The organism is Bradyrhizobium sp. SZCCHNRI3052 (assembly GCF_032484895.1).
GTDB lineage: Bacteria > Pseudomonadota > Alphaproteobacteria > Rhizobiales > Xanthobacteraceae > Bradyrhizobium.
The window spans coordinates 227,201-282,651 of sequence record NZ_JAUETW010000005.1; the positions used below are offsets into that span (position 1 = coordinate 227,201).

A 55,451-nucleotide genomic window follows, 5' to 3' on the forward strand; every position below is an offset into this window, starting at 1 on the left:
TGCAAGTACAGGAAGTCGCTCAGGCCGACGAGTTCGCCTAGCGCAGCCGGAATCTGCCGCAACAGGTTATGGCCCAGGTCCAGCGTTCTCAGGGCGCGCAGCTCGCCGACCCTGTCCGAGAGCTCCACCAGGCGATTGTCGGCCAGCACGAGCGATTGCAGGTTCGTCCGATCCCAGACATGATCCGGCACGGCGCCGAGCGCCTGTTTCCACAAGGACAAGTGCAAGTCCGACGCGTTCCTCACGGCCGGATCATGCCTCGACTTCACCCGGAGACCAAGGGCGCTTCTGGCCCGTCTCGGGCCTTTCGGTCCGCGGCGGAAGTTTACGCTATCAGGGTGCAACTGGAAGTAAGCTGGCAGTGACGCCACAAGGCAGTTTTTTTCTCCGAAGCTGGCTGACCCTCGGCTGACGCGTAACTGGTGTTTACACACTTAAACCGCACAACTGCCGATGCAATTCTGATGGGCTGGATGTCATGGGGATCGATGCCTTGAGAACGGCAATTGCATTGCTGCTTGTTGCCGCTGCGCTGTTAGTATCAGCACGGGCTGAGAACGACAGACTGCGTCAAGTGGTCTCTAACCTCAAAGCCTGCGTCCGCACGTATGCACCGACGGCCAAAGCCGCTGGGGTTGAGACAGGAGGCGACGCCGTCAATTTCTTGATCGAGACATGCAGCCCACCGCCCAGTCATCTTGCGCCAGAGAAGGTAGGCGCGATCCCTCCTGGTCTGCTTCGGGGCGCCGTTCGCGATGAGTGGAATGCCTTCATTCAAGATGCGCAGCCTCGCTAGGACGTACGATGCGCTCTCTCCTTGTCATTGCGAGCGCAGCGAAGCAATCCAAACTGTCTCTCCGAAGGATTCTGGATTGTGTCGCTGCGCTCGCAATGACGCGCACAGACATCGTGCTTCCAGGCGAGCCGCCCGCCACCGATCGCCTCACGCAAATTGCGCGAGGCCGTGGCCGACCGACCAGTTCTCCTTGGCGGCATCGAGGATGGTCACGAACAGGTCGTCCGGCCGGATGCCGGGGCTGTCCCCGAGCAGGTCGGCGATGCGTCGGAACAGCGCCTTCTTCTGCTCCGGGGTGCGGGTGTTGAAGACGGTGATCTGGATGTAGACGAGATCGTCGCTGCGGTTGACGCCGAAGGCGTTGCCATAGCGGAAGTTTGCTGGATCGTGCTCGGTGATGGTCATGAACTGATCGTCCTCAGGCACGTCGAGCGCCTCGCGCATCGCCCGGTAGAGGCTGTCGAAGATCGCCTGCCGGTAGGCCTCCGGCTTGCCCGCGCGCAGCGAGATGTGAAGCAGCGGCATCCCTGGTCCTTTCATCCGTGATGTCGGCTGAGAGGTTAGATGCGGCGGTGCGGTTCGGGTATGCTGGGGATCGAGATATCAGTCATAATGGCTGGAAATGACCGAACATCCGCTCGACCTGGACGAGGTCCAGGCCTTCGTCCGCATCGCCGAGCTCGGCAGCTTCACCCGCGCCGCCGAGGCGATGCAGACGACCCAGGCCGCGATCAGCCTGAAGCTGCGGCGGCTCGAGAACCGGCTGGGGTGCCGGCTGATCGAGCGCACGCCGCGTCATGTGCAGCTCTCGGAGCGAGGCAGGGTCTTCCTCGATCCTGCCCGTCAGCTGCTGGCAGCGCACGACCGCGCGCTCGCGGTGTTCGCCGGTGTGCGGCAGCGTCTGATCATCGGCATCAGCGACCATGTCGCCGGGCCAGAGCTGCCGGCGCTGATCGCGCGCATGAACGACCATGATCCGCATCTCGTGGTCGAGATCCGCATTGGATCGTCGGCCGACCTGCTGCAGAGCTACGACCGGCGCGAGCTCGAGGCGGTGATCGTCCGCCTGCATGCCGGACGCAGCGATGGCGACCTCGTGGCCGAGGAGAAGTTCGGCTGGTTCGCTGGCCCGGATTGGGAGCCGCGCGCGGGCGAGCCGTTGCCGGTCGCGACCATGGCCGAGCCGTGCGGCGTGCGCGCGATGGCTGCGCAGCATCTCGATGCGGCCGGCGTGTCCTGGGCCGAAATCTTCGTCGGCGGCGGCGTTGCAGCGGTTGTCGCGGCCGTCACGGCCGGGCTCGGCGTTGCCGCACTCGCGCCGCGCATGCTGCCATCGGGCGCGGTCGATGTCGGCGCAAGGCTCGGATTGCCGGAGCTGCCCCGGCTGCCGGTCGTGCTGCACACGCGGGTCAGGGACGGCCGAGCGCGCGCGGCGCTCGATGCCCTCGTGGCGGCCTTCCGAAGCGCGGTGCGGGCGTGATGCATGCGACGCGTGCCGCGGCGCAGGTGATGGAGCCTGGAGCTGAGATGAACTCCGAACGCTATTTCGGCGGCCGGATTGATGTCCTGCTCGCGGATGGATCGCGCGTGCCCGCGCGCAGATCTGATCGCTCTTGGAATTGGCTCTTCAGGAGTCGCCGGGTGGAATTGACGTAAGCCTTATTCCGCAATGCGGCATGTGACGCTCATGTCACAGTTACGGTTATACCGACTCCCAAATATAATATGACTATTCAAAGGCGCCTCGGCGCTTGCTAGGATTGCCATCCAATCTCAGGTTGACGAAATCGCCCCTCGAATGGGCGGCGGCCGGGGATTGAGCCGTGGGGAAGCGCGTGCCGGGACGGAGGCTCTGGGCCGGGCGCGACAGAACAACATCCAGAGCCTGGGGACGCTGCGAGGAGCAGGAAAAATGAGTGGGTTTGCGACGACCGCGCGCATGTGCGGCGTAGGGGTTGCTTTGTCTTGTTTGTTGGGTGGCGGTGGTGCGGTCGCGGCCGATCTGCCGATGAAGGCGCCGCCGATTCCCTATGCGGGTGTCGATGATTTCTGGACGCGGCCGTATCTGTTCGGCGATCTCGGCCGGACCAGGCTGAAGGAGCAGGGCATCTCGCTCGCGCTCACGCTCGGCGACGAAGCCGTCACCAATCTGTCGGGTGGCTCGCGCAACACCGCGGCCAATGCCGGGCAATTGTGGTTCGAGGCCAAGTTCGACATGGCCAAGCTCGCCGGCATCCAGGGCGGCATGATCGGCGTGACGCTGGTCGATCGCTTCGGCAAGAATCTCAACAGCGAGGCCGGCATTCCGGCGCTGCAGCTGACCAACGAGGTGTTCGGCCGCGGCAACATCCTGCGCCTCACCGAGTTCTACTATCAGCAGAAGCTGTTCGACGACCGCCTCGTGCTCAAGGGCGGCCGGCTGCCGGTCGGCTCCGACTTCTTCTTCGGCCAGTGCGAGTTCATCAACCTGACCTTCTGCGGCGGCCAGCCGGGCAACATCCAGGGCGGCTACATCTACAACTGGCCGGTGAGCCAGTGGGCCGGCGTCGTGCACTACAACTTCACCAAGGAATGGAAGCTGTCGGTCGGCGTCTACGACGCCAATCCGAACTATCTGACGACGTCGGACGCGGGCGTCTATCTCGCGCCGGGCATTCCGCGCTCGAATCCGGCCGCAGGCGTCTTGGTGCCGGTCGAGGTGGTGTATGAACCGAGCGGTCCGCTCAACGGCACCTGGCGCGTCGGCGGCTGGTATGACAGCGCCTCGACCATCGACGGCGGTCTGCCCGGCATCACCGGCGTGTATGCCGGCGGCCCCGGCGTCGGCGATCAGAACCTCAGCAGCCAGCGCGGCCGCTACGGCTTCTACGAATCGATCCTGCAGCGGTTGACGGTCGAGGGTCCCAAGGCGCAGGGCTGGTACACCTTCCTCAACACCAGCGTCGCCGATCACCGCACCGCGTATCAGGACTACCAGATCTCCTGGGGCGTCAAGCACACCGGCACCTTCTCGTTCCGTCCCGACGACGAGGTCGGCTTCGCGGTCGGCACCACGCATGTCAACTCGGCGGCGCTGACGCCGAATGCGGGCGGCAACGAGGTGCCGATCGAGGCCTGGTATGGCTGGCAGGCGACCGGCTGGATGAACCTGAAGTTCGACGCCCAGTATGTCATCAATCCGGGCGGGCGGGGCTTCAATGGCGCCGGTGTCAAAACCGGCAATGCGGTGGTTCTCGGCCTGCGGACGGTGGTGCACTTCTGATCCTGTGATGTGAGCCGATGGGGCGGGTGTGCAGCATCCGCCCCATCGCGCGAGGCGCGCCCGGCTCACCGAACCGATGAGGAGCCGGCGCATCCTGCCCATCCGGGTGGGCCGCGATGCGATGACGTCGATTGACTCTTTCGCATTGCGGCACGACATCTCCTGGACCGCGACGCCGAGCCGCCAGGAGATCGCCATGACCGCAACAGACGTCCATCTCGCCCCTGGCCAGCGCCTGGGCGACGAGGTCGTGGACTGGCTCACCAACGGCACCCGCGACGAGCGCTTCATCGACAACATCTTCGCGCAGATGTGCATCCGGCTGCAGCGCGCCGGCATTCCGCTCAAGCGCGCCTCGCTGCACGTTCAGATCAACCATCCGCAATGGCTCGGCGCCCGGATGCTGTGGAGCGACGGCATGCAAGGGGCCGAGATCGCCCGCATCGACTACGACGTCCGCGAGCGGTCCGAATTCATCGGCAGCCCCGGCGCCGAAATCTACGGCGGTGCCGAGGAGATTCGCGAAGATCTGGCGCGCGATCCCAGGCTCGGCCGTCAGCATGCGATCTATGACGAGATGCGGGCGCAGGGCCTGACCGACTACGTCGCCTGGCCGATGTATCACACGCTCGGCAAGCGGCATTTCGTGACGTTCGCGACCGATCGCCACGGTGGCTTCGACCAGGCCGACATCGACGCGCTGCAGCGGCTGCTGCCGGTGCTGGCGCTGGTGAGCGAGATTCGCATCAAGAACCGCCTGGCGCGGACGTTGCTGGAGACCTATGTCGGGCCGCATGCGGCCGAGATGGTCCTGGCGGGAGCGACGCGGCGCGGCAGCGGCACGACGGTGCGCGCGGCGATCATGATCTGCGACCTCAGAGACTTCACCAGGATCTCCGACAACTGGCCGCGCGACGATGTCATCGATCTGCTCAACGGCTATTTCGACGCGATGGTGGAACCGATCACGCAGCACGGCGGCGAGATCCTGAAGTTCATCGGCGACGGCCTGCTCGCGATCTTTCCGCTCACCGAGCCCGCAGCCTGTGCCAACCTGCTGCATGCCGTGACTGGCGCCAGGCAGGCGATGGCGGAGCTGAACGCACGCAACGCCGAGAGCGGCCGGGCGCCGCTCCGCTACGGCATCGGCATCCATGTCGGTGACGTGATGTACGGCAACATCGGCTCGCAGACACGTCTGGATTTCACGGTGATCGGACCCGCGGTCAACATGGCCTCGCGCATGGAGGCGCTGACCAAGCAGGTCGGCCGTCCCGTGCTGATGTCGCGTGCGTTTGCCGAGCTCGTCGAGGGCCCGTTCGCGCTGGAGCGCGTCGGCGAATTTCCGGTACGCGGCTTCAGCGACCCGATCGAGCTGTTTTCGTTCGAGGGGTAGCGAATTCGGGCAGGGCCGTGTCGATCGACTGAGCCTAGCCCAGCCGGGGCGGGTGCCAGAAAACAACATCCGGCGCGAACAAGACGATTGCGATGGCGATGGGCCCTCCGGCAACCAAGATCATGATGATCGCCCGCGACGACAGTCTTTGGGCATGCGGAAGGAAGGTCAGTGCGCGGATCGCTGCTCCGGTCAAGAAGCCTGCTCTCGCAATCGGCAGCAGCGGAATGGCGAGCAGATCGTTGAGTGTACAGGTGCTGTGACAACGATCCGACGCTGGCGACCACCAATGCCGTATCCCGTCGAACGCAGTCAGCAGCACGACGATCAGCGTCGCCACGAGCAACGCCCGCCACGACGGCATTAGAACAGCGATCGCGTAGGAGACGATGCATGCGGCGAGCACCTGCGTCAGGATGTCGAGCATCGTCCGCCCGCGAGTGGATTCTCATCCAAAAAGGGCGCCACCACCTCGCGCGTCTCCGCGCTGGTCACCACCGGCACGATCTCGAAGGTCATGCCGGTGTCGCGGGCGTTGGCGAGAACCCATTGCTGCAGCAGGCGGGCGTCGTCGCATTCCATCAGCTGGAAGCAGCGGTCGAAGTTCGGCTCGATCCAGCTGCCGAGATATTTGAGCCCTTCGGGAAACGTGATGCCGGGATCGCGCACGCGGCGGTAGACCGGAATCGGATCGCGGTCCTTGAAACGTTCGATCACCATGAACAGCATGTGTCCCTTCCTTGTGCCTGCCGCGTCCGGCCGAGCGGTCAATCGAGATATAGCTCCCATGCTGCCGCACTCCGCCGATAGAGCGCTGATGAGATGGGGTGGTCGGCATTGCGCGCTCGCTCGATGAGCTGACGCAGTTCCTCCAGACCGTACGGATTCGCAGCGTCGCAGAACGCGAGGATGTCGCGACATGGGGCGGCTGCGATGAAGCCGTTTGGGGCGAGAGCAGCCAGCCCTTCGTCCCAGAACGTATCAATCAGCAAGGCGGATGCCTCGAAATCGCCGCCGCACAGGACCGCGAAGCAGTTTCCGAAAGCTTCGATCCGGAGCGATCGCCGTTCGAACAGGGCCAACAGGTTCGCAACGCCCAGGCGGTGCAGCTCGGCTTGTGTAAGATCAGCGCGGGCCAGATGCCCGTTCTGAACGTATTGGTAGCGATCAGCCGCGTCGACGAGGTAGGCAGCCATCAGCCCATTGTTCAGATCGGTCAGAACCGGCGAGTCCTCAAGAGAAAGCTCGATCTTCGCCGGATCCGATTCGTCCTTCGGAAGCGCGCGCTTCAGATAGGCGAGCGCCTGATTGCAAAACTCTCGCTCCCGTTGAGACATGTCGACCACCGTTCATCCGGGCAGCGTAAGCTCGGGCGAGACGCAGGGCAATCCGCGGCTGCGCGACGTGCGGCGGCTCGATCCGGCAACTGCCGGTTTGGTGATTGCCTGACGCGGCTCACCGCCGCCCGGCCATCATCCGGCCGATGCAATTGTTGAACGACATCGTGTTGCCGCCGGCGCCGTTGCGGCCGTATTCCCAATGGCCGGTGGCGGGATTGCAGCGGCCGCCGATCTCGATCGCGCAGCGCTGGCTGATGCTGGTGCAGCGGCCGCCGCCGCTGACGCGCTTCGGCTCCGGCTCGGAGCGCGCCGCCACCGGTGGCTCCTTCTTGCGCGCCGGCTCGTCGTGCCTGAGCGCCTCGTCCGGCTTCTTCGCGATCGGCTCGTCCTTGCGCCTCACGCAATCGCCATCCCCGTCGCGCGCCTGACCGGCGGGGCAGGCGATGGCGACGCAGCTCTCGCCGTCGGCGCGCTGGCCTTTGGGGCAGAGCAGCGGGCAGACACGGGCCGTCTTCGCCTTGACGGCGTCGAGCGCGTCGAGGCTGGCGAGCTTGGTATCGAACCGGGTGCCGGCCTGCTTGTTGAAGCGCTCCAGCGCCCGGCGCGCGTTGATGTCCCAGGTGCCGTCGCTGTCGGCGGTGCTGCAGCCGATGCGCCGCAGCTCGCCGGCAAGCTCGCGTGCCAGGTTCGGCGGCGCGACCTTGTCCGCGGGCGGCGGCAACGTCGCGACCATCGCGGGCTTGGCTGGCTCGGACGCCGCGGGCGGCTTGTCCGCCCGTTGCCCTGACGCTTCGGGCGGGCTGCGCGTGACGTCGGTCGTGGCGGGCGCGGCGACGTTGGCTGCCGCCGGCGCGAGCTTGGCGCGCTGCGCCCTGGCGAGCGCGGCGTAGAATCCGCTTGGATACTTCTCGATGAAGGCATCGAACGCCGCCTCGCTGCCGATGCGCTCGGCGAGCTCGTAGTCGCGCCGCATCGCTGCGTCGGAATCGGCCGCCGCGCTCGGAGCTTGCACGACCGGCACCAGCGCCACGTCGTTGCCGCCGAGCGATCCGTAGACATAGGGCTCCTGGCGATAGCCGGTCGCCTTCAGTACGTCGTCGCGGACGAAGCCGAACGCGCGGCGCAGATCGAGGCCGGGCTTTGGCAGATGCGCCACCAGCGCCGTTGCGAACGGGCTGTTGCTGGCGTCGCCGTCGGCGGCGGTCGACCCGGCCTTGGCCGAGAATGCGATCATCGTGTTCGGGCTCGATGGCTCGACCTTGGCGAGGCCGCGTCCGATGCTGCGCGAGGCGACGCTGCGCTTCATCGTCTTGGCGAACGGATTGTCGCGGCAGGCGTCGAGCACGACGAGGCGCAACTGCTTGGCCGGCTCGATCGCGAACAGCACGCGCTCCAGCGCGATCGCCTCGTCGAGAACGTCGCTGTCCGCCTCCAGCGCGGCATCGGTCGGGATCAGATAGTTGGTGCCGTCGAGCTCGATGCCGTGGCCGGCGTAGTAGATCACCGCGACCTCGGCCTCGCGCGCCCGCGCCCCGAACTCGCGCAAGGCCCGGCGCATCTCCTGCACGCCGAGATCGAGCCTGACGTCGACGCGCTCGAAGCCGGCGTTGCGGAACATGTCGCCGACGAGCTTCGCATCGTTGGCCGGGTTCGATAGCCTGGCGACAGTCTTGTAGGCGGAGTTGCCGATGATCAGCGCGACGCGCTTGTCCGCCAGCGCGGCGGTGCTGCCTGAACTGATGAGAACGAGAACAAGCAACAGGTAACGCAATGCCGTCATGACAGCCCCGGAGTCGGTCGTGCCTCAGACTATCCGGCAATATCGGCAAAGCAAGGTCGTCGGCCTTGAGCGATGACCGCTCGCACTACTGTCCGGAGGGCGTGCGCAGGCCGTGCCAGGCGTCGCGCACCTGGTGGTAGTGCACCTCGGGCAGATAGTCCGGCGTATTCAGATTGAGGTTCTTGACGTCGAGCCGGCCGATCGCGCTGAGCAGCGTATAGGAGGCGATGACGCGGTCGCGCTGCGCGCCGATCAGCCGTGCCTTGGCCTGGATCAGATCGGCCTGCGAGTTGAGCACGTCGACGGTGGTGCGCTGGCCGCCCTGGGCCTCGCGCGACACGCCTTGCAGCGCGATGGTGGCGGCCTTCACCTCGGCCTCGGAGGCGCTGACGGCGACCTTGGCACCCTCGTTGGCAACCCAGGCGCTGACCACCGCAGTTCGCGCCTGGTTGCGGACCTGGTCGAGCACGAGGCGGCTCTGCGCCGCGAGCTCCTTGCTCTGGCGGGTCTGCGACGCCGCCGTGCCGCCGTCATAGATCGGCGCGGTGATGCTGCCGACGATCGAGGCCTGGTCGGTGCCGAAGGTACCCAGCGTCTGATCCGAATCGCGGCTGCGGCTGACACCGCCCTGCAGGGTCACGCTCGGCAGCAGCGCGCCCTCGGCGACCTTGATCGAGGTCGAGGCCACGTCGACGTCGAAGCTCGCCGCAGCCACGGCCGGATTTTCCTTGTTGCCGAGCGCAATCGCGTCCTCGCGGCTGCGCGGCAGCAGGCGATCGATCGGGTCGGCCGCGCGAAGCTGGCCCGGCGCCATGCCGATGACCTGGGCATAGGTCGCCTGGCTGATGGCGAGGTTGACCTCGGCGGCGTTGAGATCGGACAGCCCGCGCGACAGCCGCGCCTCGGCCTGCGAGGCGTCGGTCGGCGTGACGTCGCCGGCATTGAGACGGCGCTGCGTGACCGAGAGCGTCTCGCGCAGGAAGGCGACGTTGGAGCGCTGTGCCTCGACCAGCGACTGGTTGGCGAGCACATTGGTGTAGGCGGTGACGGCGTCGAGCAGCACGCCCTGGCCGACATTGCGCAGCGCCTCGCGGCCCGACTGCACCTGCAGCTCGGCCATGCGGACGCTGTTGGCGGTCCGGAAGCCGTTGAACAGCGTCTGCGTAACGGTGACGCCGATGGTCCAGGGCTTCAATGTCGCGGTCTGGATCGTGTTGTTGGGCAGCAGATTGCGCACCGCCTGCAGGCCGGCGCCGAGGCTCGCGATCAGTTGCGGACGATAGCCGGCGAGCGCCTGCGGCACGTTCTCGTCGGTGGCGCGCTGGCGCGCGCGCTCCGCATTCAGCGCCGGATTGGTCTGATAGGCTTTCGCGAGCGCGGCGGCGAGATCCTCGGCGCGCGCAGGCGAGCACACGACGACAAGGCTGCCCGCGAGGGTCAGGCCGAGGCCGATCCTTCGCACACGCATCTTGCCGACGCCAAATTCTTTGGCTCGACCCACCATCCGACTCCGCCGCGTCTCACTGTCTTAACCAGTTGTTTACCTGTTTAGGGCGGATGGCGGCCACACACAAACCGCCGATGTGGAATCCGGCGGGCTTTTCCATGGTTTGTTGTGGCGTGCTCGCCACAGGCCGTTTGTCGCAGTGCTGCGTCCCGGCGCGCGAATACGCGCTTGGTAAGCGGGTGAGGTGCACCCGGCGAGATGAGAGGCAGATCGATTCGTTCAGCTGCGAGTGACCCGCAGCAATCTCAGCGGTTCTTGTTCACCGGCTTGCGCTTCTCGATGAACGCAGCCATGCCCTCGGCGCGGTCTTCCAGCGCGAAGGTGGCGTGGAACAGGTTGCGCTCGACATTCATGCCTTCGGACAGCGGGGTCTCGAAGGCGCGGTTGACGGCCTCCTTGGCCATCGCCGCTGCCGGGCGCGACATCGATGCGATCTTCTCGGCCGCAGCCATCACCTCATCCATCAGCCTGTCGGCCGGCACGATGCGGCTGACGAGGCCGGAGCGTTCGGCCTCGGCCGCATCCATCATGCGGCCGGTGAGGCAGAGGTCCATCGCCTTGGCCTTGCCGATCGCGCGCGTCAGGCGCTGGGTGCCGCCGATGCCCGGAATGGTGCCGAGCGTGATCTCGGGCTGGCCGAATTTCGCGGTGTCGGCAGCGATGATGAAGTCGCACATCATCGCGAGCTCGCAGCCGCCGCCGAGCGCGTAGCCGGCGACCGCCGCAATCGTCGGCTTGCGGCAGCGCGCGACGCGGTCGCCGCCGATCGCGGTGAAGTCGCTCGAGAACATGTCGATGAAGCTCTTGGGCTGCATCTCCTTGATGTCGGCGCCCGCGGCGAACGCCTTCTCGCTGCCGGTGATCACGATGCAGCCGATGGCGTCGTCGGCCTCGAGGTCATCCACGGCGGCGGCGATCTCGCGGAAGACGCCGAACGACAGCGCGTTGAGCATCTTCGGCCGGTTCAGGGTGATGATTCCGACCGCGCCTTTGCCTTCGACGATGATGTGCTCGTAAACGCTCATGATCCCACCCCGAGAAATCAAAACAGCGGGCAATGTGCCCGCTGGATCGATGCGCATCAAGTAGGTGCGGCGCCGCGCGGCGCCTCAGATCATGAACATCCGTGCCGCCGAGCCCAGGGTGAGCAGGGTGCCGCAGGCGATGAAGATCTTGCCGATGATCGAGGCCTTGTCCCAGCCGGAGCTGTCGTCATTGCTGACCGTGACCATGTTCACGGTGACGTCCGAGGCCGCTGGCGCATCGCTCGGCGCGGCGTCGGCCGATTCCGCCGCGGGTGCGGCCTGAGCCTGGGCTTCGACCGGCATCGGCGCCGGGAATCCGTCCTGCTTCGCCGCCGGAGCGCTCTCGGAGCCGACCGGCAAGAACGGACTGTAGCTCTGCTGTTCGGCCGCGCGGGCGAATCCAGTGCCAACGAGGCCCAGAACGAACGCGGCGGCAATGATCAATGCTGAACGTCCACTGGCTTGGATCGTCATCGTCGGCTCTCTCCCCATCCCGCCAGCCCAGGCCGGAGTGAGACCCCGACAGATGTCGAGAACGGGGCAGAAAATGGGTATCTTCCTGCCGCTCACGGCAAAAGCTGGGCGGCGCCGCACTTTGCGGCGCGGCCCATTAAACCTGATCATGCACCTTTCGATTCGGTGCTATGGAGCGGTTCCAAGACTTGCCCGGTGGCGTGCTCTCGTTGTGGCGTAACTCGGATGGTTCCGAGGCCAATGTCCGCATCACGAATTAGTGATCAGGATGTCGCGAGAGTAACAAGCTGACGATTCGGGCGAATTGCTGGGGGTGGAGCGGAGTTGCGCGAGCGTGACGACGAGTGGACGGGCTGGATGCGCCAGGCCGTCGCCGGTGACGACGAGGCCTATCATCGCCTGCTGAGGGCGATCACGCCGGTGTTGCGCGCAGCATCACGGCGCGGGTTGGCGCGCGCCGGTCAGCCCCCCGACCAGGCCGAGGACATCGTGCAGGAAATTCTGTTGGCGGTTCATCTCAAGCGGCACACCTGGGACGTCGACGCGCCGTTCGCGCCCTGGCTGTTCGCGATCGCGCGCAACAAGCTGATCGACATGCTGCGCCGGCGCGGCCGGCGGGTGTTCGTCGACATCGACGATTTCTCGGAGACGCTGGCCGACGAGCCGCCGGCGCCCACCGTCTCGGCCGGCGAGGTCGAGGCGCAGCTGAAGACCCTGTCGCAGCGTCAGCGCGACGTGCTGCAGTCGATCGCAGTCGAGGCTGCCTCGATCAAGCAGACCGCGGAGAAGTTTTCCATGAGCGAGGGCGCGGTGCGGGTGGCGCTGCACCGCGCGCTCGCAAGCCTCACGGCCAAGCTACGGGATACCTGACCATGGACACCGATCAGCTCATCCGCACCCTCGCGGCCGACAATGCGCAGCGCGCGCAGCCGGTCGGCATCGTGCTGGCGCTGGCCCTGATGGCGGCAACGCCGGTCTCGACCGCAATGCTGCTCATCGGCCTCGGCGTCCGGCCGGACATCTGGCTCGCGGTGCGCAATCCGTTCTTCGACCTGAAGTTCGTCGTCACCACGGCGCTGGCGATCCCGGCGCTGATCATCAGCCTGCATCTGTCGCGCCCTGAAGCTTCGCTGCAGGGCTGGAGCTGGCTCCTGATCGCGCCGATCCTCGTCCTCGTCGGCGGCATGGTGGCGGAAATGATGCTGCCGCAGCGCACGCCGATGATGGCGCGGCTGGTCGGCCACAATTCGATGGTGTGCATGAGCGCCATTCCCGTGCTGTCGCTGCCGCTGCTGGCCGCCGCGCTGTTCGGTCTGCGCCATGGCGCGCCGTCGCGTCCGGCGATGACGGGCGCGATCGCCGGGCTGGTCTCGGCGGGCATGGCGGCGACGCTCTATGCCGCGCATTGCACCGACGATTCGCCGCTGTTCGTGGCCACCTGGTACACGGTGGCCGCGCTGATCGTGGCCGGGCTCGGCGCGCTCATCGGCGCGAGGGTGCTGCGCTATTGACCCGGGGGGCGGCTACGCCTGCACCGGCGTCGCGGCGTCCTGGACGCGATGGAAGCGCAGCACCTGCTGCGCGGTGGATCGCCGGAGCCGCTCATAGGTGGCCTTGCAGGCGTCGAGATCGGTCGTCGCGGTGGTGGCGAGCCCATCGCGCATCAGGATGATCGACTTCACCGTAGGCCATGACAGGCCTGCGACCTTGGCGAGGATCATGACGCCCTCGGCGCGGCTTTCGATCATGATGCTCTCGGCGACCGCGACCGGCACGTTGGCCATGGCTGCCACGGCGGCATTGGCCTCGTCGAACTTGCGCTGCTCGGTGAACTGCACGACGAGACGATCGTCGAGCCGGCCCTCGGCATGCAGTGAGCGCACCAGCGCGTGCGCGATCTCGGTCTGGCTGGTCAGCGCCACCGCGCTCGATCGCGCCCGCCGGCCTGCCGTCCGCACCGCCGAGGAGACCTCCTGCGCGAGCTTCGGGTTTGCTGCCTTGAGCCGCGCGCGGACCGTGGCCGACGCCTTGGCGACCAGCTTCAGATAGAGGTGGCGCGGCAGATTGGGCCGCATGGCGAGGCACGCGGCGAGGTTTTCGTCCAGCGCGGCGCGATCGGCCAGCGTGTCGAGGCTGGCCTCCGAGACGTCGGCGCCGGGATTGCTGACGGTGCTGTGAACGACCTCGTCGTTGCCGCGCCTGAGCAGGATGTCGGTGACGGCGCGGCTGAGCACGCGCCGGAGCGAGATCGCGAGCAGATGCGCCTGGCTCTTGGTCTCGGCTGTGCGGATCAGCGCGGCCTCGTCGAGCCGTTCGGACTTCGACAGCACCGGGCCTGCGACATCGATGGCGTCGTCATCGGCCAGCCGGTAGAGCGTTCGCGGCGGCGCCGACGCCAGCGGCGCCAGCCGCCGCGCGAGCAGCGCGCGGGCCGAGATCTCGATGTGCTCGATCAGGCATTCGAATACGTCGTCGAACAGCGCGACCTGATCATCGCCGAAGTCCGTCGCGCCGTCGACGAACAGGTCCGTCACCTTGCGCAGGGTCTCGACCCGCCGGGCGACGGTGCCGTGCGCGAGCGTGTCCTCGAGCTCATCGAGCAGGCTTTCGTTCGGGGCGGGTTTCGGGGTCATGCCGGGACGGCGCAGGCGCTGGTGACGCGATTGCGGCCCTGCGCCTTCGAGTCGTAGAGCGCACGATCGGCCCGGGCGAGCAGTGAATCGGCGGTCTCGTCGCCGCGCGGGGTGGCCACGCCGGCCGAGAACGTGACCTGCAGGCCGGTCGAAAACGCACTCCAGTCGAGGCCGGCGATGATCTGGCGCAATCGTTCGGCGAGCCGCGCCGCGGCGTCGGCCGGTGCGCCCGGCAGCACCAGCAGGAATTCCTCGCCGCCGTAGCGGCCGAAGCGGTCGCTGCCGCGAATGTTGGCGAAGATGGTGATGGCGAAGGTGCGCAGCACGTCGTCGCCGGTCGGATGACCATGCGTGTCGTTGATGCGCTTGAACCAGTCGAGATCGATCAGCACGACCGAGCAGGGCTGGCCGCCCTGCCGCGCCTGCGCCATCTCCTCGTCCAGCACATCCATGATCGAGCGCCGGTTCAGCGCGCCGGTGAGCTCGTCGATCTCGGCCAGCTCCTCGATGCGGCGATAGGCTTCCTTGAGCTTCTGTCCGCGCTGGTACAGCGTCTCGCGCAGCGCGCTGGAGAAGATGCCGAGGAACATGCAGCCGGCGATGGTGAGGAGGAAGACCAGGAGCGTCGCGAGCCGCTCGAGGCCGCTGTCGTGCGGCATGCCGAGCGGCTTGTCGGTGAGCAGGAACAATCCCGCCAGCCCGATCGCGAGGAACGTCCAGCAGATCGCGCTCTGGCGCGGCGTCGCCCGCAGCGAGGCAAAGGCGACGACGATGTACAGCGTGCACAGGAAGAGGATGCTGACTTCGGGCGCGATGTAGCAGAACGCGACCGTGATCATCATGCTGGCGAGCGATTGCGGCACCACGAGGTAGTGGTCGCGGAAACGGTCGTTGAAGCCGCTCTCCGACAAAGCGGTCCACAGCGCGACGGTCAGAATGCCGGTCGCTGCGTAGGCTGGCGCGATCGCGACCGGGACGGTTCCCGCCTCTGCGTAGATCAGCAGGATGACGGCGTCGATCAGGTAGCATCCGGCGACCAGCGCCAGCATCTGCCGGCGCCGCCCGGCACGACGCGCGCGCAGGTCGCTGACCGGAGACGGTTGCGCGTCCCCGGCCTCAGCGACATTCGGACTGGGAATAGGCGGTGCCGTCGTGCCCATGTGCTCGCGATTCTTCGTCGTTGGCTTAAAATCTACGTGGGAAAGCATTTAACTTTGGTATCTATGGGCATGGACGAAGAGGCCGCCGGCGTCGTGCTGCGACGGGGAATCTACGGCTTTCAGGGCGTGCAGTTGGCGGGAACGGGCGGAACATGGTAGGCGGGAACCCGCTGGTCACGATCGACCTGGGCGCTGCAGCGAAATCTGCAAGTCTGTGCGCCAACTCACATTTCGGGACGTATCTTTCCGGTATTTTGAAGATTTTTGCGGTTGTGTTCGAACCGCGACGTCAATCCTCCAGACCAATCTTGCGAGACGGCCATTGAGCGTGACAGCAGCGGCGTCAGATGAAACCCTGATTGCCCGGATCGCTCAAGGCGACCGGCTCGCCATGCAGGTGCTGTACGGACGGCACCATGTCAGGGTGTACCGTTTCGGGCTCCGGCTCGTGCGGGACGAGCAGGTCGCGGAAGACCTCATCAGCGAGGTCTTTCTCGACGTGTGGCGTCAGGCCGGCAAGTTCGAAGGCCGTTCTGCCGTCTCCACCTGGCTCCTGGCGATCACGCGGTTCAAGGCCCTGTCGGCCCTTCGGCGCCGGAAGGACGTTGAGCTGGAAGACGAGGCCGCGAACGCGATCGAAGATACCTCCGACGATCCGGAGGTCGCGGTCCAGAAGAAGAATACCGGCGAAGCATTGCGCAAGTGCCTGACGGCGCTTTCGCCTGATCACCGGGAGATCGTCGATCTCGTCTACTACCACGAGAAGTCCGTGGAGGAGGTGGCCGAGATCGTCGGAATTCCGGAAAACACCGTCAAGACGCGCCTGTTCTATGCGCGCAAGAAATTGGCCGAACTCCTGAAAGCGGCCGGCATTGAGAGAGGCTGGCCATGATGGCTTTGAGCAAGATGCTGGAGCAAGAGCCCGGAGAGATCGAACTCCTGCTGCCGTGGTACGCCGCCGGCACGCTGAGCGCGCGCGACATGCGCCGGGTCGAGGAGGCTCTTGCCAACGATGCCGATCTCGCCAGGCAGTATGCGGAGATCCAGAAGGAGTATGCCGAGACCATCGCGCTGAACGAAAGCCTCGGCGCGCCGTCGATGCGTGCGATGCAGAAGCTGTTCGCGGCGATCGAGGCGGATCCGGTGCAGAAGCCTGCCGCGCCGCGCGGCTTCAGCGCGCGGCTGATGGATTTCTTCGACAGCCTGTCGCCGCGGACCCTGGCGTGGACCGTCAGCCTCGGCGCGCTGCTGGTGCTGACGCAGGCCGGCGTGATCGGCGCCGTGCTGATGCGCTCGCAGACTGCGACCTATCAGACCGCCTCGGTCCAGGACAAGACCGCGGCGCCCGAGCCCGCGAGCAGGCCGATGGCCGCGCCGCCGCCGCCGAGCGCCGCTGCGCCGGCCCCGGCGGAGCGGGCGCCCGAGAGCATGACGCGTTCGCGGATGGCCGAAGCACCGGCCCCGGCCGCACCGCTGATCCGCGGCCTTGGACCGCAGGTCGCCGGATCGACCGCGCCCGCCTATGCGCTGGTGCGGTTCGCGCCGGATGCGCGCATGGCCGACATCTCGGCGCTGCTCGACAGCTACCAGGCCTCGATCGTCGAGGGCGCCAAGGGCGGCCTGTTCAAGCTGCAACTCGGCGACCGGCCGTTGTCGAAGGCCGAGGCCGACAGCCTGATCGGCCGTCTGGCGCGCGAGAAGATCGTCAGCCTCGCGGTGGCCGCGCAATAGGCCCGCGCCGTCCGAACGTCATTCGGAGGCTCCATGTCGTCTACTTCGCCGCTCCAGTTCGCCAGATCGGTCGCGATGCTGATTGTCGTCGCAATGCCTGCTTTCGCAGGTGGCGACCTCAGTGCCCATGCCCAGGCGATGATGCGTTCGCCCAACATCAACATCCCGAGCCGGGTGCCGAGCATCAACCCGGGCACCGCGATGCGTGCGCCGCCGCCGACGGCGATGACCGTGCGCCCGACCTTGCCCAATGCGCGATTTGCACCGAACCTGCAGACCTCCTGCGACCCGGCGGATCGCAGCGCCTCGGGTGAATGTCTCGACCGCCGGCCGGTGACGACGGACGGGCAGGGCCGGCGGTCCCAAGGAAGATTGGACAAAGACAAGTCCGCCAAGGTGACGCAGCGGGGCGAGCCGAAAGCTGCGGCCGCGGTCGACCCGCGGACCATCGCCAACGAGATCGTCGCCGAAATCGATGACGGTCTCTCGACGGACCAGGCCGACGCGCTGGCGCGCCGCCATGGCCTGCAGCGCATCAGCTCGCAGCGCTTTCCGCTGATCAGCGCCACAATCGGTCTGTTCCGGATCACCGATCGCCGCTCGGTGCAGGCGGTCAGCCGTGCGCTCGCGGCAGATGCCAGGGTGCGTTCGGTGCAGCCGAACTACCGCTACACGCTGCAGCAGCAGAACGTACCGCCCGCCGAGGGCGATCCCGCGCAATACGCGCTGGCGAAGCTGCGGCTGCCCGAAGCGCACAGGCTGGCCCAGGGCTCCAACGTCACCATCGCAGTGATCGATTCCGCGGTCGATCTCAAGCACCCGGAATTCGCCGACGCGTCGTTCGACGCGTTCGACGCACTCGGCGGTGACGAGGGGCCGCATGTGCACGGCACGGGCATCGCCGGCGTGATCGTGTCGCACAAGCGGTTGATGGGCAGCGCGCCCTATGCACGCATCATCGCCATCCGCGCCTTCGGCATGGCCAAGAAAGGCGGCGGGCCGGAGAGCAGCTCCTATGTGATCCTGAAGGCGCTGGACTACGCGGTTCTGCACGGCGCGCAGATCGTCAACATGAGCTTCGCCGGCCCGAAGGATGCGGTGATCGAGCGCGCGATCGCGGCCGTCGCTTCCAAGGGCGTCGTGATGGTCGCCGCGGCCGGCAATGCCGGGGCCAAGTCGCCGCCGCTGTATCCTGCGGGCAATCCGAACGTCATCGCCGTCAGTGCGACCGATGACAGGGACCAGTTGCTGCCGGCGTCGAACCGCGGCAATTACATCGCGCTGGCCGCGCCCGGCGCCGAGATCTTCCTGCCGGCGCCGGACGGAAAATATCAGATCATCTCGGGCACCTCGTTTTCCGCGGCCTATGTCAGCGGGCTTGCGGCGCTGGTGCTGGAGCGCAATCCGGCGCTGAAGCCGGAAACGGTGCGGACCGTGCTGACCGGGACCGCGCGCGATCTCGGGACCCCCGGACGCGACGATCTGTTCGGGGCAGGGCAGGCGGATGCGTTGGCGGCGGTCCAGGCCGTGGCCGCGCCGCAGGATGCGCCCGCTGCTGCTGTGCCTTCCGCGGGGCTGCAAACGGAGCCCGCGGCGGCCCGTGAGTTGCGCCCGGCGCCGGCCGCGGTGACCGAGGCATCTCCAGCCGGCGACGCGCTTCGGCCCGCGCAGCAATGACGCCAACGTTTTCGTGAACGTTCCGAAAATCTCCCGCTCGCCTTGAACGTGCAGCGGGGCGATCACGACAGAAAGCATGTGGGAGCGGTGATCCCCTCCCCAAGGCTATATACGGCGCGAGCGCCCATCCACCCCAAGCGCCCATATGGCTCGACCCGTCCGGTTGTCCCCCCGGACGGGTCTTTCATTTTGGGCGAGGTCGAAGCCCGGAAACGTCGATATCCAGCAGTGTCTCGCGCACCCCGAGTCGAACATCCTTGGGTTGTCTAGGGATGCCGTTGGTCGCGTTCGCGCTCCGCGCCTAGCCAAAGCCCGAAAAAACACGGACAAAATTTCCGCACGACTACGGTTTGGCCGCCAAACAACATGGCATTAGCTAGACTTTGTTAACCTTTTCCACAAAATATTCACGTCACGTTGCGTTGATTCGTGCCGAGTGCGTCCGTCCCCTTATCTCACGGGCTCCCCCATGACACATCGACCGGACGTGGCTTGCAGCCGCGAACTGGCTGCACGCTGGTGCGCGCTTGCCGAAAGGCGCCTGGACCATCTCACCGAGCTGTTCCAGAGCGGCCGCTGGCGCCGCTACTACACCGAGCAGTCTCTCCTGGACGATATCCGCCAGGCCAAGGCCGCGGTGCAGACCTGGCAGGCGCTATCCCGCGCCGAGCCCGAGCAGGTGAGCATCGTGCCCAGCCAGAGGCCGGCTGCCGTTGTGGCTGCGCCACCGGCGCCCGCGCGCCCCGCCGAGCCTGAGCCGATCAAACTCCGTCTCCATGAGAATCATCCCATCGAGCGGCGCCCCATTGCGCTGCCGCCTTCGCTCGAAACCATCCTTGCGGAGTCCAAGATCATCGTCGAGCCCGAGATCGAGCTGGCCGCGGATGATCTGGAACCGGACGACGTCATCGAACCCGACTATGTGGCCGAAGACGACATCGCGCCGGAGCCGACCGTCGCGCCGTCCCGCATCGACATGTTCGCCCTGGAGCAGGCCTTGAGCATCGGCATTCAATCCGACGCCGAGTATGACGAGCCGGTGGTCGATCTCGATGCCATCGAGCGCCGCTATCCAGCGCTGGCGGTCGCGTTCTAGGCGCAGGGCGAGCTCCAGACCCACTCCGCATCGCAGTCAAGGGGACCGCAAGCGGCTCTCAATCTCGTCACTTGATTTCAAGACCGAATGGTCCATATATCGGTCATGAGCCGCCAGACTCCGATGCAGTTGCCGCGTGGGCGCCCGCGAAGTTTCGACATGGACGCCGCTGTCGAGCGGGCAATGGGTGTGTTTTGGTCGCGTGGCTATCACGCGACGGCGCTGCCTGATCTTCTTCAGGCAACGAAGCTCTCGCGTGGCAGCCTCTACGCCGCGTTCGGTGACAAGCACTCGCTGTTCCTGCTCGCGCTTGACCGTTACATCGCCGATGCCCTGGCCCGCATGGATACCGAGCTCGATCCAAGCAGGGAGCCGGTCGACGGCCTGCGGGCCTATCTTGCCGGCTACGTCGACCGCACCTGCGGGGCCAAAGGTCGGCGCGGCTGCCTCCTGGTGGCGACAGCCATGGAGCTTGCTGGCCAGGACGCCGAAGTTGGTCGGCGCATCGCGAGTTTCTTCAAGGCCATGGAGATCCGGGTGGCGGATGCACTGTCCCGCGCGAAGATGGCGGGCAAACTGGCCGAGGGTGTCGAACCTTCGAGTGCCGCGCGAATTCTCGTCTGTTTCGTCGAGGGGCTGCGCGTGGTCGGCAAGACGGGGCCGGCGCCGATCACATCGCAAGCCACCGTTGACGCGCTTCTCGACCGCGTCATTCGATAGAAACCGTTGAGCGCCTTGTTGTTGAGCGTCCTATATCTGGACTGATCAGTCCTTAAATGGAGAATGCCATGACCATCGTCCAGATTCTCTGCTCGGTGGCCGTTCCATTACTGTGGGGTTATCAGTTCGTCGTCATCAAAGTGGGGGTGACGGAGTTTCCGCCGCTGTTCTTTCTCGCGCTTCGATTTCTGGCCATCGCGCTGCTGCTCGTTCCGTTCGTCAAAAGGCCGACGCGTCAGCAGCTCGGTCACATCGCAGTCATTTCCGTTTTCCTGGGCGGCCTGAACTTCGGGCTGTTCTATGTTGGTCTTGGGCTCGGCTCGGGAAGCAGGTCAGCCGTCGCCTATCAACTCGCCACGCCCTTCACCGTCCTGTTGGCGTGGCCGCTGCTGGCGGAGAAGCCGTCCCTCTCCACATGTGCTGGAGTAGGACTTGCATTCGCCGGCGTGGTCGTGCTGGCGGCCGAGCCGGGTCTGACGGCAAACGTGCTTCCGCTGCTGCTGGTGGTTGGCGCAGCCTTCGCATTCGCGGTGTCCAACGTCCTGACCAAGCGCTACGGCCCTTTTGAACCGCTGATGCTGATGGGATGGTCGTCGCTGCTCACCGTGCCGCAAGTCATGACCATGTCGTCGTTCCTCGAATATGGCCAGGTGGCTAGCCTTTCCGCGGCGGATGAACGCGGATGGCTGGCGCTCGCCTACACGGTCTTCATCGGCGGAATTGTCGGGTTTGGCGTCTGGTTCTGGTTGATCGCCCGCTACTCCATGAGCCGCGTCGCACCGTTCAGCCTGCTGCTTCCGGTGTTCGCCCTGATCTCGAGCGTATTGTTCCTGGACGAACGGATGACACCGAAGCTGATTGCGGGCGGGCTGCTGGCGATCACCGGTGTCGCGATCACGCAAATGAGGCCGAGCGCTCGGCCGATTTGAAGCGGCGGCTCAGCTTCGTCGCACGGCGTTGCCGCTGACCACGAGCTGCGCATAGCCTTGCGTCCCGTCCTGCGTCAGGTCCGATGTCACCGGCTTGATGTGATCAAGTCCGATCACCGCGCCGCGCGGGGTGCCGGAGATCATGTTGTTGCTGACGAGCGCCGTGCCCGCGCCCGGAACGACGGACACGCCGACGCCCGCGAGCGCATTGCGAATGACGTTGCCGGAGATCGCCACGTCCCTGAGATATCGGCCCCAGCCGGCGACGATGCCGTAGGACGGGGCATTCTCGACCACGTTGCCGGTCACCGCGGAGTCCGCCTCGACATAGATGCCGATGCCGGCATCGTCGTCGGGTGCTGTGCCGACCGGCCGCTTCGGGATCAGATTGCGGATGATGTTGCCCTGGACCACCGCGATGCGGCCGCCTTCGTTGAAGTTGCACACGGACACGCCGAACGCGGCGCCGTCCACCGTATTGCCTGAGATGACGGCGCCCTCGAATGCGAACTCCGAGTAGAGCGCGACCTCGCGCACGTCGCTGACGCTGTTGCCGACGATCTGGATGTTCGAGGCCGAGTTGCCCCGCACTGCCGAGTAGTCGCAGTTCCTGATGCGGTTGCCGCGCACGATCACGTTGCCGGCGCGAAAGGCGTTGATGGCGTTGCCGTACTGGCCCGAGCCGCCGGGGCCGGCCTTGATGTCCGTGATGCTGTTGTCGAGCACCATCGTGCCGTCGTCGCCGATCGCGGTGCGCAGGATCTCGATGCCGTTGTCGCGCGTCCCCTTGATGGTATTGCGCGACACGATCAGCCCGAGGGCATCGAACGACACGATCGCGGTGACCGCGATGTCGGTGAGGACGTTGCCGCTGACGTCGCCGGAAACCTGCTCGAGCCAGATGCCGCTGCCGCCGGAGCGGGTGATCTCGCAATCATCGATCCTGACATCGTTGCCGGCTGCAACGTGAAGCAGGCCGCGCCGCTGGGGCAGGGCAATGCCGCCGCCGTCGAGCGCGACGCCGCTGATGCCGAGGCCGTCAGCGCCTTCTGCTGACAGCATCGACGGGCCGCCACCGGTGAACACGAGCTTGGTGGCACCCCGGACGCCGACCATCTGGCTGCCCCTGGCAAGCCGCAGCATCGAGGTCCTGTAGGTGCCCGGCGGCAGCGCCAGCGGCACCTGGGCGCGGGTGGCCTCGTCGATCGCACGCTGCAGCGCGCGGGTCTGGTCGTCGGGACTGTTGGGCTTGACGCCATATTGCGTGGCGTCGCGGCCGAGTGTGGAGATCAGGGGGGCGGCCTGCGCGGCATCCGCCGGCAGGGCCAATGCCCCGGCGGCGCCGGCAGCCGATCCAGCCAGAATGCGGCGGCGATTGACATCCATGGTCAGCGTCTCGCGCAAAAGATGATGTGCGGCCACGACTTAAGCTGAAAGTCTCAATGCTGATGCCGAGGATGAGCGCCTGCGCCCGGGATTGTTGGCGGTAGGGTTAAATCTTCACGTCAGATCGCCCGCCGGCGTGGGTTGCCCGTCGAACCGGTGAGCCTCTCCCGAGGGAACCAATGGGACTCGGGGACATTGTTCCCGCAATGGATCGGCGAGGAGAGGGTCATGCATCTGTCAAATGAGAGTCTACTGGTTATTCTGTTCGTGGGCATTGTCGCGGGCTGGCTCGCAGGCCGCGTCATGGAAGGCGGCGGCTTCGGCCTGATCGGCGACCTGATCGTCGGCCTCCTCGGTGCCTTCATCGGCAACTGGCTGTTGCCGCAGCTCGGCATTCATCTGGGTGTCGGACTGGTCGCCGCGATCATCAACGCCTTCATCGGCGCCGTGGTCCTGTTGCTCCTGCTGCGCTTGATCGGTGGGGGATTTGGCGGTCGGCGCCGCTGGAGCATCTGATATCCCGCGCTGACCGTCAGCGGTCATACCACCATCGGCGTCAGCTCGTGCGACAGGACGCCTGTCGCACGACCTTGACCAGCTCCGTCAGCATCGCTTCGCCGGCATCGACGAGCCCCTCCAGCGTGATGCGCGAACTGCCGTGCGGCAACGCCGTGCCGGCACGCGGCAAGGGAGGAATGTGGATGAAGGCGGCGAGCCGCGGCCCTTCGGCGGCCTTGGTCGCCTCGATCGCGCGCCAGCTCAGATAGTTGCAGAGATAGCTGCCGGCATCGCGCGAGGCCCGGGCATCGATGCCGGTGGCGCGCGCCGCGCGCAGCAGCCGCGCCATGTGCGGGCCGAACGGCATCGGATGTGCACCCGGGACGATCACGCCCTTGCGCGCGACGTGGCGGTCGGCATCCGGGAAGGTCGTGGTGATCGCGTTGCGGGCGCGCGTCTCGATCCGCAGATAGGACGTTCGCCCGGCGAGGCCGAACATCATGAGCGCATGCGGGCGCCGCTCGGCGATCAGCGCGGGCAGCTCGCGATCCACGGTCGCATAGGTCACGTGAAAAATGTGGCTGCTGATGGCGATGTCATCCAGCGCTGGCCGCCGCAGCTCGGACAACCGCTTCACCAGCGGCATGGTCGGATTGGACGGCGCGCCGGGAAACGGGCCGAATCCGGTGATCAGGATGCGCGGCCGCTCGCTCATGTCAGCATCTCCGCAAGCTGCTCGGCGGCGAGCGCCGGCGCGACGCGGCCCTCGGCGACGTCGCTCTCCAGCCTCTTCACCTTCGCGCGGATGGATGGATCGGTGCGCAGCCGCGCCATCAGGCGCTGCTCGAGCATGGTCCACATCCATTTCACCTGCTGGTCGCGCCGCCGCGCGGCGAACTCGCCGGAGGCGATCATCGCCTTGCGATGATCCAGGACCTTCTGCCACAGCTCGGCAATGCCCGTCCCGGCCATCGCCGAATAGGTCACGACCGGCGGATGCCAGTGCTCGGAGCGGGGGCTGAGCAGATGCAGCGCGCCGCGATAGTCGGCGGCGGTGATGTTGGCGCGCTTGACGTTGTCGCCATCGGCCTTGTTGATCGCGATCATGTCGGCGAGCTCGACCAGGCCCTTCTTGATGCCCTGCAGCTCGTCGCCGCCGCCGGGCAGCATCAGGGCGAGGAAGAAATCGGTCATGTCGCAGACCGCGGTTTCGGACTGGCCGATGCCGACCGTCTCGACCAGGATCACGTCGAAGCCTGCGGCCTCGCACAGCAGCATCGCCTCGCGCGTCTTGGCGGCGACGCCGCCGAGCGTGCCCGACGAGGGCGAGGGGCGGATGAAGGCGTGCTCGTGATGGGACAATCGCGCCATCCGCGTCTTGTCGCCGAGAATCGAACCGCCGGTTCGCGCCGACGAGGGGTCGACCGCGAGCACCGCGACCTTGTGGCCCTGTCCGATCAGGAACATGCCGAGGGCATCGATCGTGGTGGACTTGCCGACGCCGGGCGAGCCGGTGATGCCGACGCGGATCGCGTGCCCCGTCCGTGGCAGCAGCGCCTGTACCAGCTCGCGCGCGGCGGCTTGATGGTCGGCGCGGCGGCTCTCGACCAGCGTGATCGCGCGCGCCAGCGCCGCGCGGCTGCCGGCGCTGATATCGTCGGCCAAGGCCGTGGTATTTGGCGAAGGAGAACGAGAGGACATGCGCCCGTTATAGCGGATGCGAGCGGCCCGGCCAGCTAGTTCTCCTCGGCATCCCCCTTCGGCCTCGCGCCGCCGAAGATCGCCTGCCCCTCCGCGCTGAGATAGGGCTTCAGCGTTTCCCAGGGCACGAAGGCGACATAGTCGCCCTCCGCGTAGGCGCCGACGGCGTAGGGCGGATAGTGGAAGGTGAGGCCCGAGCTCTTGCCGGCCAGCGTCGAGGGCGCGAGCGTGACGGCGCCAATGCCGAGCAGCTTCGGCTCGACGCTCTTCAACCACCACTCGTCGGTGTCGCCGGCGTCGCGCGCCTTCTTCTCTGCCCGCAGCGAGGCGATGATCGCCTTGCTGATCGCGGTCATGGTCGGACCGTTGTCGGCGGTCTCGTTGAAGAACGGGCGGATCGAGATGCGCTTGGCGGCGGCCTTGTCCCAGAGGATGGTGTCGACCGTCCGGTTGGGATGGGCGCCATGCGTGTCCATGTAGTCGTTGCGCAGCACGCTGACATAGCGATCGGCGACGATCGAACGCACCGAATAGTCGCGGCCATAGGTGTAAGGGCCGTCGCGGAACAGTTCCTTGTCCGCCTTGTAGTCCTTGGCGGCGTCCGCGGCCTGCTTGTCCATCCACTTGCGGCCTTCGGCGAGGCAATTCGCGGCGAGCGCCGGATCGGCCTTGATGTCGGCACTCAGCGTGACGCTGGCCTCGGCGGCCTTGGTCTTGATCGACGCATCGGGCTTGGCTTCGGCGGCGATCGCCGGCGAGAGGGTGAGCAGGCCGAACAGGGCGGCGACAAGCAGTTTGTTAGAATACATGAGGCTTGTGATCCGGGTTTGGTTGTCTGTGCGCGCACGTACCGCAAAGGTTCGATCGTGCCCAGATCGAACGCGCGGCGATGGATTACAGCGCGTCAATAGCTCGACGCTCTCGGGAATGGACGCAAGACAATGTCGAGATTCCGGGTTCAAGGCCTTTGGCCTTGCCCCGGAATGACGGTGGGGTGTGACGCAGTCGGACTACTCCGCCGCCTCGCTGTGCCCCAGCCGCGCATTGAGCTTTTGGATCAGCTCCTCGGCGGCGTCGGCGATGACGGTGCCCGGCGGGAAGATCGCCTCGGCGCCGGCCTTGTACAGCGCATCGTAATCCTGCGGCGGCACGACGCCGCCGACGATGATCATGATGTCCTCGCGGCCCTGCTTCTTGAGCGCGGCCTTCAGCTCCGGCACCGCGGTGAGATGCGCGGCCGCCAGCGACGAGACGCCGAGAATGTGCACGTCGTTCTCCACCGCCTGCCGCGCCGCCTCGTCGGCGGTGGCGAACAAAGGTCCGATGTCGACGTCGAAACCGATGTCGGCGAAGGCCGACGCGATCACCTTCTGGCCGCGGTCGTGGCCGTCCTGGCCAATCTTGGCGACCAGGATGCGTGGCCGGCGGCCCTCGGCCTCCTCGAACGCCTCGATCAGCGCCTGCAGCTTCTCGGCTTTGCCGGACATGGCGGCGATCTCCCGCTTGTAGACGCCGGTGATGGACTTGATCTCGGCGCGATGGCGGCCGAACACCTTCTCCAGCGCGTCGGAGATCTCGCCGACGGTGGCCTTGGCGCGCGCCGCGTCGATCGCGAGCGCCAGCAGGTTGCCGTTGCCGTCACCGGCCGAGCGCGTGAGCGCCGCCAGCGCCGCATCGACCTCGGCCTGCTTGCGCTCGGATTTGAGCCGCGACAGCTTGTCGATCTGCAGCCGGCGCACGGTGGAATTGTCGACCTTGAGCACGTCGAGCGGCGGCTCGTCGGTCGGCTTGTACTTGTTGACGCCGATCACCGACTGGCGGCCCGTGTCGATCCGCGCCTGGGTCTTGGCCGAGGCCTCCTCGATGCGCAGCTTCGGCACGCCGGCCTCGATCGCCTTGGCCATGCCGCCGAGCTCCTCGATCTCCTGGATGTGGCCCCAGGCCTTGGCGGCGAGGTCGCGGGTGAGGCGCTCGACATAATACGAGCCGCCCCAGGGATCGATGATCCGGGTGGTGCCGCTCTCCTGCTGCAGGAACAGTTGGGTGTTGCGGGCAATGCGGGCGGAGAAGTCGGTCGGCAGCGCCAGCGCCTCGTCGAGCGCGTTGGTGTGCAGCGACTGGGTATGGCCTTGCGTGGCTGCCATCGCCTCGACGGCGGTTCGCACGACGTTGTTGTAGACGTCCTGCGCGGTCAGCGACCAGCCGGAGGTCTGGCTGTGCGTACGCAAGGACAGCGAGCGCGGGTCTTTCGGGTTGAAGGGCTTCAAGAGCTTCGCCCACAGCAGGCGCGCCGCGCGGAGCTTGGCGACCTCCATGAAGAAGTTCATGCCGATCGCCCAGAAGAACGACAGCCGCGGCGCGAAGCGGTCGACGTCGAGTCCGGCGGCGATGCCGGCGCGCAGATATTCGACGCCGTCGGCGAGCGTATAGGCGAGCTCGAGATCCTGCGTCGCGCCGGCCTCCTGCATGTGATAGCCGGAGATGGAAATGGAATTGAACTTCGGCATCTTCTGCGAGGTGAAGGCGAAAATGTCGGAGATGATCCGCATCGAGGGCGACGGCGGATAGATGTAGGTGTTGCGCACCATGAACTCTTTCAGAATGTCGTTCTGAATGGTGCCCGACAGCTTCTCCGGCGGCACGCCCTGCTCTTCGGCGGCGACGACGAACAGCGCCAGGATCGGCAGCACGGCGCCGTTCATGGTCATCGACACGCTCATCTGGTCGAGCGGAATGCCGGCGAACAAGGTGCGCATGTCGTAGATCGAGTCGATTGCGACGCCGGCCATGCCGACGTCGCCGCCGACGCGCGGATGATCGGAATCATAGCCGCGATGGGTGGCGAGATCGAAGGCGACCGAGAGGCCCTTCTGGCCGGCGGCGAGGTTGCGGCGGTAGAAGGCGTTGGAATCCTCGGCCGTGGAGAAGCCGGCATATTGCCGGACGGTCCATGGCTGGTTGACATACATGGTCGGGTACGGACCGCGCATAAACGGCGCGATGCCCGGCCAAGTGTCGAGGAAGTCGATGCCGGCGAGATCGGCCTCGCCATAGGCGGGCTTCACCGGAATGCCTTCGGGCGTGAGCCACGGCTCGGCTGGGCCTGCGGGAGCCGGCGTGGCCGTGGGCTCGAACGCGATCGCGGTGAAATCGGGAATGCGGCTCATGGCCCGGCGTCCTCGTCTCAATCGTGGTCCGGATGCTGATGGCTGACGATGGTCGCCATCTTCTCCGGTCCATAGTTCTGTTGTGTCGTCTGGCTCGGCAGATTGGCGATCGCGACCACCCAGCCAAGTCGCGACTCCGAGCCATATTGTCGCGTCGGCACCACCCGGTCCGGCCGGTCGAAGCTGCCGGTCATGATCTCGATCCGCGGCCCATCAATACGCCCGAAGCCGAGCGGCGTGCCGCAGGCGGGACAGAAGAAGCGCTCGGCGATCGTGGATGAACGGAACGCGGCGGGCTGACCGCGCGTCCAGGCGAAGTGCTCGCGGTCGATCTCAGCGAACGAGGCGAACGGCGCGCCGGAGGCTTTCTGGCACATCCGGCAATGACAGATGCTGACCTTGTTCGGCGTGGTCTTGAACGCGAAGCGGACGGCACCGCATTGGCAGCCGCCGGTCAGGAGAGGCTTGGTGTCGTCGGTCATGCTCACTCCAGATGCGTATAGGCGTCCTCGAGCGTCTTCAGCGCGTCGCCGCCGGCGAACACGAAGCTGCCGATGCCCGCTTCGCGCAACGCAGCTTCCCGCTCGCCGCCCCGGCCTGCCAGATAGATATGTCGTGCGCCCGCGGCCTGAAGGGCCTTGGCCGCCGGAACCGCGGCCTCGGCATAGACCTTGTCGGACGAGCAGAGGCAGGCGATCGCGGCGCCGGAGGCGCGGTATGCATCGGCGAGCGCGGCCGGATCCGCGCCGCCCTGGCCGTCGATCGCGGCGATGCCGCCGGCCTCGAAGAAGCTGCGGACGAAGGTCGCGCGCGCGGTGAAGTCGGCGGCGGTGCCGAGATTGGCGAGGAAGACCGAGGGGCGCTGTCCCTGGCTCTTCAACCGGCTGTCGGAGCGGTCACGCAGCCGCTCAAATCCTTCAGCGAGGCGGATCGGCGTGAGCGGTGCGAAGCTGAGCGCAGCCTTGGCCGCCAGCGGCGCGGCCAGAGGGGCGACCGCTTCCACGGCGACTTCGGCCTCGTTGAGATTCGGAAACTCACTGGCGCCGGTCAGCACGTCGCGCCGCTTGGCGATGTTGGCATCGCGCGCCTGCTTCACCGCGGCGACCTTGGTCTGGATGAGGCCCGCCTGCAACGCCGCAACGACGCCGCCGGCCTTCTCGATCTCCTGGAACAGTGCCCAGGCGGCGCTGCACAACTCGCTCGTCAGTGCCTCGATGCCGCCGGCGCCGGCGGCAGGATCGGCGACGCGGGCGAGATTGCTTTCCTCCAGCAGCACCAATTGCGTGTTGCGGGCGACACGGCGCGCGAACGCGTCGGGCAGGCCGAGTGCGGCCGTGTGCGGCAGCACTGTCACGGCGTTGGCGCCCCCGAGTCCGGCCGCGAACGTCGCAATCGTTGCGCGCAGCATGTTCACGTAAGGATCGCGCCGGGTGAGCATGCGCCACGCCGTCTCGCCCGAGATGAAGAGCGGCTTTGGCGCCAGGCCGCAGGCCTCCTCGATGCGCGCCCACAGCCGACGCAGGCTGCGGAATTTCGCCAGCGTGAGAAACTGATCGGTGTCGGCGGCGAGCCGGCCGTAGATCATGCCGCGCGCGGTCTCGAGCGCGATGCCTTCGGCTTCGAGCGCCCGCAGATAGGCGACGGCGGAGGCGAGCACGAAAGCGAGCTCCTGCGCCTCCGATCCGCCGGCGTCGTGCACGACCCGGCCGTCCGCGGCGAAGAACGGGCCCTTGAAGCCGGCCTCGTGCAGTTGCTTGGCCAGCGCGCCCGAGTTGCCGCCGAGCGTCGATGCGCCATGTGAGATTGCGCCGCGACTGGCGGCATCCCCGATGGGATCGAGACCGAATCGGATGTCGCAGCCAGCGGCCTTGACGCCGCGCTGCCTGACGTAGTCGGCGAGAAGCGAGGCGGGCGAGACCGATTCACCGAGCTGCAATTCGATTGCAATCGCAGCATCGAGATGCACGCCGTCGAGCGCGCGCGCCACTGCGTCGGCGCTGGCGGCGAGGCCGAAGCCATGCGCGGCGTTCGAGCCGGCAAACACCAGCGACAAGCCGGTCGCGCCGTTCTCGAGGTCGAGCAGCGCCAGCGCGTTGGCCTTGGCCGGATCGGGATGATCGACGCGCTGCATGATCTGCCACGGCGCCGATGGTGCGCGGCCTGCGACCGGCGCGGCATGCTTGGCGCGCGGATAGATCGGCTGGATCTCGAGTCCGTCATAGGTCTTGCCGACCAGCTTCTCGAAAGCCGCGCCCTTCAGCACGCCATCGACCAGCTTGCGCCAGTCCGCCTCGCCGGCCGGCGCAAAATCGGCGGCCAGTCGCAGATTGTCGGTCTCGGTCGTCATGCGGATCGCGTCTCCCGGGCGTCTGTTATCGCGATTGTTGTGGCGCAAAATGCCACGTCAGGACGGCCAAGCCAAACGGTTGTTTGGCCGGAGATGTCAGCTATTCGGCTGACGGCAACGACCGGATTCCGTCGCGCGAAACGGCGAGCACGGCCTCATCGACGCGGCGGCCGGCAATCCGTCGCGCCGGCACGATCTCGGCCAGCGGTACCAGCACGAAGCCGCGTTCGAACAGCCGAGGGTGCGGCAGGGTGAGATCGGGGGTGTCGATCGCGAAATCGTCGTAGGCGATCAGATCGAGGTCGAGCGTCCGCGGACCCCACCGCGTCTCCTGCGCGCGATTGCGGCCGAACATGCGCTCGACCGCGTGCAGAACGCCGAGCAGCGGCCGTGGGGGCATCGCGGTCGCGATCTCGATGCAGGCATTGATGAAGGGCGGCTGCTGCTCCTCGCCCCATGGCGGCGTGATGTAGTCGGACGAGCGCGCGACAAGCGCCGCCGACGCGCGTGCACAGATCTCCGGAATGGCGCGCCGGAACGTCGCCCTGACGTCGCCGACATTGCCGCCGAGAGCAACCAGCGCGCTCGCCATCGCCGTCATGGATGCCGCGAGCGCATCAGCACCACGCCGACATCCTCGAAGATGGCGGCGATCGGCGCATGCGGCTTGTGCACCGTGACCTTGACGGCGCGAATGCGGGCGAAGGTCGACAGGATCGCATCGGCCACCGCGCCGGCCGCGCGTTCGAGCAGGCGGTAGTTGGAGTCCTTGAACGCCGCCGTCGCCGTCTCCACCACGTCGGAATAGGACACGGTGTCGGCGAGGCGGTCGCTGCGCGAGGAGTCCGAAAGGTCGGTGTAGAGCTCGAGGTCGATCACGAAGCGCTGGCCGACCTCGCTCTCATGCTCCATCACGCCATGACGCGCGTGGATGAGAACGCCCTTGATGAAGATCGTATCGGTCATCGCAGTGCCTCGATTGCCGCGGCCACGCGTACGGCCTGAACCGTTTCGGCGACGTCATGCGCCCGGATGATTGCAGCACCGCGCCGAGCCGCAATCAGATGCGCCGCGATCGAGCCGCCGAGCCGCTCCTGCGGCTCCGACGCCACCACGGTGCTGATGAAACGTTTGCGCGATGCGCCGACCAGCAGCGGCAGCCCGAAGCATGCGAATGCATCGAGCCGGGCCAGCGCAATCATGCTCTGCTCCGCCGTCTTGCCGAAGCCGATGCCTGGATCGAGCACGATGTTCCCACGGGGAATGCCGGCCTTGGCCGCGATGTCGAGCGAGCGCGTGAAGAAGCCGATCATGTCGGCGACGATGTCGATCTCCGGATCGACGGCAGCACGGTTGTGCATCACCACGATCGGCGCGCCATGCGCGGCGACGACATCGGCCATCGCGGGATCGCGCTGCAGACCCCACACATCATTGGCGATCGCAGCACCATGGTCCAGCGCGTAGCCTGCAACTTGAGATTTCATGCTGTCGATCGACACGGGCACGCCGAGTGCGACGACCGCGGGCAGGATCGGCTGCAGGCGCGCCAGTTCCTCCTCGGCCGTGACCGGCACCGCGCCCTTGTAGGGCCGGGTGGACTCGGCACCGATGTCGATGATGTCGGCGCCGGCCGCGATCAAGCGCTCGGCCTGCGCAATGGCGCGTTCCGGTGCATCGAAACGGCCGCCGTCCGAGAACGAATCCGGTGTGACGTTGAGAATGCCCATCACCGCCGGGAATGGACGCGAAAGCCAGCTCCGCAGCAGCGGGTGGCTCGACGCGAGGTCCGGGGCGGAGTGCGGCGAAATGGCGCTCATAGGCGCCGCTTTGCGCGGTTGCCACCCTCAAGTCAAGGTGTCGCACCGCACAAGCACGGTCAATCTAGAGGCTGGTCAATAGCTGATCTTCGGCTCCAGCCGGCGCGCCCTTTCGATGAACTGGCCGACCGACTTCTCCGACGGCAGGATCCGAACCAGTTTTCGCCGGGTGTTCACTTCCTTGATGTTCTGCGCCAGCCGGGCGGGATTGCGGTGCGCCAGCTCGCGCACGGTGGTCACCCCGGCTGCGCGGACGAGGCAGACCTTGGCCTTGCCCATGCCGGGAATGCGCATGTAATCGGCGGCGTTTGCCCAATCGAGCAGTTGCTGCTCGCTGATGCCGGTCTTGGCGGCGAGCGCCTTACGCCCTTTCACGGTCCGGGCGGCTTCGAGAAATGTGTCGGTGGTCCGGATGCCCAAAGCTTTCAGCTTGGCGGCATAGAAGGTCGTCATGCCTTCGAGTTCGGTGATCGGATATGTCATGATACTCGGCGCGCGCGAAGGTGCTTCAGGTGATATGGCCCGGGCGGTCGGGCTTGGGGCAACCGGGCTCAGGCCGGGTGTGCCTGTCGCGATCGTGCCAACTGATCGGCTTCGATTTGGTCGCGGCCGAACGCAAAAAGTTCACCGGCTGACGGCTGCGGCGCCTGCCATTGCCGTCCATTGCCGCTGAGGAAGTCAGGCCCGATGCCGATGATTTCAGCCACGACTTTACTGATGCCGGCCGTTCTGGCCAGCGGCTCAATCAACTCGTTCATGTGAACCCCGTCTCATCCGGTCCCCCACGACCGGATGTCCTCTCGCTGAATTCATCTTGATCGGACGATCCGTGAATTACAAGCGAGGAGCCGGCTCGGTGCGCGAATCGATTCGCGATCGACGATGAACTGTTGCAGCGATGCAAGACCGGATGTTGAATCCACGGATCAAACGTGCGCATCGCGCAGCACCAATGCTAAGAAGAGTGCGTGCCGTGCGAAGAGGTGAGCACCCTGACGCTGGTTCCAATTCGCGAAACTCAACTATGTTATCGCGCGCGATGCTCCGCACCACGTGTGATGCGAAACATTCTCTCTCGAAAGATGGATCATCATGGCACCATCCGGAAAACCCGTGGCTGATACCGACGACAAGATCTTCGTGGGTGCCGGCGAGCAGCCGGCCTGGTTGACGCTTGCGCTTGCCAATCGCCATGGACTGGTCACCGGCGCGACCGGCACCGGCAAGACAGTCTCGCTACAGGTGATGGCCGAGGGTTTTGCCCGTGCCGGTGTTCCGGTCTTCGCCTCCGACATCAAGGGTGATCTCTCGGGCATCTCGCAGACCGGCGAAGCGAAGGACTTCATCCTCAAGCGCGCCACCGAGCTCGGCCTCACCTATCAGCCCGATCAGTTCTCGACGGTATTTTGGGATGTGTTCGGGGAGCAGGGCCATCCGGTGCGCGCCACCGTTACCGAGATGGGACCGCTGCTGCTGGCGCGGATGCTCGACCTCAACGATGTCCAGGAAGGCGTGCTCAACGTCGCGTTTCGCGTGGCCGACGAGAACGGCCTCGCCCTGATCGACATGAAGGATCTGCGCGCGCTGCTCGACGCTATCATTCCGGAGGCCGGCAAGAAGGGGGCGGATGCGGAGGCCGATCCGCTGGCGCCGATCCGGAAGGCGGCGCAGTCGTTCGGCAATGTCACGCGCGCGACCGTTGGCACGATCCAGCGGCAGTTGCTCGTGCTCGAGAACCAGGGCGGCACGAAGTTCTTCGGCGAGCCGGCGCTGATGCTCACCGACTTCATGAAGACCGACCGCGACGGCCGCGGCATGATCAACATCCTCGTCGCCGACAGGTTGCTGGAGAGCCCGCGACTCTACGCGACGTTCCTGCTGTGGATGCTGTCCGAGCTGTTCGAGGAGCTGCCGGAGGTCGGCGATCTCGCCAAACCCAAGCTGGTGTTCTTCTTCGACGAGGCGCATCTGTTGTTCAACGATGCGCCGAAGGCGCTGATGGACAAGATCGAGCAGGTGGTGCGGCTGATCCGGTCGAAGGGTGTCGGCGTCTATTTCGTCACGCAGAATCCGCTCGATGTTCCGGACCGGGTGCTCGGGCAATTGGGCAATCGCGTGCAGCACGCGCTGCGCGCCTTCACGCCGCGCGATCAGAAGGCGGTGGCCGCGGCCGCCGACACCTTCCGCCCCAATCCCAAGCTGGACACCGCCAAGGTGATCACCGAACTCGGCAAGGGCGAGGCGCTGGTGTCGTTCCTGGAGGGCAACGGCACGCCGGCGATGGTGGAGCGCGTCCTGATCCGGCCGCCGTCGGCGCGCATCGGACCCGTCACGCCGGAGGAGCGCAAGGCGATCATCGCCGCGAGCCCGGTCAAGGGCAAATACGACACCGCGATCGACGCCGAGTCCGCCTACGAGCTGCTGCAGAAGCGGATCAGCGGAACCGCCGCGACGACGGAAGCCTCCTCCGGCAGCGTGCTCGGCAAGATCGGCGACATCGCCGCGACGATCTTCGGCACCAACGTCAAGCGCGGCCAGCTCTCGACCACGCAGGTGATCGCGCGCAACGTCGCCCGCTCGGTCTCCGACAAGGTGGTGGGCGGGATCGCGGCCGATCTCGGCAAGCAGGTCGGCGGCTCCTTGGGCAGTTCGATCGGCCGCTCCCTCGTGCGTGGCGCGCTAGGTGGACTGCTGCGGCGTTGATATGGTGTCGTGTTCCCGGTCGGCGTGATGGCCTTGTCATGTCATCTGCGCCGATTGGGGGGCAGGCGGCATTTGCTGCCTTTGCATGAGGCTGGCCCGGACCGCGCAACGGAGCTACAAGCGGGCCGATAGCCGTTACATGCGAAGGATCCGGTGGCCATGGCCAATGCGCAGCTTCAATCCGTTCTCGACCACATCGACGCCGACTTCGACAATAGTCTGGAGCGGCTGTTTGCGCTGATCCGGATCAAGTCGATCTCGGCCGATCCGGCCTTCGCTGGGGATTGCAAGGCAGCAGCCGACCATCTTGCCAAGGATCTTGCGACGCTCGGTTTCGCCGCCGAAGTGCGGCCGACCGCCGGCCATCCGGCCGTGGTCGGCAAGAGCAACGGCCATGGCGCGGCCAAGCCACATGTGCTGTTCTACGGCCATTACGACGTGCAGCCGGTCGATCCGCTCGAGCTGTGGCATCGGCCGCCGTTCGAGCCCGTGGTCGCCGACCATGCCGACGGCCGCAAGATCATCGTCGCGCGCGGCGCCGAGGACGACAAGGGCCAGCTGATGACCTTCGTCGAGGCCTGCCGCGCCTGGAAGAAGGTCACGGGATCGCTGCCGCTCGACATCACGGTGCTGATCGAGGGCGAGGAGGAGGTCGGCTCGAAGAACTTCGTGCCATTCCTCGAAGCGAACAAGGACGAGTTCAAGGCCGACTTCGCGCTGGTCTGCGACACCGGCATGTGGGATCCGAACACGCCGGCGATCACGACCTCGCTGCGCGGTCTCCTCTATGAAGAGGTGAAGATCAAGGCCGCCAATCGCGATCTGCATTCCGGCGTGTTCGGCGGCGGCGCGCGCAATCCGATCCGCGTGCTGACCGAGATCCTCGGCGGCCTGTTCGACGCCGACGGGCGCATCACCATCCCCGGCTTCTATGACGGCGTGAAGGATGTGCCGCCGGAGGTCCTGGAGCAGTGGAAGAAGCTCAACCTGACGCCCGAGAGCTTCCTCAAGCCGATCGGCCTGTCGATCCCCGCCGGCGAGAAGGATCGTCTGCTGATCGAGCAAATCTCGTCGCGGCCGACCTGCGACATCAACGGCATCTGGGGCGGCTATATCGGCGAGGGCTCCAAGACCGTGATTCCGTCGCTGGCGCATGCGAAGATCTCGTTCCGCCTCGTCGAGGGCCAGGACCCGCTGAAGATCCGCAAGGCCTTCCGCGACTACGTGTCGGCGCGCATCCCCGGCGACTGCTCGGTCGAGTTCGGCGATCATTCGGCGGGCGCTGCGATCGCGCTCGACTGGACCATGAAGCCGTTGGCGGCTGCCAAGCAGGCGTTGACTGAGGAGTGGGGCAAGGAGACCATCCTGATGGGCTCGGGCGCCTCGATCCCGATCGTCACCGACTTCAAGAAGACGCTCGGTCTCGATTCACTGCTGGTCGGCTTCGGTCTCGACGACGACAACATCCATTCGCCGAATGAGAAATACGACCTCAAGAGCTACCACAAGGGCATCCGCTCCTGGGCCCGCATCCTCGCCGCGCTCGCGGAGATGCCACGGTAGTGCAGGCGCTCGTCCGGGCTACGACCGCGACGGCGCTGATTGTTTTGCACGAGGCCGAGCTCAAGCCGCGCTGGCGACCGACTTCGCCGCGAGATCGCCGCCGGCGATCTTGCGCAGCGCTGCGAGATTGGCCTCGGCTGAGGCCAATCGCCAGCAGGATTTCCCGCTCGACTTGGCTTCATACAATGCGGCGTCCGCCGCGAACAGCAGGGCTTCCGGATCGGTGCCGTGCTCGGGCGCGACGGCGATGCCGATGCTGATGCCGATCTGGACATGCGCGCCGCCCGGCAGGGCCATCGGCGAGGTCATCACCTCGATGATGCGCTCGCCGAGCGCCAGCGCGTGGTCGAGCGCAGGATCGCCGGCGAGCACCACGAACTCGTCGCCGCCGATCCGGGCGATGACGTCGCCCCGAGAGGCGGTCTGCCGCAGCGTCCGGCCGACGATCTTCAGCAGCTCGTCGCCTGCGGCGTGACCGAAGGTGTCGTTGACCGGCTTGAAGCCATCGAGATCGAGATACAGGACGGCGAAGCTGCGATCGCCGCCGGCGTCGAGCCTGCTCTGCAGTGCATCGATCAGGCCGGCGCGGTTGCGCAAGCCCGTGAGTGGATCGAGCCGCGCCCGCTCGTCGCTCTCGCGCTTGGCCTGCATGACCGCCACCAGCATCTTGTTGAGCCGGAACGCCGCGCCGGTCATGGCGAGGAAGTAGACCGGCATCTGCAGATACATCGCGAACAACAACGGCTCATGCGACGTCGCGACGCCGGGGATGACGGGGCCGATGCTGAACAGGATCATCGTGCCGACCAAGCGCGGCGCGCTGAAATTGCGAAAGCAGATGCCGCCCACCATGGCGGCCGAGGAGATGCAGGTCAGTGACGCGGCCACCCAGTCGCCCGACGCGAGGCTGATGCCGACACCGAAGCCGACACTGGCGCTCCAGGCCACCGACAGCAGGATGTGGATGTCGGTCGGCGTCGCCAGCCGCTCGCGGGCGCGGCGGTAGGCAATCATCATCACGATCAGCCGCGACAGGCAGATCGCGACTTCGAGCACGAACCAGGTGATGAAGAGCGGGCTCGGCGTACGCAGTGCGAGCGCTGCGGCGACAGCAACGGTGTTGATGGCGCCGCCGGCGAACACCGACCAGCAGCCGTAGAGCTCACGCGTCAACGCGCGGCGGATATCTGATGACACCGGATATCCCGGGTCGGCCAGCCAGCGCGTCACGCGCCAGCGTGGCAAACTGAACGCCAAACCATCACCCCGCATTTCAATACCTCCGCGGGGTTGCAATAAGCGCGATAGCACTTAACAGGCGTTTAGAGAGGTATCGGCGTCTCGCTGCATGCTTGATGCACGGTAAAAATTTACTCCACGTGGTATGCGCAGCTAACAACGAACTGAAGTTGAATTCTCAGCCCGAGGTTCTCGCGCGCGCACGTTCTTCGGTGACCGGCGCGACCTCCACCGTCGCATTGCCGAGCGCGCGGTCGCGCTCGAACACGAGACGGACGCGCTGCCCGACCGGTGTGAGGCCGATCAGGTTGCGCACCTGCGTGGCGCTGCGCACCGGCATGTCGTTCGCCTTCACGATGATGTCGCCCTTGCGCAGTCCCGCGCGTTCGGCCGGCGAGCCCACGGTGACGTCGGCGACGCGCGCGCCCTGAATCCGGCCATCGGCCGGCGCATCCAGGTCGAGCAGGGTCACGCCGATGCGGCCGCGATCGACGCGGCCGTTGGCGACGAGCTGCTCCATCACCCGCCGCGCCATGTTGATCGGGACGGCGAAGCCGATGCCGACATTGCCGCCGCCGGGCGAGATGATCGCGGTGTTGATGCCGACCAGCTCGCCGCGCAGATTGATCAGCGCGCCGCCGGAATTGCCGGGATTGATCGCGGCGTCGGTCTGGATGAAATCCTCGTAGCCCTGCTTGCCGAGGCCGGTTCGCCCGAGCGCGCTGACGAGACCCGAGGTGACGGTCTGGCCAAGACCGAACGGGTTGCCGACGGCGATCACGAAGTCGCCGACCTCGAGCGCATCACTGTCGCCAAGCGCGATGGCCTTGAGGTCGATAGGGTCCCTGATCTGCAGCAGCGCGATATCGGTGGCGGGATCGCGCCCGACCAGGCGGGCGGCGAATTTGCGGCCATCCTTGGTTCGGATCTGCGCTGTCGTGACGTGCTCGACGACGTGATTGGCGGTCATGACGTAGCCGCGCTGCGCATCGACGATGACGCCCGAGCCGGTGGCGCTGATCTGCTTCTCGACCTGCTTGGGGACGTCGAAAAACTCGCGAAACAGCGGGTCCTGGTAGAGCGGATTGTCCTGGCGGACCTTGCCTTCGACCGAGATGTTGACGACGGCGGGCGTCACTTCCTTGACCAGCGGGGCCAGCGTCGGCACCCGGCCGAGCTTGAGATCGGGAATTTGGGCCAAGGCAGGCCCGGTCATCAGGCAAAGCAGAATGGCAGGCGCCAGGACGGCCCGGAGAAAAGGCGGAAGCTGCATCGTGATCCCCAACAAGCGCGATCAGGATTTTTTGGCGACGACAGAACTGGGAAAGCGGCCGGCCCGGTTCAAGAGCCGCACTGGCAATCGTTCCCCGAGAGTGCCAAAAAATTTACGTGACCCTCTTGAACGAAAAGTTCGGCTTTCCTAGGTCGTTGCTCGCTCGGGGGCCTGATGGGACCCGAGGCTTATGACATCGCTGATCTGTAAAGGAGGATGTGCATGCATTTCCGTCCATTGCACGACCGCGTGCTCGTGCGCCGTATCGATGCCGAGGAGAAGACCAAGGGCGGCATCATCATTCCCGACACCGCCAAGGAGAAGCCGCAGGAGGGCGAGATCGTCGCCGCGGGTCCTGGCGCGCGGAATGAGCAGGGGCAATTGGTGCCGCTCGACGTCAAGCCCGGCGACCGGGTGCTGTTCGGGAAATGGTCGGGCACCGAGGTCAAGATCGACGGCAAGGATCTGCTGATCATGAAGGAGAGCGATCTGCTCGGCATCATCGACACGCCCGTCGCGGCCAAGAAGGCTGCGTGATTCCCTCAACTGACAGTCATCGAGAGAAAGGAGACGACGAACATGGCTGCCAAGGACGTGAAGTTTTCGACCGACGCGCGCGATCGCATGCTGCGCGGCGTCGACATCCTCGCCAATGCCGTGAAGGTCACGCTCGGTCCCAAGGGCCGCAACGTCGTGATCGAGAAATCGTTCGGCGCGCCGCGCATCACCAAGGACGGCGTGACGGTCGCCAAGGAGATCGAGCTGGAGGACAAGTTCGAGAACATGGGCGCGCAGATGGTGCGCGAGGTGGCCTCGAAGACCGCCGATCTCGCCGGCGACGGCACCACCACCGCCACCGTGCTCGCCCAGGCCATCGTCAAGGAAGGCGCGAAGTCGGTCGCCGCCGGCATGAACCCGATGGATCTGAAGCGCGGCATTGATCTCGCCGTCGACGCGATCGTCAAGGATCTCAAGTCGCACGCCAAGAAGATCACCAGCAATGACGAGATCGCGCAGGTCGGCACCATCTCGGCCAATGGCGACAACGAGATCGGCCGCTTCCTCGCCGAGGCCATGCAGAAGGTCGGCAATGAGGGCGTGATCACGGTCGAGGAGGCCAAGAGCCTCGACACCGAGCTCGAGGTGGTCGAAGGCATGCAGTTCGACCGCGGCTACGTTTCGCCGTACTTCGTCACCAATTCCGAGAAGATGCGGGTCGAGCTCGAGGATCCCTACATCCTGATCCACGAGAAGAAACTGTCGGGCCTGCAGACCATGCTGCCGCTGCTCGAAGCCGTGGTGCAGTCCGGCAAGCCGCTGCTGATCGTCGCCGAGGATGTCGAGGGCGAGGCGCTGGCGACGCTGGTGGTCAACAAGCTGCGCGGCGGCCTGAAGATCGCCGCGGTCAAGGCGCCGGGCTTCGGCGATCGCCGCAAGGCCATGCTGGAGGACATCGCGATCCTCACCGGCGGCACCACGATCTCCGAGGATCTCGGCATCAAGCTGGAGAACGTCACCTTGTCGATGCTCGGCCGCGCCAAGAAGGTCGTGGTCGACAAGGAGAACACCACGATCGTCGACGGCGCCGGCGCCAGGAAGGACATCGAGGCGCGCACCCAGCAGATCAGGCTGCAGATCGAGGAGACCACCTCCGACTACGACCGCGAGAAGCTGCAGGAGCGGCTGGCCAAGCTCGCCGGCGGCGTCGCGGTGATCCGGGTCGGCGGCGCCACCGAGGTCGAGGTCAAGGAGCGCAAGGATCGCGTCGATGATGCGCTGCATGCGACCCGCGCCGCGGTGGAGGAGGGCATCCTGCCCGGCGGCGGCGTCGCGCTGCTGCGCGCCACCAAGGTGCTCGACGGCGTCAAGACTGTTAACGCCGACCAGAAGGCCGGCGTCGACATCGTCCGGCGCGCCATCCAGGTGCCGGTGCGGCAGATCGTGCAGAACGCCGGCGAGGACGGCTCGCTGGTGGTCGGCAAGCTCCTGGAAAAGGATGCCTATGGCTGGGGCTTCAACGCCGCGACCGGCGAGTACCAGGATCTGGTGCAGGCCGGCGTGATCGACCCCGCCAAGGTGGTCCGTACCGCGCTGCAGGATGCGGCCTCGGTCGCCTCGCTGCTGATCACCACCGAGGCGCTGGTGGCCGACAAGCCGAAGAAGGCGGACGCCGCCGCGGCCGCGCCGTCGATGGACTTCTGATCTGATGAAGCCGGGGCTGGCCGCAGCCAGCCCCGGCTGCCTGAAGGAAATATCTACAAACAACTGATCGCTGCCCTGTGCGGTCGTGGATCGGCCACAACGGGCAGCTATCAATCAGGTTGGCGATCGCAGTTCGTCCAGAACCGGCCACAATTGCGTTCAGTGAGCCGGCTGTGATCGGACCGACGGTCGACGGGAGGTGTGGTTGAGCGCTGCCGCGCCGCCCGGTCTCATCAGCAGCGCGAGCTCGCAGGCCCGATCATGCCAGCCTGGCAATACGATCATCCGCCGCCCAACCCGACCTCCGTCATGAGCATGGGCGATCCCCGTCGCTTGACGCGGTTTTTGATCGAGAGCGAGCAACGCGTGGTGGCGCACTGCCAGGCCGTGTTGTCGCGTGGCGACATCGATCAGCGCGAGCGCGACCGGCTGGTCAGCGTGCTCCGGGAGGCGACGATGCGGCTGCAGCGGCTGTCCGCCGTGGCCGCCTGACGGGTATTGCGCTGCGAAAAGGCTGCGACAAAAAAATCGATCCGTTCCTCTTGAAATGGATGCCGGCTTTTCTAATTCGTCTGCTGCCGCTTCGGCGGCGCCGGGTGCCATCAGGGCCCGGTCGAAATCTGGGCGCTGACCGGTTGTCTGGTACTCAGAAGTCTCTTGGTACTCGGACATCTCCGGGACTTTGAAGTCCGCATCGGCTCGGCGCTCCTTCGTATCCATCTTGCTCCTAGGAGGACTTGGCTATGAGGACCTACGACTTCTCTCCGCTGTGGCGTTCGACCATCGGCTTCGACCGTCTGTTCGACCTGCTCGACGAGACCCAGCGCGCGGTCGAGGACCACTATCCCCCGTACAACATCGAGCGGATCGGCGACGACCGCTACCAGATTTCGCTGGCGCTGGCGGGCTTCGCTCCGGACGAACTGTCCATCACCGCCGAGCACAACGTGCTCACGGTGGAAGGACGCAAGGGCGACAAGGAGACCCGCGAATACCTCTATCAGGGCATCTCGTCGCGGCCGTTCAAGCGGCAGTTCAATCTCGCCGACTACGTGCAGGTGACCAACGCGGCGTTCGACAACGGCCTGCTGCGGATCGAGCTCGTGCGCGAGATTCCCGAGGCGATGAAGCCGCGCCGCATCGCCATCGGCACGGCGCCGGTCGAGAAGATCGCGCAGCAGAAGGCGGCCTGACGCCTTGTTCGAGCTAGGGCGCGGGCGACGTGTCGCCCGCGCCGTAGCAGCATCTGTCTCTGGTGAAAGGAGTGGAAGAGGAGAGACGCCATGAGCGAGCACCGTTTTTCGATCACCGCGGGCAGTGCCGGATTCCATCCGGTCTCGCACTACGAGTCGCCGGCGGACCTGCTGAATGACCGCAAGCTGTCACTGGCCGAGAAGCGGCTGATCCTGTCGTCCTGGGCGTCGGACATGTATGCTGTCGAGTCGCAGCCGGGCCTGCGCAAGATCCCGGGTATCGCCAGGCCGCTTTATTTGGCCGACGTGCTCGGCGCGCTGCGTCAGCTCGACCGCGAGGATCAGCCGCCGCGCCCACGCGGCGGGGCAGCCATGCGCATCGTTCCGCGCGTCGATGTCGAAGCCGATGGCGCCGCGATGGACAGCGCCGCGAGCGGCAGGATGCGGCCCGCCGCCCGCCTGCGGTTCTCGCGCGAGGCCAATGTGCGGCGCTATCGCAAGCTGCTCGCCACCCGCCTTGCCGAGCACGAGCGGCGCTTCGTCGAGCGGCGGCTGGCCGAGGAATTGCAGCAACTGCACGGCCCGTCCGAGCGGCAGGGCATGGCTCGGGCAGGATGCTGCTGACGGGGCACGTCATCGCACGAATAAAAACGCCGCCCGGAATTGGGCGGCGTTTCATTCCGAAAAGCGTAGAGGGTGATGGGTTCAGACTAACCGATCAGCGGGCGACAATCAATTCCGGTAGCCCGGATTGAGGCGATCGAGCCGGCGCAGCAGCGGCGGCCAGACCAGCTGGGTGGAGCGCAGCTCGACGCGATCCTCGTTGTCGAACAGCTTCGCATTCTTGTCGATGACCTCGTCGCGCACGGGATAGGCCGAGGGACCGAGCGTGCGCGTGCGGACCTGGATCGAGCAGGCACGCTCCAAGTGATACATGCGCTCGAAGGCGGAGGCGACCGAGCGGCCGACCGTCAGGGTGCCGTGATTGCGCAAAAGCATGTTGTTCTTGCTGCCGAGGTCGCGCTGCAGCCGCGGCCGCTCGTCATGGTCCAGCGCCACGCCCTCGTAGTCGTGATAGGCGAGGTCGTGGGTCACGTATTGCGCAATCTGGTTCAGTGGCAGCAGGCCGTCGGCGCAGCTCGACACCGCGACGCCGTCGAGCGTGTGCAGATGGATCACGCAGCCGGCATCCTCGCGGACCTCATGGATCGCGGAATGGATGGTGAAGCCGGCGGGATTGATGCTGTACTCGCTCTCGGACAACTGATTGCCGTAGAGGTCGACCTTGATCAGGCTGGAGGCGGTGATCTCCTCGAACAGCAGGCCGTAGGGGTTGATCAGGAAGTGATGCTCGGGGCCGGGCACGCGGGCCGAGATATGAGTGTCCACCAGGTCGTCCCAGCCGAACAGCGCCACCAGGCGGTAGGCGGCGGCGAGATTGACCCGCTGCGACCATTCGGCCTCGGTCATGTTCGACGGCACTTCCTTGAGGCGCGCTTCGGCGGGCGACATGGCATTCTCCGATTTCCAGGGCTGACCCGAGCCTAGGCGGCCCGCCGCCGCGCGACAAGGCGCGGGGCAGGGGGAGCAGTCATGTCGCGCGGCTGAGCAGGCCGCTCACGGCGCCGGGATCGACAGCAGGCTGGAGATGCTGCGGCCGCGGATGTCGTAGACCCGGGCGAACACGACGTCGTCGCGCTTGATCTCGACCATGACAGGGGCAGTCAGTCCCTTGCAGTAGAACTCGCCGAGCGTCATGGCGAAGTCGGCCGCGTGGCTGTCCCAGCCGATGGTGAAATCGGGGCCGAGCGCGACCTGGGCCGGCCGCTGCGGGCCGCAGACCGCGACCTTCCATTTGTGCCCGATCGGCGGCACCTCCTGGCGCTCGTCGAGCTGCTCCTTCAGCCCGTCGGAGGCCTGCTTCAGCGCCAGCCCCCAATAGTCGAGCATGAATCGGGTGTCGGCCTCGCGCACGGTGCCGGCGATGAAGTTGAAGTGGGTGTACTGATAGGGATGCAGCCGGATCATCTCCGCCAGCGGCAGCAGCAGGCCGAAGCAGAACGCGGCGATTGCCACCGGCTGCCAGCTGCGGCGTTCGTCGGCGTTGAGCCACGACAGCAGCCAGGAGAAGGCGATGCCGCCGAGCAGCGCCATCGGCGGGATCACGAACACGAAGTGGCGGATGCCGTTGTAGAGCGCCGGGCGTTTGACGATCGCGATCAGGATCGGCAGCGTCGCCGCCAGCGTCAGCATCAGCAGGATGCTCTTCCGGCGCGCCGGCACGTCGGGCCGCGACAGCGACATGATCGAGGCCACGACGCCGGCGACGAACAGCGCGATCATCAGTTCGGGCAGTTGCAGCGCGAACAGCGTCGGCAAATACGACCAGGGCATGTCCGGCACCGAGACCAGCGCCCCGTCGAACATCTCCTTCCACGGCTTCTCGAAGAAGTGCGAGAAATAGGTCAGGGCCCGGAACGGGTTGGCCGGTTCGATGATCGACCAGGGCCAGATCAGCCCCATGATCAGGTAGCCCAGGATCAGGCCGGGGATCAGCACATAGAGCACGTGGGCGAAGCGGCGGATCGTCTCGCGCGGCCCTTGCGTGCGGTACTCCTCCAAGAACAGCGGCATGAAGCCGACCATCGCATAGACGACAGCCATGCCGCCCAGGATGCGGGAGCCGATCGAAAAGCCGGAGCCGAGGCCGAGGATCAGGATGGTGCGCGGCGAGGGGTAGGGGTACTCCTCGGCAAGGCGCACGAGACCCATCAGCAGCACCACCATGGCGACCGCGAAGGGGGCGTCCTTCGGGTTCATGAACATGTGGCCGTAGAAGATCGGGCACAGCGCCAGCAGCAGCAGCGCGGCGAGGCCGGCCACCGGACCGCCGATGCGACGCGCCAGGCGCCAGGTCACGCCAAGGCCGATCAGCCCGACGACGGCCCCGACCAGCCGGCGCGTCTCGAACAATTCCAGCGGCAGGATCTTGTGCAGCAGGGCTGCAACCATGTCGAAGCCGCCACCGTACATATACAGGTTGGCGAACGACAGCGCCGCCTGGTCCCTGAAACCGGAGCCGTACATGCGCAGCAACAGATCGGCATATTCGGCATGGGTGTAATCGTCCCAGCCGAGGCCGTAATCCCGGAAGGTCAGTCCGGCCACCACCGCGACCGCGGCAAGCACGAACAGTGCAAGATCGTCATACGTCCGCTCGAGGGACCGCCGCGTCGGGGTCTCAAGAACCGAAGTGGTTATCGTTGTCATGGCTGAGTGTGACCCGGCGTCCCCTGGCGACCCCGCTTCCGCGTTTCAGGCCTGTGTTCCCCGCCTCCGTATAGCGCGTCCCGGCTTCCGAGGTGTCGGAATTATGGGAAGGTATGCTTCTCGCAGCGCAGCGGGGACCCGAATTTCGGCTGCTGAGCGCCATATTGGCACAGTCAAATGAACGCCCGCTGAACCACAGGGGCCGGAAGAGCCCGGGAGGAACCTCAATGAATGCCGAGGGTTGGCCGATGTATATTGTGGCGACATCATGACGATGGCTGCACGGCGGACGAGAACTTCAGCAGGATTGGCCGAACTTCCGCTGCAAATTGTCGCGGATTTGGACTAGAAACCGGATTCAAGGACGCGCGCAACCGCAGCTATCTAATGTGATTTCGGTCGGGACACCGTCCGGAACCGGCGCATTAGGGGATGAGTTCGATGATGAGTGCAATGTTGGCCGCCGGAGCCCTCGCCGTGTTGGCCGGGCTCGGGGCGATCGCCTGGGGAATTCCGGTCAAGGAGTTCAGCGTCGGCAATACGCTGATCCTGTCGGGGACCCTTGGCGTCTGCAGCGGGCTGATCCTGTTCGGACTGGCGGCCGTCCTCAGCGAGCTGAAGGTGATTTCGAGCCGGCTGAGGTCGGGTCCGGGCGCCGAGTCCGAGGCCAAGCCTCTGCAGCTCCCGCTCGGCGCCAGCAAGACCGACTTTGAGACCGCCCCGGTGCCGCCGACGGAGGACGTCTGGCGCGAGGGGGGCTCGCCACGTCCGCGTCCCCGCATGCCGGACCTGTCGTCTCCCCTGTCCTCGGGGTTGTCGTCGTCGCCTCTGTCCTCGTCTCCTTTGTCAGGCTCGCTGCGCGCCTCCGAGCCCTTGCCGGCGCCGGACGAGCCGCCAGCCGAACCCGCCGAGCGGCCCAAGCGCAACCTGCTGTTTGCGTCGTCGTCGCGGCGGGAACGGGAGCGCGCGGAGAAGCGCGGCGCCGAGCCGTTGCCGACGGATTTCCGGTCACCGCCCCTCGGCGCACCGCCGCCCATGCCGCTGGACGAGCCTGCCGCGACCGAGTCGGGCCCGTCGGACGGCTGGTCTCGACCGGAGCGGACGCCGGAGCCTCTGCGCCCGCCGTTCCCGCGGCGCTTGGCGCGGGCCGCGCCGGCCTTCGTCGAACCCGAGCCAACCCCGCCGCTGCCTGAGCCGAAGGACCTGGACGCGCCGGCCGTCAGCATCGTCAAGTCGGGTGTGGTGGATGGGATGGCCTATTCGCTCTATTCCGACGGCTCGATCGAGGCGCAGATGCCCGAAGGGATGATGCGCTTTGCGTCGATCGACGAGCTGCGCACCCATCTCGAAGGCCGGACCTGACGCGGCCGGATCACACGGTCAGGTTGAATTCGGCTGGCGTACGGTACGCAGTACTTGGCGGGTGACAGACTTCTCAAGAAGAAGTCCTCACTATCTTGTTATTTTGCCAGTCATTTGCCCATATTGCTTGCAGAATCGCGAGACAACGCTGCCACTCGGCGCGAGTGATACTTGCGATCGAGGGATACTTTGCGATCGACGGTCGCAGGGCGGAGCGGGATGAGGGTTCGATGACCGAAGCGGTCGGCAAGAGCTTTATCGATCTGACGGCCGACATCGTGTCGGCCTATCTCAGCAACAACCCGACACCGGCGGCGGAGATTCCCTCTCTGATCAGCCAGGTGCATGCGGCGCTGACGCGGGTCGCAGCGGGACGAAGCGAGCCCGCGCCGGAGCCGGCGCGGCCAGCGGTCCCGGTGAAGAAATCGATTCACCCGGACTATCTGGTCTGTCTCGAGGACGGCAAGCGCTTCAAGTCGCTGCGGCGACATCTGCGCACGCAGTACAACATGACGCCGGAACAATATCGCGACAAATGGAACCTGCCGCCGGACTATCCGATGGTGGCACCGAACTACGCGGTCACCCGCTCGCAGCTCGCCAAGAAGATGGGCCTGGGCCAGCAGCGGCCCGAGCGGGAGAAGTAGCCGAACCGATCAGGACGCCGTGGCGAGCGCCTCGCGAGCGTCGGCGCGGATGCGCTCGACCATCGAGCGCAGGCCGTTGGAGCGCTGCGGCGTCAGATGCTCGCGGAACCCGAGTTCGTCGAACACCGCGGGCGCATCGATGGTCATGATCTCCTGCGGAGTCCGCCCGGAATACAGCGTCAGCAGAATTGCGATCAGACCACGAACGATGTGGGCGTCGCTGTCGCCGAGATAGTTCAGCACGGGCACGGCGCCGCTGTGATCGACGTGCTTCGACAGCCAGACCTGGCTGGCGCAGCCCTGCACCTTGTTCGCGGCGGAGTGCTCGTCCTCTGGCATCGGCGCCAGGGTGCGGCCGAGCTCGATCACGTAGCGGTAGCGGTCGTCCCAGTCGTCCAGCAGGGCGAAATTGTCGCGGATGTCGTCGATCGTCATGATGCTCTTCGGTCCCGATGTCGGCCTTCATATAGGCGTTCGGGAGGACGAAAGCGACAGTCGGTTCCGTCGCTTCAGGGCGTCGGCGGCAGATGCCATTCGGCGGCGAGATCGTCGGCCGAGAGCGTATCGGCCGGCGCGTCACCCGGCGGAATCTCCTCGAGCACGGGGGCGTCGATCGAGCCGGTGTGATCGTTGCCGCGCTTGTCGAGACTGGCCGGCTTCACCGGGCCGATGAACTTGTCGGCGCCGGCCGGCTTCTCCGCGGCGTCGGACTTGTCGGTGATGATCTGGTAGATCTTGCGCGCGCCTTCCTGGGCGCGGTGGCCGATTACGGTCGCGGCCTGGCCGCCGACCTCGCAGGCCTGCGGCTGGCGCTTGCAGAACTGGCTCATGTCGGAGACGGCCGCGGTCGCGGCCTGCACGGCTTCGTGCGCATTGATCTGCGGCAGCTTGTCGGCGTCCGGGCTCTTCTCGCGCGGCAGCAGCACCAGCACGAGTCCGAGCCAGAATGCCATCCGAAGCAGAAAGAACATCACGCAACCCCGACCGTGCTGCTGATCTCGCGTGCTCAAGTCGCGCAACGGGATCGCAGCTGATTGTTCTATGTCGCGACTGCTTGCATTGGGCTTAATTGGTTGAGATTTCGCGAAGTCGGGCGCTGGATTTTTTTCGGAGTAAATTTTTCATTGGCGCCGGGCGCACGCGCCGTGCAACCGGCTGTAGATCGCGCCGCTTTCGCAACCGCAGGCCCGGCCGGAAACGATGCATTCACCATCCCGGCCGAATGGCGGGCTCACCGCAGTCTGGCCCTTAGCGTTCGCTTAATGCGAGTCTGACACGGTGACTTCCGACGACAGGGGGCGTCCCGGCGCGTTCTCTTTGTGAGAACCACCGACAGGCCGAGGCGCGAGAGCCGTGAGTGTGTTGAGTATCATCCGCGATTGTCTCGATGCGTTATTGCATCCATCGGCTCGAACTGATGCGATGACGCGCGCGCGCCATCGCGCCTTCATCGCGCCGCGCCTGCTGGGCAGCCTCGCCGCCTTCGCCGTGTTTCCTGCCTTTCTCGCGATGCGCGGTGCGCCGAGCGCGCTCGAGGTCGGCGCGCTGTCCTGGCTGATCGCGCCCATTCTGCTGTCCTGGTATCTGTCGCGCACCGGCCGCTACGAGAGCGCCTGCGCGCTGTCGTCGCTGGCACTGTCGGCGCTGATCATGGCGGTGTCGATCGAGACCGGCGGCATCGAATCCTTTGCCGCGGTGTGGCTGATCGTCGTCCCCCTGGAAGCCTCGTTCTCGGCCTCGCGCCGCGTCGTCGTGTTCTCCGCGGGGCTCGCACTGTGCTGCGCGCTGCTGCTGATCCTCATCGGTCATTTCGGCTGGCTGCCGAAGCCCGAGACCAACCCCGCCTTGCGCACCGGGCTGCTCGCGTTCGGCGTCGCCTCAGCCACGCTCTATGCGGCCGTGCTCGCGTTTGCCGCCGACACGCTCGCGCGCACCAGCGTGACGCTGCTGTCGATGGAGGAGGAGCGCTATCGCCTGCTCGCGCGCAATATGAGCGACGTGATCTCCCGTCACCGCCGCAACGGCGCGGTCATGTTCATCTCGCCGGCGGCCGAGACGCTGCTCGGCGCGCCGGTCGCGCAGCTGCACGGCCACGGCCTGTTCGAACGGGTCCATGTCGCCGACCGGCCGGCCTATCTCACGGCGCTGTCGGAAGCGGCGGGCGGCAGCGAAGCCTCGAGTGTCGAGTTCCGCCTGCGCCGCGATGCGCCGGGCGAGGGCCGCGGCTTTCATCATCCGGTCGATTTCATCTGGGTCGAAATGCGTTGCCGCCCGCTCGACCGCATCGGCGTGGCGCCGGGCGGGTCGGAGCAGGAGGTGGTCGCGGTCATGCGCGACGTCACCGATCGCAAGCTGCAGGAGCAGGCGCTCGAATTGGCGCGCAGCGCCGCCGAGCGCGCCGACGCCGCGAAGACGCGATTCCTCGCCACCATGAGCCACGAGCTGCGCACGCCCTTGAACGCCATCATCGGCTTCTCCGAGATGCTGATGCAGGAGCAGGTGCTGGTGCTGAACGCGGCGCGGCGCCGCGAATATGCGCAGCTCATCAATGATTCCGGCCAGCATCTGCTGTCGGTCGTGAACGGCATCCTCGACATGTCGAAGATGGAGTCCGGCAATTTCGAGCTGACGCCGGAGCCGTTTGCGCCGCGAGTGGCGCTTATCAATTGCTGCAACCTGCTGGCGCTGCGGGCGCGCGAGAACGGTGTCGATCTGTCCGCCGACGTGCCGCAGGACCTGCCGATGGTCACCGGTGATCCGCGCGCCTTCAAGCAGATCGTGCTCAACCTCGTCTCCAATGCCATCAAGTTCACCGAGCGCGGCGGCCATGTCACAGTCTCGGCTGGCGTCGACGGCGCGCGCCTGCTGCTGCGAATCACCGACACCGGCGTCGGCATCGCCGCCGATGATCTCAAGCGCATCGGCGATCCGTTCTTCCAGGCCGGCAAGACCTACCAGCGCCGTCACGAGGGAACCGGGCTCGGGCTGTCGATCGTCAAGAGCCTCGTGACCTTGCACGGCGGCGAAATGTCGATAGAAAGCAAGATCGACGAGGGGACCACGGTCACGATCGCGCTGCCGATCAACTTCGTGGCCGAGGCCGCTGCGGGCGCCACCGTCACGCCGCTGTCACCCTCACGCTCCGCCCAGCCAGGGCAGGTCATGCAGGTGAAGAAGAGTGCCTAGACGAGCTGCAGAGGATGATCCGGCGCCGCCGCGCCGTCGCAAGCGTTCCGCTGCGGCTGCGGCCGTCGTCGACGTGGCGGAGGGGCGCGGCTGGCTGCTGCGGGCCATGCTCTACAGCCCGAAGGATCTGTTTGCGGGCCTGCTGGCCTGCGCGGCTGGCAGCGCCATCATCGTCAATGCCGTGTTCCTGCAATCAGGACCGCATCCGGCGCCGATGTTCGGCTCGATTGTGACCATTCCGCCCCATCTGACCAGCTCCAATCCGCTGCCGCGGCCCCGGCCGATGGACATCTCGCCTTTGGATCCGAAGGTGATCGAGACGCGGCCCGCTGAAACCAGGGCGGCGGAGCAGAGGGCGGTCGAGCAGCGCGCCACCGAGCCGCGTCCGGATCAGAAATATGCCGATCCTCTGGCCGATCTCGTCCGCTCGGTCAGCGGCGGTCAGGGCAACGTGCCGCGTCCGCAGCCGACGCAGCAGGGCGGCAATGTCCGTCGTGTCGCCGCGGTCCAGCGTGCGCTGACCGAATACGGCTATGGCCAGTTGAAGCCGACGGGGATGGTCGGCTCCGACACCCTGGCCGCGATCCAGAAGTTCGAGCGCGAGCGCAAGCTGCCGGTAACGGGCCAGGTGTCGGACCGCCTGGTGCGCGAGCTTGCGATTGTCATCGGTCACCCGATCGAATAGAGCAGGGGCGGCTGCGACTTGCAGCGCGCTTGCACCTGCATCGAACCATCATGCGATTGAAGAGCAGCATCTGGGTGAGCGCCTATCTGCGGCGTTGCCAGTCGGCCGGCGCGTTCAGCGCGATCCGCCACCGTGGCGCGGAGGAAGCCGGCGCGGTCTTCGTCAAGGTCGCGATGATGGATGGCACGGCCCAGCTCTATGTTCCCGCCCCGCAGACCGTCTATGACGACAGCCAGCCGATCGACCGCTTCTTCGTACCGATATCGCCGCAGCCGGTCGCGGAAGCGCAGATCGAGGAGCGGCTCGTCAAGGAGCTGCGCTTCGATCCCGACGCCTGGATCATCGAGACCGAGGACAGGCAGGGCCGTCATTTTCTCGATCTCGTGCGCGAGCGTCCCTGATCATCGCTAAGATTCGGGACCGCGATCGCGCGTCAGCGCTTGAAGCCATCGGTTCCCGTGCGCACGATCGGCCTCGTCGCGGTGCCGGCCCGCGCCGTGCTGCCACGGACGTGCTGACGTTCGTCGTCATAGAGCGCCGTGCGATGCTTGGCCCTGATCGCGGCCATCCCGGAGCCGCGCCAGGCCGCCAGCATGATCAGCGCCGCGCGCTCGCTGAGCCGTTCGTAGAAGCGTGACAGCCGAAACACGGTCTGGACGGACTGGCCCATCTCGGGCTTGAGGAACAGCAGTACGCGCTCGAACACCGGCGCCGGCATGCCGAGCGCCTTTGCGGCGCAGGCCAGCGGCTCGCCATGGGGATCGTTGACAACCTCGCGGGTCATGCGTGAGGGCAGGATCAGGCTCTCGCCGAGCTCGATCGTGAACGTCTCGACGTCGGCGTTGAACGCGGCCATCTCCAGCGCCTCGATCGCATGCACCGCGCGGTGCAACGGCGTCGGCGCGGCGGGCCTCAGCGGCGTGGTGGCGAGGTTCTGCAGGATGGCGATGCGTTCGTGCGAGGCGGCGCGCATGAACATCTCGCTGAGCTCGGCGGCATCCTTCGGCTGCATCGACAATCCGGACGCCGCGTCGTCGCGCGGCGGGATCGGAGGCGACGAACGAAGCGATGCGGGAATGGGGCCGGCGAGCGGCGGCGCCGGCTCGCTCTGCGGCGGGCGCAAGCCCAGCTTGTTCAGGATCTCGATCGGCGTCGCCGGATAGATCGCCAGCCGCGCACGCACCGCCGCACGGGTCGCATCGTCGACGTCGTCGACCAGACGGGAGGCCAATTCGACGAACTGCCGCTCCTCGTCGGCGGAATGCGCGCTCGCCTGGACATAGAGGTCGGTCAGCACGCGCAGCAGAGTGGGCTTGATGTCGACGCCCTCGCGGCGCGAGAGCGTGAGCAACCCGTCGAAGCCGGGGAACAGCGATGATCTTGTCATGTCGGGGTACGCAACTTCGGCAATCGTTGCGCCGATTAGAGCGGAGTTGTTTTAATACGGCGTTAAGGAAAACAATCGGTGAAGATGGGCCGAAATGACCCGGTGAGACAAAGGCGCAACGCTGGCTTGCCTTCTCTCCCGCCGGTGCACGCGATCCGTGTCGGGCGGCCCGCGCATTAATATCCTCTTAACCACGTCCTGATCTTAATCGATCCGTTCGATGATCTCGCCTTGGCCGCGTCACGCGGCCAGCCTGATCTTCGCCGCGCCGAATGCCAACGTGCAGCTTCATGCGCCGGCATTCGTGATCGTCAGTTCTGCGTGCCCTCTTGCCTGCGAAGTTCGGGCGACGGGGAGTTTTCAGGGGGTAAGAACTTCGGGCACGAAAGAGAGTGGACATGGCGACCATCATTGAATTCCCGGCGGACGTTGCGCGTCGCGCGCGGCCTGCCGTGACCGGCGCGCCGCAGGAGGGCATGGGAACGATCCTGATTCTTCCCGTCGTTCGGATCGAGCGCGAGACCACGACCGACGATAGCGGGCCCCGCGAGGGCACAGCGCCAAGCCGCCGCCGCCGTCGCCGCTGACAGGTCGGGGGAAACGAGAATGCCGGCCATCGTGAATCCGGTCCGGCGCGCGCCGCCGGTGTTCGTACTCGTTCTCGTCGGCGGACTGCTCGGCGCCTGCAGCGGCGGCGATTTCGGCCGCACCCGCGCCGACATGCGCAATGACGACATGCACAAATGGATCGGGGCGGAAGCCACCGCCAGCGTCGGCGTCAAGCCGTCGCAGTTCCAACTGACCGACAATGAGCGCCAGCTGCGCGATCTCGCTTATCCGCTGATCGAGCCACCGCATTCGCGCCCTGCCTGGAAGAGCGTGTTCGGCGACTATCAGCCGTCGGCCTCGCCGTGGCGCCAGAAGGTCGTGTTCGACCGCACAGCCTATGGGCGGGCCTTGATCGACGAGCCGCACCGCTCGCACGCCTCGCGCTACACCCAGCTGATCGACGACGTGCGCGACGACATCACCCGCTTCGAGCCGTTCTTCGCGTCGGCCATCCGCGTCATCGATCTCGATCGCAAGCGCGATGCCAGCATGAAATACATGACCGAGCTCTCGCCGCGCGAGCAAGCCGATGCGGTCGCGCGCATGCAGGAGAACTCGCTGATCGTGCAATGGGTGCAGATCAGCCTGGAGCAGCGCGTCTCGTCCTACCGCTGGGCCTTGGAGCGCCTGGTGCTGCAGGCGCCCGACGGCATGGCCGCCGAGGCCGATCGCCTGATCCACGAACTGGCGGCTCAGACCGCCAATCCGCCGGTCGCCGCGCGGCCCCTGATCGAACGGCCGCTGACGACGCGGGGCTAGCCCGGCGCGACCTTGCTCCGGCGCCGGCCTGGCTTGGCCGGTGCTCCCTTTTGCCGCCCTGCTGTCGCACGGAGCTTCTGCGGCGCTGCCGCGCGCAGCGTCGCGATCAAGATCTTCAGCGCCTCGGATGGAGCACGCGCGGCGGAGTAGGCGAGTCCGACCTGGCGCTTCAACGTCATCTCGATCTCGCGGACCGCAACGTCGCTTCGGCCGTGCACGACGCCCTCGGGAACGATCGCGACGCCGACGCCGGCGGCGACCAGCGCCAGGGCCCAATCCTCGGTTTCGGCGATGGCGGCGATCTCGCGCGGCCCGCCGCTGCGTCGCGCCAGCGCGCTGTGCTCGCAATGGCAGCGGTCGATCATGGCGACGTCGGCGAGGTCGGCCGCGCGCAGGCGCGGCTTCAGCGTGAGCGGATGCGCAAGCGGCAAAGCCGCGACATAGCGCTCGCTCCACAGCGGCAGGAAATGCTCGCCGTCGCCGACCAGGCTCTTTGAGACGATGCGTCCGTCGGCCCGCTCGGTCGGACCGACGATGTGAAGCCTGAGATCCTCGCGCGCCGTCAGCGGCTTGAGCAGCGCGGTCACGCGCCGGCCGTCGAGGGTGCGCATGAGCCCGAGCTTGAGCGCCTGCTTCGGTGCGCCGTGCCGGAACAGGTTGCGGGCGGCATCGGCTTCGCCGACGATCCGGCGCGCGATCGGCTGCAGGCGCTCGGCCGCCTCCAGCGGCACGACACCCTTGCGGTGGCGGAGGAACAGCTCGGTGCCGAGCTCGGCCTCGAGGTTGGCGATCGCCAGCGAAATCGATGGCTGCGAGACGAAGCAGCGCGCCGCTGCCCTGGTCAGGCTGCGTTCCTCGAACACGGCGGAGAAATAGCGGAGCTCGCGGATATCCATAGGAGTAGCCTATGACATGTATCACTCATCAA

Annotated in this window: 57 protein-coding genes (1 of these 57 cut by a window edge); 26 read left to right on the forward strand and 31 right to left on the reverse strand. The window is 66.3% G+C overall.

Annotated elements, in window-relative coordinates; translation table 11 throughout:
• Both QW887_RS16855 and QW887_RS16860 read right to left on the reverse strand, forming a co-directional pair.
• A protein-coding gene (locus tag QW887_RS16855) for a leucine-rich repeat domain-containing protein (RefSeq protein WP_316175756.1) crosses the window boundary here: on the reverse strand, positions 1-221 show its start. Its footprint begins 418 nt before the window's first position; the window shows 221 of its 639 coding nt (coding positions 1-221); its start codon is at positions 219-221; its stop codon lies off the left edge, out of view.
• Between the two features lie 722 nt (positions 222-943).
• Positions 944-1,321 (reverse strand): tautomerase family protein, encoded by a 378-nt coding sequence (locus tag QW887_RS16860; protein ID WP_316175887.1) that lies wholly within the window; start codon positions 1,319-1,321, stop codon positions 944-946.
• Positions 1,322-1,418: 97 nt separating this feature from the next.
• Here QW887_RS16860 and QW887_RS16865 point away from each other — a divergent pair, with 97 nt between their 5' ends.
• The 3 genes from QW887_RS16865 to QW887_RS16875 all read left to right on the forward strand — a co-directional run bounded on the left by QW887_RS16865 (position 1,419) and on the right by QW887_RS16875 (position 5,454).
• Positions 1,419-2,276 carry a LysR family transcriptional regulator gene (locus QW887_RS16865; RefSeq protein ID WP_315716073.1) on the forward strand — a complete coding sequence of 286 codons (858 nt, stop codon included), beginning with the start codon at positions 1,419-1,421 and terminating at the stop codon, positions 2,274-2,276.
• 432 nt (positions 2,277-2,708) lie between these two features.
• The gene (locus QW887_RS16870) at positions 2,709-4,058 is read left to right on the forward strand and encodes a carbohydrate porin (RefSeq protein WP_315828237.1); all 1,350 of its coding nucleotides are present in this window, start codon (positions 2,709-2,711) and stop codon (positions 4,056-4,058) included.
• 196 nt (positions 4,059-4,254) lie between these two features.
• Positions 4,255-5,454 carry an adenylate/guanylate cyclase domain-containing protein gene (locus QW887_RS16875; RefSeq protein WP_315753104.1) on the forward strand — a complete coding sequence of 400 codons (1,200 nt, stop codon included), beginning with the start codon at positions 4,255-4,257 and terminating at the stop codon, positions 5,452-5,454.
• 34 nt (positions 5,455-5,488) lie between these two features.
• Here QW887_RS16875 and QW887_RS16880 read toward each other — a convergent pair whose 3' ends face one another.
• The 7 genes from QW887_RS16880 to QW887_RS16910 form a co-directional block, all read right to left on the reverse strand.
• Positions 5,489-5,881 carry a hypothetical protein gene (locus QW887_RS16880; protein WP_315716076.1) on the reverse strand — a complete coding sequence of 131 codons (393 nt, stop codon included), beginning with the start codon at positions 5,879-5,881 and terminating at the stop codon, positions 5,489-5,491.
• Entirely contained in the window at positions 5,866-6,183 is a 318-nt protein-coding gene (locus QW887_RS16885; protein WP_315828238.1) for a DUF3303 domain-containing protein, read from the reverse strand. The genes QW887_RS16880 and QW887_RS16885 overlap by 16 nt, the downstream gene beginning before the upstream one ends.
• A gap of 38 nt (positions 6,184-6,221) precedes the next feature.
• Entirely contained in the window at positions 6,222-6,800 is a 579-nt protein-coding gene (locus QW887_RS16890) for a hypothetical protein (protein ID WP_316175889.1), read from the reverse strand.
• A 109-nt stretch (positions 6,801-6,909) separates the two neighbouring features.
• A complete protein-coding gene (locus QW887_RS16895; protein ID WP_316194711.1) occupies positions 6,910-8,574 on the reverse strand; it encodes a caspase family protein in 1,665 nt (554 codons plus the stop codon).
• 85 nt (positions 8,575-8,659) lie between these two features.
• Positions 8,660-10,078 (reverse strand): TolC family outer membrane protein, encoded by a 1,419-nt coding sequence (locus QW887_RS16900; protein ID WP_315753100.1) that lies wholly within the window; start codon positions 10,076-10,078, stop codon positions 8,660-8,662.
• 248 nt (positions 10,079-10,326) lie between these two features.
• Positions 10,327-11,106: an enoyl-CoA hydratase gene (locus QW887_RS16905; RefSeq protein WP_315716080.1), complete on the reverse strand. Its 780-nt coding sequence runs from the start codon at positions 11,104-11,106 to the stop codon at positions 10,327-10,329.
• Between the two features lie 84 nt (positions 11,107-11,190).
• The gene (locus tag QW887_RS16910; protein WP_315753098.1) at positions 11,191-11,580 is read right to left on the reverse strand and encodes a hypothetical protein; all 390 of its coding nucleotides are present in this window, start codon (positions 11,578-11,580) and stop codon (positions 11,191-11,193) included.
• A 324-nt stretch (positions 11,581-11,904) separates the two neighbouring features.
• Between QW887_RS16910 and QW887_RS16915 the strand changes: the two genes are divergently transcribed.
• Both QW887_RS16915 and QW887_RS16920 read left to right on the forward strand, forming a co-directional pair.
• Positions 11,905-12,450: a sigma-70 family RNA polymerase sigma factor gene (locus tag QW887_RS16915; protein ID WP_316194712.1), complete on the forward strand. Its 546-nt coding sequence runs from the start codon at positions 11,905-11,907 to the stop codon at positions 12,448-12,450.
• Positions 12,451-12,452: 2 nt separating this feature from the next.
• Positions 12,453-13,091 (forward strand): DUF1109 domain-containing protein, encoded by a 639-nt coding sequence (locus QW887_RS16920; RefSeq protein ID WP_315716083.1) that lies wholly within the window; start codon positions 12,453-12,455, stop codon positions 13,089-13,091.
• Between the two features lie 12 nt (positions 13,092-13,103).
• On the opposite strand, the gene QW887_RS16925 is transcribed toward QW887_RS16920, so the two are convergent.
• Both QW887_RS16925 and QW887_RS16930 read right to left on the reverse strand, forming a co-directional pair.
• Positions 13,104-14,213, reverse strand: a complete 1,110-nt coding sequence (locus tag QW887_RS16925) for a DUF2336 domain-containing protein (protein WP_316194713.1) — start codon at positions 14,211-14,213, stop codon at positions 13,104-13,106.
• Positions 14,210-15,373, reverse strand: a complete 1,164-nt coding sequence (locus QW887_RS16930) for a GGDEF domain-containing protein (protein WP_316194714.1) — start codon at positions 15,371-15,373, stop codon at positions 14,210-14,212. Before QW887_RS16930 ends, QW887_RS16925 begins: the two co-directional genes overlap by 4 nt.
• A gap of 322 nt (positions 15,374-15,695) precedes the next feature.
• Between QW887_RS16930 and QW887_RS16935 the strand changes: the two genes are divergently transcribed.
• From QW887_RS16935 to QW887_RS16960, 6 genes are all read left to right on the forward strand, one after another.
• Positions 15,696-16,265, forward strand: a complete 570-nt coding sequence (locus QW887_RS16935; RefSeq protein ID WP_008961196.1) for a sigma-70 family RNA polymerase sigma factor — start codon at positions 15,696-15,698, stop codon at positions 16,263-16,265.
• Positions 16,262-17,104 (forward strand): hypothetical protein, encoded by an 843-nt coding sequence (locus QW887_RS16940; protein ID WP_316187274.1) that lies wholly within the window; start codon positions 16,262-16,264, stop codon positions 17,102-17,104. The genes QW887_RS16935 and QW887_RS16940 overlap by 4 nt, the downstream gene beginning before the upstream one ends.
• A 33-nt stretch (positions 17,105-17,137) precedes the next feature.
• Positions 17,138-18,781, forward strand: coding sequence for a S8 family serine peptidase (locus tag QW887_RS16945; protein ID WP_410052609.1), 1,644 nt, complete (start codon positions 17,138-17,140; stop codon positions 18,779-18,781).
• A gap of 469 nt (positions 18,782-19,250) precedes the next feature.
• A complete protein-coding gene (locus QW887_RS16950) occupies positions 19,251-19,877 on the forward strand; it encodes a TIGR03809 family protein (protein ID WP_316194715.1) in 627 nt (208 codons plus the stop codon).
• A gap of 123 nt (positions 19,878-20,000) precedes the next feature.
• Positions 20,001-20,597, forward strand: coding sequence for a TetR/AcrR family transcriptional regulator (locus tag QW887_RS16955; RefSeq protein WP_315768147.1), 597 nt, complete (start codon positions 20,001-20,003; stop codon positions 20,595-20,597).
• Positions 20,598-20,665: 68 nt separating this feature from the next.
• Positions 20,666-21,526 carry a DMT family transporter gene (locus QW887_RS16960; RefSeq protein ID WP_316194716.1) on the forward strand — a complete coding sequence of 287 codons (861 nt, stop codon included), beginning with the start codon at positions 20,666-20,668 and terminating at the stop codon, positions 21,524-21,526.
• A gap of 9 nt (positions 21,527-21,535) precedes the next feature.
• Here QW887_RS16960 and QW887_RS16965 read toward each other — a convergent pair whose 3' ends face one another.
• Positions 21,536-22,912, reverse strand: coding sequence for a TIGR03808 family TAT-translocated repetitive protein (locus QW887_RS16965; RefSeq protein WP_316194717.1), 1,377 nt, complete (start codon positions 22,910-22,912; stop codon positions 21,536-21,538).
• Between the two features lie 228 nt (positions 22,913-23,140).
• Here QW887_RS16965 and QW887_RS16970 point away from each other — a divergent pair, with 228 nt between their 5' ends.
• Complete coding sequence (locus QW887_RS16970) at positions 23,141-23,428, forward strand: GlsB/YeaQ/YmgE family stress response membrane protein (RefSeq protein WP_315716090.1); 288 nt, start codon at positions 23,141-23,143, stop codon at positions 23,426-23,428.
• A gap of 40 nt (positions 23,429-23,468) precedes the next feature.
• Here the strand turns inward: QW887_RS16970 and QW887_RS16975 are convergent, their stop codons facing one another.
• From QW887_RS16975 to QW887_RS17025, 11 genes are all read right to left on the reverse strand, one after another.
• Entirely contained in the window at positions 23,469-24,125 is a 657-nt protein-coding gene (locus QW887_RS16975) for a pyroglutamyl-peptidase I (protein ID WP_315716091.1), read from the reverse strand.
• Complete coding sequence (gene meaB / locus QW887_RS16980) at positions 24,122-25,111, reverse strand: methylmalonyl Co-A mutase-associated GTPase MeaB (protein ID WP_315716092.1); 990 nt, start codon at positions 25,109-25,111, stop codon at positions 24,122-24,124. Before meaB ends, QW887_RS16975 begins: the two co-directional genes overlap by 4 nt.
• Positions 25,112-25,146: 35 nt before the next feature.
• Positions 25,147-25,920 (reverse strand): RsiV family protein, encoded by a 774-nt coding sequence (locus tag QW887_RS16985; protein ID WP_315716093.1) that lies wholly within the window; start codon positions 25,918-25,920, stop codon positions 25,147-25,149.
• Between the two features lie 201 nt (positions 25,921-26,121).
• A complete protein-coding gene (scpA, locus tag QW887_RS16990; RefSeq protein ID WP_316171157.1) occupies positions 26,122-28,278 on the reverse strand; it encodes a methylmalonyl-CoA mutase in 2,157 nt (718 codons plus the stop codon).
• Positions 28,279-28,295: 17 nt separating this feature from the next.
• Positions 28,296-28,760, reverse strand: a complete 465-nt coding sequence (locus tag QW887_RS16995; protein WP_315716096.1) for a GFA family protein — start codon at positions 28,758-28,760, stop codon at positions 28,296-28,298.
• A 2-nt stretch (positions 28,761-28,762) separates the two neighbouring features.
• The gene (locus tag QW887_RS17000; protein WP_316194718.1) at positions 28,763-30,625 is read right to left on the reverse strand and encodes a methylmalonyl-CoA mutase subunit beta; all 1,863 of its coding nucleotides are present in this window, start codon (positions 30,623-30,625) and stop codon (positions 28,763-28,765) included.
• 100 nt (positions 30,626-30,725) lie between these two features.
• Positions 30,726-31,217 carry a 2-amino-4-hydroxy-6-hydroxymethyldihydropteridine diphosphokinase gene (gene folK / locus QW887_RS17005; RefSeq protein WP_316194762.1) on the reverse strand — a complete coding sequence of 164 codons (492 nt, stop codon included), beginning with the start codon at positions 31,215-31,217 and terminating at the stop codon, positions 30,726-30,728.
• Between the two features lie 5 nt (positions 31,218-31,222).
• Entirely contained in the window at positions 31,223-31,591 is a 369-nt protein-coding gene (gene folB, locus QW887_RS17010; RefSeq protein WP_315828249.1) for a dihydroneopterin aldolase, read from the reverse strand.
• On the reverse strand, positions 31,588-32,445 hold the full coding sequence (gene folP / locus QW887_RS17015; protein ID WP_316167045.1) for a dihydropteroate synthase: 858 nt from the start codon (positions 32,443-32,445) through the stop codon (positions 31,588-31,590). The genes folB and folP overlap by 4 nt, the downstream gene beginning before the upstream one ends.
• Positions 32,446-32,520: 75 nt before the next feature.
• Entirely contained in the window at positions 32,521-32,928 is a 408-nt protein-coding gene (locus tag QW887_RS17020; RefSeq protein WP_316194719.1) for a DUF4332 domain-containing protein, read from the reverse strand.
• A 68-nt stretch (positions 32,929-32,996) separates the two neighbouring features.
• Entirely contained in the window at positions 32,997-33,203 is a 207-nt protein-coding gene (locus tag QW887_RS17025) for a hypothetical protein (protein WP_316167043.1), read from the reverse strand.
• Between the two features lie 334 nt (positions 33,204-33,537).
• Between QW887_RS17025 and QW887_RS17030 the strand changes: the two genes are divergently transcribed.
• Both QW887_RS17030 and QW887_RS17035 read left to right on the forward strand, forming a co-directional pair.
• Entirely contained in the window at positions 33,538-35,148 is a 1,611-nt protein-coding gene (locus tag QW887_RS17030; protein WP_315828251.1) for a helicase HerA-like domain-containing protein, read from the forward strand.
• Between the two features lie 159 nt (positions 35,149-35,307).
• Positions 35,308-36,711 carry a M20/M25/M40 family metallo-hydrolase gene (locus QW887_RS17035; protein ID WP_316194720.1) on the forward strand — a complete coding sequence of 468 codons (1,404 nt, stop codon included), beginning with the start codon at positions 35,308-35,310 and terminating at the stop codon, positions 36,709-36,711.
• Positions 36,712-36,771: 60 nt separating this feature from the next.
• Here the strand turns inward: QW887_RS17035 and QW887_RS17040 are convergent, their stop codons facing one another.
• Positions 36,772-37,983 carry a GGDEF domain-containing protein gene (locus QW887_RS17040; protein ID WP_315768141.1) on the reverse strand — a complete coding sequence of 404 codons (1,212 nt, stop codon included), beginning with the start codon at positions 37,981-37,983 and terminating at the stop codon, positions 36,772-36,774.
• A gap of 145 nt (positions 37,984-38,128) precedes the next feature.
• Positions 38,129-39,223 (reverse strand): trypsin-like peptidase domain-containing protein, encoded by a 1,095-nt coding sequence (locus QW887_RS17045; protein WP_315753079.1) that lies wholly within the window; start codon positions 39,221-39,223, stop codon positions 38,129-38,131.
• A gap of 222 nt (positions 39,224-39,445) precedes the next feature.
• Here QW887_RS17045 and groES point away from each other — a divergent pair, with 222 nt between their 5' ends.
• From groES to QW887_RS17070, 5 genes are all read left to right on the forward strand, one after another.
• A complete protein-coding gene (gene groES, locus QW887_RS17050; protein WP_008961795.1) occupies positions 39,446-39,760 on the forward strand; it encodes a co-chaperone GroES in 315 nt (104 codons plus the stop codon).
• Positions 39,761-39,802: 42 nt separating this feature from the next.
• Entirely contained in the window at positions 39,803-41,425 is a 1,623-nt protein-coding gene (gene groL / locus QW887_RS17055) for a chaperonin GroEL (protein WP_315716107.1), read from the forward strand.
• A 261-nt stretch (positions 41,426-41,686) separates the two neighbouring features.
• Positions 41,687-41,917 carry a hypothetical protein gene (locus QW887_RS17060; RefSeq protein ID WP_315716108.1) on the forward strand — a complete coding sequence of 77 codons (231 nt, stop codon included), beginning with the start codon at positions 41,687-41,689 and terminating at the stop codon, positions 41,915-41,917.
• A 251-nt stretch (positions 41,918-42,168) separates the two neighbouring features.
• Complete coding sequence (locus tag QW887_RS17065) at positions 42,169-42,618, forward strand: Hsp20 family protein (RefSeq protein WP_315716109.1); 450 nt, start codon at positions 42,169-42,171, stop codon at positions 42,616-42,618.
• Between the two features lie 90 nt (positions 42,619-42,708).
• Entirely contained in the window at positions 42,709-43,242 is a 534-nt protein-coding gene (locus QW887_RS17070; protein ID WP_315768137.1) for a hypothetical protein, read from the forward strand.
• Between the two features lie 108 nt (positions 43,243-43,350).
• Here QW887_RS17070 and QW887_RS17075 read toward each other — a convergent pair whose 3' ends face one another.
• Together QW887_RS17075 and QW887_RS17080 are read right to left on the reverse strand one after the other, a co-directional pair.
• Positions 43,351-44,130 carry a class II aldolase/adducin family protein gene (locus QW887_RS17075; protein WP_315768135.1) on the reverse strand — a complete coding sequence of 260 codons (780 nt, stop codon included), beginning with the start codon at positions 44,128-44,130 and terminating at the stop codon, positions 43,351-43,353.
• Between the two features lie 105 nt (positions 44,131-44,235).
• The gene (locus QW887_RS17080) at positions 44,236-45,888 is read right to left on the reverse strand and encodes a glycosyltransferase family 39 protein (protein WP_315716112.1); all 1,653 of its coding nucleotides are present in this window, start codon (positions 45,886-45,888) and stop codon (positions 44,236-44,238) included.
• 441 nt (positions 45,889-46,329) lie between these two features.
• On the opposite strand from QW887_RS17080, the gene QW887_RS17085 reads away from it, so the two are divergent.
• Both QW887_RS17085 and QW887_RS17090 read left to right on the forward strand, forming a co-directional pair.
• A complete protein-coding gene (locus QW887_RS17085) occupies positions 46,330-47,250 on the forward strand; it encodes a hypothetical protein (RefSeq protein ID WP_315716113.1) in 921 nt (306 codons plus the stop codon).
• Between the two features lie 230 nt (positions 47,251-47,480).
• A complete protein-coding gene (locus tag QW887_RS17090) occupies positions 47,481-47,897 on the forward strand; it encodes a MucR family transcriptional regulator (protein ID WP_315716114.1) in 417 nt (138 codons plus the stop codon).
• A gap of 9 nt (positions 47,898-47,906) precedes the next feature.
• Here the strand turns inward: QW887_RS17090 and QW887_RS17095 are convergent, their stop codons facing one another.
• Positions 47,907-48,332, reverse strand: coding sequence for a SufE family protein (locus QW887_RS17095; protein WP_315753075.1), 426 nt, complete (start codon positions 48,330-48,332; stop codon positions 47,907-47,909).
• 74 nt (positions 48,333-48,406) lie between these two features.
• Positions 48,407-48,868, reverse strand: coding sequence for a DUF5330 domain-containing protein (locus tag QW887_RS17100; RefSeq protein WP_315753074.1), 462 nt, complete (start codon positions 48,866-48,868; stop codon positions 48,407-48,409).
• A gap of 451 nt (positions 48,869-49,319) precedes the next feature.
• Here QW887_RS17100 and QW887_RS17105 point away from each other — a divergent pair, with 451 nt between their 5' ends.
• The 3 genes from QW887_RS17105 to QW887_RS17115 are packed head-to-tail and all read left to right on the forward strand — an operon-like array spanning position 49,320 to position 52,169.
• Positions 49,320-51,083 (forward strand): PAS domain-containing sensor histidine kinase, encoded by a 1,764-nt coding sequence (locus tag QW887_RS17105; protein WP_315828257.1) that lies wholly within the window; start codon positions 49,320-49,322, stop codon positions 51,081-51,083.
• Positions 51,076-51,768: a peptidoglycan-binding domain-containing protein gene (locus tag QW887_RS17110; RefSeq protein WP_316194721.1), complete on the forward strand. Its 693-nt coding sequence runs from the start codon at positions 51,076-51,078 to the stop codon at positions 51,766-51,768. The genes QW887_RS17105 and QW887_RS17110 overlap by 8 nt, the downstream gene beginning before the upstream one ends.
• A gap of 50 nt (positions 51,769-51,818) precedes the next feature.
• The gene (locus QW887_RS17115) at positions 51,819-52,169 is read left to right on the forward strand and encodes a DUF1491 family protein (RefSeq protein ID WP_316194722.1); all 351 of its coding nucleotides are present in this window, start codon (positions 51,819-51,821) and stop codon (positions 52,167-52,169) included.
• 32 nt (positions 52,170-52,201) lie between these two features.
• Here QW887_RS17115 and QW887_RS17120 read toward each other — a convergent pair whose 3' ends face one another.
• Entirely contained in the window at positions 52,202-53,155 is a 954-nt protein-coding gene (locus QW887_RS17120; RefSeq protein WP_316194723.1) for a DUF2336 domain-containing protein, read from the reverse strand.
• Positions 53,156-53,553: 398 nt separating this feature from the next.
• Between QW887_RS17120 and QW887_RS17125 the strand changes: the two genes are divergently transcribed.
• Entirely contained in the window at positions 53,554-53,742 is a 189-nt protein-coding gene (locus QW887_RS17125; RefSeq protein WP_315716121.1) for a hypothetical protein, read from the forward strand.
• A gap of 19 nt (positions 53,743-53,761) precedes the next feature.
• On the forward strand, positions 53,762-54,523 hold the full coding sequence (locus QW887_RS17130) for a hypothetical protein (RefSeq protein ID WP_316194724.1): 762 nt from the start codon (positions 53,762-53,764) through the stop codon (positions 54,521-54,523).
• Here the strand turns inward: QW887_RS17130 and QW887_RS17135 are convergent.
• A complete protein-coding gene (locus tag QW887_RS17135; protein ID WP_315828261.1) occupies positions 54,520-55,419 on the reverse strand; it encodes a LysR family transcriptional regulator in 900 nt (299 codons plus the stop codon). The two genes, QW887_RS17130 and QW887_RS17135, sit on opposite strands and share 4 nt — an antisense overlap.
• Positions 55,420-55,451 lie beyond the last annotated feature (32 nt).

Coding starts and splice junctions, on each gene's coding strand:
- QW887_RS16860 (WP_316175887.1), bottom strand. CDS start 1,321: ATGCCGCTGCTTCACATCTCGCTGCGCGCGGGCAAGCCGGAGGCCTAC.
- QW887_RS16865 (WP_315716073.1), top strand. CDS start 1,419: ATGACCGAACATCCGCTCGACCTGGACGAGGTCCAGGCCTTCGTCCGC.
- QW887_RS16870 (WP_315828237.1), top strand. CDS start 2,709: ATGAGTGGGTTTGCGACGACCGCGCGCATGTGCGGCGTAGGGGTTGCT.
- QW887_RS16875 (WP_315753104.1), top strand. CDS start 4,255: ATGACCGCAACAGACGTCCATCTCGCCCCTGGCCAGCGCCTGGGCGAC.
- QW887_RS16880 (WP_315716076.1), bottom strand. CDS start 5,881: ATGCTCGACATCCTGACGCAGGTGCTCGCCGCATGCATCGTCTCCTAC.
- QW887_RS16885 (WP_315828238.1), bottom strand. CDS start 6,183: ATGCTGTTCATGGTGATCGAACGTTTCAAGGACCGCGATCCGATTCCG.
- QW887_RS16895 (WP_316194711.1), bottom strand. CDS start 8,574: ATGACGGCATTGCGTTACCTGTTGCTTGTTCTCGTTCTCATCAGTTCA.
- QW887_RS16900 (WP_315753100.1), bottom strand. CDS start 10,078: ATGGTGGGTCGAGCCAAAGAATTTGGCGTCGGCAAGATGCGTGTGCGA.
- QW887_RS16905 (WP_315716080.1), bottom strand. CDS start 11,106: ATGAGCGTTTACGAGCACATCATCGTCGAAGGCAAAGGCGCGGTCGGA.
- QW887_RS16910 (WP_315753098.1), bottom strand. CDS start 11,580: ATGACGATCCAAGCCAGTGGACGTTCAGCATTGATCATTGCCGCCGCG.
- QW887_RS16920 (WP_315716083.1), top strand. CDS start 12,453: ATGGACACCGATCAGCTCATCCGCACCCTCGCGGCCGACAATGCGCAG.
- QW887_RS16925 (WP_316194713.1), bottom strand. CDS start 14,213: ATGACCCCGAAACCCGCCCCGAACGAAAGCCTGCTCGATGAGCTCGAG.
- QW887_RS16930 (WP_316194714.1), bottom strand. CDS start 15,373: ATGGGCACGACGGCACCGCCTATTCCCAGTCCGAATGTCGCTGAGGCC.
- QW887_RS16940 (WP_316187274.1), top strand. CDS start 16,262: ATGATGGCTTTGAGCAAGATGCTGGAGCAAGAGCCCGGAGAGATCGAA.
- QW887_RS16945 (WP_410052609.1), top strand. CDS start 17,138: ATGTCGTCTACTTCGCCGCTCCAGTTCGCCAGATCGGTCGCGATGCTG.
- QW887_RS16950 (WP_316194715.1), top strand. CDS start 19,251: ATGACACATCGACCGGACGTGGCTTGCAGCCGCGAACTGGCTGCACGC.
- QW887_RS16955 (WP_315768147.1), top strand. CDS start 20,001: ATGCAGTTGCCGCGTGGGCGCCCGCGAAGTTTCGACATGGACGCCGCT.
- QW887_RS16960 (WP_316194716.1), top strand. CDS start 20,666: ATGACCATCGTCCAGATTCTCTGCTCGGTGGCCGTTCCATTACTGTGG.
- QW887_RS16965 (WP_316194717.1), bottom strand. CDS start 22,912: ATGGATGTCAATCGCCGCCGCATTCTGGCTGGATCGGCTGCCGGCGCC.
- QW887_RS16970 (WP_315716090.1), top strand. CDS start 23,141: ATGCATCTGTCAAATGAGAGTCTACTGGTTATTCTGTTCGTGGGCATT.
- QW887_RS16975 (WP_315716091.1), bottom strand. CDS start 24,125: ATGAGCGAGCGGCCGCGCATCCTGATCACCGGATTCGGCCCGTTTCCC.
- meaB (WP_315716092.1), bottom strand. CDS start 25,111: ATGTCCTCTCGTTCTCCTTCGCCAAATACCACGGCCTTGGCCGACGAT.
- QW887_RS16985 (WP_315716093.1), bottom strand. CDS start 25,920: ATGTATTCTAACAAACTGCTTGTCGCCGCCCTGTTCGGCCTGCTCACC.
- scpA (WP_316171157.1), bottom strand. CDS start 28,278: ATGAGCCGCATTCCCGATTTCACCGCGATCGCGTTCGAGCCCACGGCC.
- QW887_RS16995 (WP_315716096.1), bottom strand. CDS start 28,760: ATGACCGACGACACCAAGCCTCTCCTGACCGGCGGCTGCCAATGCGGT.
- QW887_RS17000 (WP_316194718.1), bottom strand. CDS start 30,625: ATGACGACCGAGACCGACAATCTGCGACTGGCCGCCGATTTTGCGCCG.
- folK (WP_316194762.1), bottom strand. CDS start 31,217: ATGGCGAGCGCGCTGGTTGCTCTCGGCGGCAATGTCGGCGACGTCAGG.
- folB (WP_315828249.1), bottom strand. CDS start 31,591: ATGACCGATACGATCTTCATCAAGGGCGTTCTCATCCACGCGCGTCAT.
- folP (WP_316167045.1), bottom strand. CDS start 32,445: ATGAGCGCCATTTCGCCGCACTCCGCCCCGGACCTCGCGTCGAGCCAC.
- QW887_RS17020 (WP_316194719.1), bottom strand. CDS start 32,928: ATGACATATCCGATCACCGAACTCGAAGGCATGACGACCTTCTATGCC.
- QW887_RS17025 (WP_316167043.1), bottom strand. CDS start 33,203: ATGAACGAGTTGATTGAGCCGCTGGCCAGAACGGCCGGCATCAGTAAA.
- QW887_RS17030 (WP_315828251.1), top strand. CDS start 33,538: ATGGCACCATCCGGAAAACCCGTGGCTGATACCGACGACAAGATCTTC.
- QW887_RS17035 (WP_316194720.1), top strand. CDS start 35,308: ATGGCCAATGCGCAGCTTCAATCCGTTCTCGACCACATCGACGCCGAC.
- QW887_RS17040 (WP_315768141.1), bottom strand. CDS start 37,983: ATGCGGGGTGATGGTTTGGCGTTCAGTTTGCCACGCTGGCGCGTGACG.
- QW887_RS17045 (WP_315753079.1), bottom strand. CDS start 39,223: ATGCAGCTTCCGCCTTTTCTCCGGGCCGTCCTGGCGCCTGCCATTCTG.
- groES (WP_008961795.1), top strand. CDS start 39,446: ATGCATTTCCGTCCATTGCACGACCGCGTGCTCGTGCGCCGTATCGAT.
- groL (WP_315716107.1), top strand. CDS start 39,803: ATGGCTGCCAAGGACGTGAAGTTTTCGACCGACGCGCGCGATCGCATG.
- QW887_RS17060 (WP_315716108.1), top strand. CDS start 41,687: ATGCCAGCCTGGCAATACGATCATCCGCCGCCCAACCCGACCTCCGTC.
- QW887_RS17065 (WP_315716109.1), top strand. CDS start 42,169: ATGAGGACCTACGACTTCTCTCCGCTGTGGCGTTCGACCATCGGCTTC.
- QW887_RS17070 (WP_315768137.1), top strand. CDS start 42,709: ATGAGCGAGCACCGTTTTTCGATCACCGCGGGCAGTGCCGGATTCCAT.
- QW887_RS17075 (WP_315768135.1), bottom strand. CDS start 44,130: ATGTCGCCCGCCGAAGCGCGCCTCAAGGAAGTGCCGTCGAACATGACC.
- QW887_RS17080 (WP_315716112.1), bottom strand. CDS start 45,888: ATGACAACGATAACCACTTCGGTTCTTGAGACCCCGACGCGGCGGTCC.
- QW887_RS17085 (WP_315716113.1), top strand. CDS start 46,330: ATGATGAGTGCAATGTTGGCCGCCGGAGCCCTCGCCGTGTTGGCCGGG.
- QW887_RS17090 (WP_315716114.1), top strand. CDS start 47,481: ATGACCGAAGCGGTCGGCAAGAGCTTTATCGATCTGACGGCCGACATC.
- QW887_RS17095 (WP_315753075.1), bottom strand. CDS start 48,332: ATGACGATCGACGACATCCGCGACAATTTCGCCCTGCTGGACGACTGG.
- QW887_RS17100 (WP_315753074.1), bottom strand. CDS start 48,868: ATGTTCTTTCTGCTTCGGATGGCATTCTGGCTCGGACTCGTGCTGGTG.
- QW887_RS17105 (WP_315828257.1), top strand. CDS start 49,320: ATGACGCGCGCGCGCCATCGCGCCTTCATCGCGCCGCGCCTGCTGGGC.
- QW887_RS17115 (WP_316194722.1), top strand. CDS start 51,819: ATGCGATTGAAGAGCAGCATCTGGGTGAGCGCCTATCTGCGGCGTTGC.
- QW887_RS17120 (WP_316194723.1), bottom strand. CDS start 53,155: ATGACAAGATCATCGCTGTTCCCCGGCTTCGACGGGTTGCTCACGCTC.
- QW887_RS17125 (WP_315716121.1), top strand. CDS start 53,554: ATGGCGACCATCATTGAATTCCCGGCGGACGTTGCGCGTCGCGCGCGG.
- QW887_RS17130 (WP_316194724.1), top strand. CDS start 53,762: ATGCCGGCCATCGTGAATCCGGTCCGGCGCGCGCCGCCGGTGTTCGTA.
- QW887_RS17135 (WP_315828261.1), bottom strand. CDS start 55,419: ATGGATATCCGCGAGCTCCGCTATTTCTCCGCCGTGTTCGAGGAACGC.